The sequence below is a fragment of the Mesorhizobium sp. M8A.F.Ca.ET.218.01.1.1 genome (assembly GCF_004791165.1).
GTDB lineage: Bacteria > Pseudomonadota > Alphaproteobacteria > Rhizobiales > Rhizobiaceae > Mesorhizobium.
In genome coordinates, this window is record NZ_SRUZ01000010.1 from 169,606 (window position 1) to 225,806 (window position 56,201).

The following is a 56,201-nucleotide window of genomic DNA, read 5'->3' on the forward strand; positions in this document are numbered from 1 at the left end:
CGGCGTCTCCGTTCTCCAGCTGCAGGCGACGCGATGACATCTCGCGTACGATCTTGAAGATGACCTGCTTGAAAGCCGGCGCCTTGCCGGCATAGTGGGGATTGGGATCGAGCGTGATCTGCTGGTTGCGCTCCCAGCCCGAAATTTTGAAAGCGCCGCTGCCGGCGCTGTGCTCGGCGAGCCAGGCCTTCGCGTCGTCGCCGTTGACCGCGTGCTCTTGCGCCTTGGGATTGACGATCGATCCGGCCGAAGTGGCGAGCGCCGACAGGAACGGCGCAAACGGCGCCGACAATTCGAACTTCACGGTCTGCGGGTCGACAATGACGACATCCTTGATGGTCGGGAACATGTCGCCCGGGCCAGCCGCCAGCTTTTTTACGCGGTCGAATGAATATTTGACCGCGGCGGCATCGACCGGCGAACCATCGTCGAACATGTGTCCCGACGCCAGCTTGAAAGTCCAGCTGAGGTTGTCGGGCGCAGTGGTCCAGCTCTCGGCAAGCTCCGGAATCACCTCGGTCTTGGCGCCGTCATATTTCACCAGACGCTCGTAGGCCGGAAAGATCAGCGTATAGCCGTTGTTGCTGACCTCGACGCCGGGGTCGGCCGTGGGCGGATCCTCGGCCTTGGCGATGACCAGGACATCCTTGTCGGTGGCCCAGCTCGGCGCCGCAAAGGTCAAGGCTGTCAAAGCGGCAAATGCCGCAAAAGTCGGCAGGCGACGTAACAACATGATGCGCTCCCCTCGAGCTTGTGTTTTGCATCTCTCACGGGATGACCGAGGGATGCCTTTCGCCCACGCTAACACCCGCATTTCGGATGGCAAGCCGATTTTTCTGATAGGAAAGATATTTTTCTAATTAGCCAAGTGTCATTTCCGTGTCGGCAGTCTCGCGCTCGTCATGAGGACGCACGCTTTTGGCGCCGTTGATGATGGTCTGCTCCGACTGGCCGGATGCCGACGTGCACACGCACAGGATCCGGGCCGGCGTGTCGCCGACGCTGACATAGGCGTGTCCCATCGTGCTTTCGAAGTAGACCGACTCTCCTGTTTTCAGCCTCAGCGTCTCGTAGACGTCGGTGTGCAGCTCGACTTCGCCTTCGAGGACATAAGTGAATTCCTGGCCGGGATGACGGATGAGCTCGCCGAACGTTTCGATGCTTTGCTGGGTGATTGACCCCAGCATGGGGATCATTTCCTTGCGCGACAGTTCCGTGCATAGAAAGCGGTAGACATAGTTGGGGGTCTCGACGATCCGCCCGTCCTCAAGCCGGCTGACGGCACGCGCGCCGTGCGCGATGGGGGAGGCGCTGGCCTTTCTCACGCCGAAGAGCTCGGTTATGTCGACCTTGAGCCCTTGGGCAAGCTGCAGCAGCTTGTCATAGGTCAGCGACATCTGGTTGTTCTCGACCTTCGACAGGGTGGAGACGGCGAGCCCCGACATCTGGGCGACCTGCGTCAGCGTCCAGCCCCGCTCCCGGCGCAGCAGTTTGAGGCATTCTCCCAGGCTTGGCTTCGAATCGCTCATGGCGGACCCTTTTCGACATTGGCGGCAGTCTAGGGTTGGGACTGGACAAAGTCGACTCGCAAGCGGCGCCGCCTTTATCATAGGAAAGAGGTTTGACCGATCGGAAATATTCTGCTTGGTTGCCGGCGCTTGCAAGAGGGAAGCCATGCAGGACGTTCTTATCATCGGCGGCGGCATGGCTGGCGCCTCGGCGGCTTTCTTTCTTGCGGCTGGTCGACAGGTGACCGTGCTTGAAGCCGAAGCCCATTGCGGCATGCACACAACGGGACGGTCCGCCGCTCTCTTCATCGAGGGTTACGGCAACGTCGCTATCCGCGCGTTTACGCGCGCCAGTCGGCGGTTCTTCCTCGAGCCGCCGTCCGGCTTCTGCGACGTACCCTTGCTGACACCTCGTGGCACGATGTCGATCGGCACGGCCGCGCAGAGGCCAAGGCTGGAGGCGCTGTTTGCCGAGAGGGTCGCGGAATCGGCAACAGCCATCGAATGGCTCGACCCCGACGCTTCCCGATCGGTCATTCCAATCCTGCGACCTGAATACGAGGCGAGCGCGTTTCTGGACCGTTCGGCGATGGACATCGATGTCGATACTCTTCACCAGGGCTTTCTGCGAGGCTCACGCCGTCAGGGCGCGCGGGTCGTCACCAATGCTCGGGTCGAGGCGATCGAGCGGATTGGTGGCACATGGATCGTGACGACCACGGCCGGCGTCTTCGAGGCGCCCGTCCTGGTCGACGCGGCGGGTGCATGGGCGGACCAGGTGGCCGCCATGGCAGGAGCCACGCCGCTTGGCCTGGTCCCGAAACGACGGACCGCAATGCTTGTCGAAACGCCACCCGGCATCAACGCCAAGGACTGGCCGGGCGTGATCGATGCCGACGAGATGTTCTATTTCAAACCATCCTCGGGAATGCTGTTGCTCTCACCAGCCGACGAGACGCCGAGCGAACCGTGTGATGCACAGCCCGAGGAGATCGATATCGCCATCGCAGTCGATCGCGTTCAACAGGCCGCCGCGCTGCCGGTAACGCATGTGTCGCGCAGTTGGGCGGGGCTGCGGTCGTTCTTTGCGGACAAGACGCCGGCGGTCGGTTGGGACCCCCATGTCGAGGGCTTCTTCTGGCTGGCAGGACAAGGCGGCTACGGCATCCAGACCGGACCCGCGCTCGGTCAACTGACCGCGGCCCTGGTGACCGGAAGCGACCTGCCCAAGCCATTTCTTGGCGAAGGCGCCGATCCCAGCCTGTTGTCGCCGGCCCGCTTTCATGGGCCACGACCGAGGTGAATGACTGTTGAGGCGCCCATGTTGCCGGACATGCGCGTGGCCTCGTCAGGACCGCCGGGCCCGGGCGATGCGCTGCGTGCCCCCGGTCGAGAACGCCCTTTCAGCTTTCCTTGCTTGAGGTCGCTCCCACCGGGAGTAATAGTCGCCATGGAATTCGTGAGGAGGACGAGATGACGGTGAATTTCGACCCGAGGGCGAAGGCCGCGACGCTCTACCACGGCGAATTCCGGCCGATGTTCATCGGCGGCCAGTGGGTTGCGGCGCAGTCCGGCGAGGTGATGCGGGCGCTCAACCCGGCGACCGGCGAAGTGCTGGCGACCGTGCCGCTCGGCGCAGCCGCCGATGTCGACGCGGCGGTGGCGGCAGCGCGCGCGGCCTTCGAAGGGCCATGGTCGACATTCTCGCCCTATGAGCGGCAATGCGTGTTGCTCAGGATCGCCGATCTGTTCGAGACTCATTGGGAAGAGCTCAGCGTCTCCGACACGCTCGACATGGGACTGCCGATCACGCGCACGCTGGCCAACCGGCGCCGCGTCATCGGCATGCTGCGCTTCTATGCCGGCATGGCGACCGCTCTGCACGGCGAATCCATAGACAATTCCATTCCGGGCGAGATCGTCACCTTCACCCGGCGCGAGCCCGTGGGCGTCGTCGGTGCGATCATTCCCTGGAATGCGCCGACCGCCGCCTCGATCTGGAAGATCGCGCCGGCACTCGCAACGGGCTGCACCATCGTGCTGAAACCCTCGGAGGAAGCATCGCTGACGCCGCTGCTGATCGCGCGGCTGATGCAGGAAGCGGGCGTGCCCGACGGCGTCGTCAACATCGTCACCGGAACCGGCGCCGAAGCGGGCGCGCGGCTTGCCGAGCATCCCGACGTCAACAAGATCGTCTTCACCGGCTCGACGCTTACCGGCCAGGCGATCGCGCGGGCGGGCGTCACCAATCTCAAGCGCGTCTCGCTCGAGCTTGGCGGCAAGTCACCGATCATCGTCTGCCGCGACGCCGATATCGACAAGGCTGTTCCCATCGCGGCCATGGCGGTGTTCGTGCATTCGGGCCAGATCTGCATTGCCGGCTCGCGCCTGTTCGTGGCGCGCGAGATCCATGACGAGTTCGTGCGGCGGCTCGCCGAGTTCGCCGGCAGCCTGCGCGTCGGCCACGGCATCGAGGCGGAAACCGAAATCGGGCCGCTGATCAACGCCCGGCAGGCCGGCAAGGTGGAGGGCTACATCAAGGCCGGCAGCGACGAAGGCGCCGAACTGGTCGCCGGCGGCTCGCGGCTGACGGGCGCGCTCTATGACGGCGGCAACTTCATCGCGCCGACCGTCTTCGGCGCGGTGTCGGACACCATGACCATCGCGCGCGAAGAGATCTTCGGGCCGGTCATTTCGGCGATGCCGTTCGACACGCTGGACGAGGCCGTCGTGCGCGCCAATGCGACGCCCTACGGGCTGGCCGCCGGCATCTTCACCAGCCATCTCGGCACCGCCCACAAGCTCGCCCGCCGCATCAAGGTGGGCTCGGTGTGGGTCAACATGTACCATGCCATCGACCCCGCCGTGCCGTTCGGCGGCATGAAGATGTCCGGCTATGGCCGCGAGGGCGGCATCGAGCATCTGCATGAGTATCTGGAGACCAAGTCGGTCTGGATCCAGACCGACTAGCTGTGCTGGTATTCAGGTGCTGGCAAGGCCCGCGTTCAGGAACTTTTCGTCATCTGAGGATTTGGATATAGGATGGACACCGAACAGAAGGGTGTTTTGCGATGACGACCAAACGGCTGGCGATTTGTGTTCTTGCCCTCGCAATGGGCTGCTGCATGTCTTCCACGGCATTCGCCGGGGCCAAGCACCGCCACAATCAACAGGGCGAACAGGAACGCTATGTTCCGGCCGAGGACGATCTCATCGATTTCCTGTTCGGCGGCCCGCGCTATTATGACCAGCAGTTGATCACGACGGCCGCGGGGGCCTGCTCCTACCAGCGGACAGGGCCGGACGGGTTTGCGATAAACAAGATCAACGATCACCATTGCGGGAAGTAGACGGCCTGGCGCCTACGACGCTCGCATCAACTTGCCGTAGCGCTTGATCAGCCGGTCGCGCTTGAGGCGCGTCAGCCTGTGCGTCCAGAACAGCCCGTCGAGCTGGTCGATCTCGTGCTGATGGCAAACCGCCAGCAGACCCTCGGCATCCTCGAACCGCTCATTGCCATCCAGATCCTGATAGCGGACGCGTATGCGGGCGTGCCTCTCGATGTCCTCGGTGACGCCGGGCATGGAAACGCTGCCTTCCGTGTGACGGACAATCTCGATCGAGGCCTGGATGACGGATGGATTTGCATAGATTCCCGGCTTTGCCGCGGAAGGAAGCTGGATCACGACCAGGCGTTTCAAGACGCCGACATGCGGGCCGGTGATGCCTATCCCTGGCGCCGCGTGCATGGTGTCGATGAGGTCGCCGGCCAAAGCGTGCAGGTCGCCGTCGAACAGCTCCACGGGTTCGGCCACTGCACGGAGGAGGGGATTGGGGAATTTTATGATCGACCGAACCGCCATGGACCTCGTCCTATCCGCCAATCATCTTCGTCGGGTGGGGCCGTGGCGACCGGCGAATACTGGCATAGCCTAGCATGGCGCCATCACGGTTCCGCCAGGCCCGCACGGATTTCGGCATCGTGTTCGCCGCGCGCCGGGCATTTGGGCGGCGTCCACCGCGCGCTGGAAAAGCGCGGTGCCGCAGCCGCTTGAAGCGCGCCGTCCACCGCCTGCCATGTACCGCGCGCGGCCATATGCGGATGCAGGGCGGATTCATGCGGGCCCAGCACCGGCCCGACGCAGGCGTCGGACCCTTCGAACAGGCTGATCCATTCGTCACGGGGTTTCGCGGCAAAGATCGCCGCCAGCCGGTCGCCGAGCTCCGGCCAGAGCTCGCGATCGAACTGCCGGGCGAAGTTTGGATCGGCGGCGAGGCCAAGCCTGTCGAGGAAGAGCGCGTAGAATTTCGGCTCGATGCACTGGACGCTGATGAAGCTACCCTCCGACGTGCGGTAGACGCGGCACCAATGCGGCCCATCCAGCAGGCTTTGACCGCGCTCCGTTGCGAGCGCGCCGGACTGGCCGAGCGACATCAACAGGTTCATCATATGGGCCGAGCCGTCGACGATCGCGGCGTCGACCACGGTGCCTTTACCTCTGGTGCGCGCGTTGATGATGCCAGCCAGCATGCCGACCACCAGATAGAGCGCGCCGCCGCCTATGTCGCCGACAAGCGTCGGCGGCGCCATGGGCGGCTCGCCGGGCAAGGAGGCGTACCAGAGCGCGCCCGACAGGCCGATATAGTTCATGTCGTGCCCGGCGGTGGCGGCCAGCGGTCCGTCCTGGCCCCAGCCAGTCATGCGGCCGTAGACCAGGCGCGGGTTGACCGTGAGGCAGGCATCCGGGCCGAGCCCAAGACGCTCCATCACGCCGGGCCGGAACCCCTCGATCAGCCCGTCGGCGGTGGCGATGAGGCGCATCAGCACGGCCACGTCCCCGGCGTCCTTGAGGTCGAGCGCGATAGAGCGCTTGCCGCGATCGAGCAGCGAGCGCTCCGGCGCACCCGGCATGGACGCGTGCTTGCGGTGGACGACGATGACATCGGCGCCGAGATCGGCGAGCAGCATGCCGGCGAAGGGCGCCGGTCCCAGCGCTTCGATCTCGACGATGCGGATTCCCCTGAGCATCCCATCCTCCACAGCGGTCGACCCTTTGGCACCTTGGTTATCGCGAACGTTTGGTATCGAGAGGGCGACGGTGTGTAACCCCGCTCTTTCGCCATTGAAGCATGTGCCGTCGGCATATACTTCAGGGCCATGAAAAAAATCGGTTTCCTGTCATTCGGGCATTGGACGCCCTCGTCGCAATCGCAGGTGCGTTCGGCATCGGACGCGCTGCTGCAATCCATCGATCTCGCCGTCGCCGCCGAGCAGCTTGGCGCGGACGGCGCCTATTTCCGCGTGCATCACTTCGCCCGCCAGCTCGCCTCGCCATTCCCGCTGCTGGCCGCCGTCGGGGCCAAGACCAGCCGTATCGAGATCGGCACAGCGGTGATCGACATGCGCTACGAGAACCCGCTCTACATGGCCGAGGATGCCGGCGCCGCCGACATCATCGCCGGCGGACGTCTGCAGCTCGGCATCAGCCGTGGCTCGCCCGAACAGGTCATCGATGGCTGGCGCTATTTCGGCTACCAGCCGCAGGAAGGCCAGACCGACGCCGACATGGCGCGGCATCACGCCGAGGTCTTCCTCGACACGCTGCGCGGCGAAGGCTTTGGCCAGCCCAATCCACGGCCGATGTTCCCCAACCCGCCCGGCCTGCTCCGGCTCGAGCCGCATTCGGAAGGCCTGCGCGAGCGCATCTGGTGGGGCGCGGCCACCAACGCCACCTCGGAATGGGCGGCCAAGCTCGGCATGAATTTGCAGAGCTCGACGCTGAAATTCGACGAGAGCGGCAAGCCGTTCCATGTCCAGCAGGCCGAGCAGATCCGCGTCTATCGCGAGGCCTGGAAGGCGGCCGGGCACAAGCGTGAGCCGCGCGTCTCGGTCAGCCGCAGCATCTTCGCGCTGGTCGATGATCGCGACCGCGCCTATTTCGGGCGCGGCAATGAGAGCCGCGACCAGATCGGCTTCATCGAGGAAAACACGCGGGCGATCTTCGGCCGCAGCTATGCCGCCGAGCCGGATGTGCTGATCAAGGAGCTGGCGCAGGACGAGGCGATCGCCGAGGCCGACACGCTGCTGCTCACCGTGCCCAACCAGCTCGGCGTCGACTACAACGCCCATGTCCTCGAGGCGATCCTGAAGCACGTCGCGCCTGGACTGGGGTGGCGCTGAGCGCCGCGCCGTGTAACCATCCGCCATGGCGGGCGGTTCACGGAGGTTCACGGTATGGCGAAGAAGGCGTTGATTGCCTGGGGCGGCTGGGAAGGCCACACGCCTGAGCGCAGCGCCAATGTCGTGCGCGACATGCTGGAGCGCAACGGGTTCGCGGTGACGATCGGCCACGGCACGGCGATGTTCGCCGACCCGGACCTTGCCTCATTCGATCTCATCGTGCCTGTCATCACCATGTCGACGATCGAAAAGGCCGAGCTGAAGAACCTGACGCAGGCCGTTCGCCAAGGGAGCGGGCTCGGCGGCTTCCACGGCACGATGGGCGACAGCTTTCGCAATGAGCCCGACTATCAGTTCATGACCGGCGGCCAATGGGTCGCGCATCCCGGCGACATCATCGACTATCGCGTCGTCATCACCCGGCCGGACGATCCGATCACGAAAGGCGTCAGTGATTTCGCCTATAGGTCGGAGCAATATTACATGCATGTCGACCCGGGCAACGAAGTGCTGGCGACAACCACATTCACCGACGCGCATTTCCCGGGCATTGGCGGTGTCGTCATGCCGGTCGTCTGGAAGCGCCGGTATGGCGCGGGCAAGGTCTTTTACAGTTCGCTTGGTCACACCGCGGATGAGTTCGCGGTGCCGGAAATGGCGTTGATGGTGGAGCGCGGCTTGCTGTGGGCCGCGCGGGGGTAGCGGCAACGGTGGCGCTCTACGGCGCGCCCCTCTGTCCTGCCGGACATCTCCCCCACGAGGGGGGAGATTGGCCGTCACCGCGGCCTTTGCCAATCTTTGACGTGGTAGGAAGAGAGCCGGCGCCGAAACCGCCGATCTCCCCCCTCGTGGGGGAGATGTCCGGCAGGACAAAGGGGGGCGTGACAGAACTCGACGGTGGACGTTGCGCTTTTCACTACTTCGCTACCCAATCCCACCCGTAACCGCATAGGCGCCTGCGGTGCGTCCATCCTCCAGCCGCACCACCGCCGTCACGATCGAGCCATACGCGCCGCGCCAGGGGCTATGGAGGCGCTGGTGCTCGGCGGCCGGAACGAGCCCACGCCCGATGAAGCGCGTCCCGCTTTGTTGCATCGCGACGGCGTCTCCGTTGACATGCAGCTTGACGCTGGCGTTCTGCGCCTCTGCGTCGCCGGGCAGATCAAGCGTGATGGCGATCTCGTCCTGATCGCCCGAAGCCCGCGTCTCGGCCGCAAGCTTGATCGTGAGCGCGGGCGCTTCGCCATTCCCGGCTTGGGCGGAACCGCGTGAAAACACATCATCGGCCAGTTCAGGCGTGCGCGGCGGGCTCGTGCGGCGCTGCGTGGAGCGTTCGTAATCGCCGGCCATGCGCAGCAGCCTTTCGTCGTCGTAAGCCTTGCCGGCGAAGGTCAGGCCGACCGGCATGCCGATGTCGGCCATGGTGCCCATCGGTATGGTGACGGTCGGGATGCCGAAATGGCGCCAGACCAGATTGCCGTTGGCGACCCAGGTGCCGTTGCGCCAGGCGAGCGCGGCGGACGCCTCGTTGACGTCGGCGTCGGCCGGCCCGACATCGGCGGCGGCCGGCAACACCACGGCATCGAGGCGGTTGGCGTCCAGCCAGTCCTCGAAATCGATGCGCCGCGTCGCCTCAAGTCCCTTCAACCCGTCTGCCATGGTCGGGATGTCCTTGAAGGGCGTGACGCCGGACTTCGCCCGCTCGACATAGTCCGCCAGGTCGAAGCCGCCTTCATAGCGGTCCGGCAAGGTGCCTGGCGGCTGCGGAAAGATTTTCGGGCCGTCGACAGAGGCGAGATCGGGCAAGGCAGGGTCGGCATTGGCGCGCAGGAAATCGTCCCAGGCCCAGATGCAGAGGTCCCAGATTTCGCGGTCGGCGAAGTCCGCCGGCACCAGTCCGCGCTCGACCATGGTTCGCGCGCCGGGACGGTCGCGCTCGTAGTTGGAGACGACCGGAAAATCGACCTCGACCATCTCGGCGCCGAGCCGACGCAGATCCGTCGCCGCCTGTTCCCATAGACCAAGCACCGAGGCGCGGGTTTCGACCGGCCGGTCGGCCTCGCTGTCGCGGCCGATATACATTCTGGGCACGCCGAGCCGTTTGCCCTTGAGCGACCCCTCCAGCGCCAGATCGGTGTAACGCGGTGGGCGCAGCTCGGAACTTTTCGGCAGTTTGATCCAGGGCTGCGCGCGCCAGAAATCGCCTCTGGTTTCCGGATCATCGGCGACGATGACATCGAGCAGTTCCAGCATGTCGTGCATTGTTCGCGTGTGCGGCACCACGACATCCATGGTCGGCACCAAGGGCCAGTTGCCGCGCACCGAAATCACCCCGCGCGAGGGCGTGTAGGCGACCAGCGCGTTGTTGGTGGCCGGCGCGCGGCCGGACGACCAGGTCTCCTCGCCAAGCCCGAAGGCGCAGAAACTTGCCGCCGTCGCGGTGCCCGAGCCATTGGAGGAGCCCGACGCGAAGGCGGCGGTCAGGTAGTCGGCATTGTAGGGGCTTTCGGCGCGGCCATAGACGCCGCGCTGCATGCCGCCATTGGCCATGGGCGGCATGTTGGTGAGGCCGATCAGCACCGCGCCGCCGGCACGCAGCCGGGCGATGGTGAAGGCGTCTTCATTGGCGACGAGATGCTCGAAGGCGGGCGAGCCGGCCGCCACCGTCAGCCGCTTGACCTTGTAGCTGTCCTTGGCGGTGTAGGGGATGCCGTCGAGCGGGCCGAGCGTCTTGCCTTGCCGGCGCCGCTGGTCGGAAGCGGCGGCTTCCTCGAACATATCAGGGTTGAGCACAGGCACGGCGTTGAGGCTGATGCCGTGCCGGTCGAAATGGGCGATGCGCCTGACATAGGCCGCGACGAGTTCGACGCTGGTGACCGTGCCCTCGTCGAGCGCCTGGCGCAGTTGGTCGATCGTCGCTTCGACGAGGTGAAGGCTGGCGTCGGTCATCGCGGGTCCCAGGCTGTTGTCCGTACGCCATGGATGAGCGAGGCCGCCGGCTTCGGCAAGAGCCAATCAGAGGTCTTTGCCGAGCCTGTTGTTCCTGCCTTTCAGGTCAGCGGCACGCGGTCCTCGAAAAAATCGATTTTTTTATGCAACCTCTGATGGGCGCGCGCGTTACAGGGCTCCCGGGGGGAGGATGAGGTTTGCATTGTGCCGTTTCGAGATACTGAACGAGCCGACAGGCACGTATTCCATTTTCGACAGATCGACCGAATTGCCGGTAACCGTGGGAGGCAGGGCTTTCATCGGTCTTTACCGGCACGAAGTGCCGCTGGCCCTGCTCGCCGCCATGGAGCCCGATGACAGCGGGATGCCGTCGCTCTCGCTGCTGAGCGGCTGCCGATCCTGCCGGGATGATCGACAAGACGACTTGCAAGCGTGAATGAACGCTCGCATAAGTTGCGGCTGGCATATAACATGAAAGAAGATGGTGCCGTCATCGCAGCATGAAAGGGGAATCATGCCTGACCAGAACGCGCTTGTCCGCACGGCCATCGCACGGCTGCTTTCCGAGAGAACCGGGGTCGCCGTCATTTCGATGAAGGAGAGTATCGCGGAACTGCCGGCGGCAGCCGGCGCGGCGCTGACCATCGATAGGCTGCAGGATCTGTTGCTGGAAATGGCGGAGGTGCGCGGAATGATGGTGGCGCTCGATCTTTAGGATGGTTCACCGTCTCAGGGAACGATAAGCAGCCCGCACCTTTCTTGGCGATTGCTCTAGGCCTGCAGATACGGGTGGGTCGCCACCTCCTGAAAGCGTTCCGCCTTGCGCGCCGGCGCCAGCGTGCCGTCGCCATAAATCATGCGGCCGGCACGGAAGGTGGCGCGCACGCGGGCCACGGGGCTGACATCGGCGACGACGAGATCGGCCAGGAGTCCGGACTCGATGGCGCCGCGGTCGGTCAGGCCCAATGCCTTGGCCGGGTTGGCGCTGGTCAGCGCCGCAGCCGCTGCCAGGCCATCCTCGCGCAACTGCGCCAGGCCGAGCACGGCGGGCAGGATCGAGGCCGGGTGATAGTCGCTGGCCAGCATGTCGAGCAGCCCGGCCTGATAGGCCTGGCGGGCGGAAAGATTGCCCGAATAGGATTCTCCGCGCAACGCGTTGGGCGCGCCCATGGCCGTATACATGCCCAGCCGGCGGGCTTCCCGCGCCGCCTCCAGGGTCACCGGAAATTCGCTGAGCACGGTTCCCAGGCCGTGGACGAATTCCACCTTTTCCAATGTGTCGTCATCGTGCGAGGCGAGCACGATGCCGCGGGCGCGGGCAAACGCCGACAGGCTCTGCAGCGTGCCGAGCACGCCGCCATGCCCGTTGCGATCGGCCATGCGCTTGCCGACGACCTCGGAGACGTCGGCAATGGACATGCCGCGCTCCTTGGCCAGGCGGGCGATATACAGTTCGACGTCGCGGTACTGTCCCTGTCCGGGCGTGTGATCCATCAGTGAGACCAGGTGCAGCTTGCCGGCATCCATCAGTTTTTCCAGCACGCCGACGGCCGCGGTGAACGTCACCTCGAAGCGGGCGTGGATGCGGTGGTCGACCAGAAGGTCGTCCTTCAGCCCGGTGATGGTCTCGATGATGGAAGATGTGTGTTCTTCCGAGCGCAGCAAAGCCGCGGTGCCGCTGTTGCCGATGAAGGAAAGCGCGGCATAGGCGGTGGTCACGCCGCAGGAGGCCAGCCGCTTGTCGAGTTCGGCGATGCCGATTTCCATCGGCACGTGGACACCGCTGCGCGGCTCCACTTCGCGCTCAACCATGTCGCCATGCATGTCGATGAAACCAGGCAGCAGCAGGCGGCCGCCGCCGGTGAAGTCGGCGTTCTCGACAGGCTGGTCGCGGATCTCGGCGATCCGGCCGTCTTCGACCCTGACGGCGCCATTGGCAATGACACGGTCGCGCAGGACAATCTGGAATTCACTCAGCCACATGTTCCGCCGCTCCATCGGTTCGTCCCCGCGGTGGGGTGCGGCCTTGTCTGCCCGTTCAAGCATGGTCGTCTCCGAAAACAACATTCCGCATTTCCGGATCGCCCTCCGGCCAGGCGGTTTCAAGGCGTGCATTTGAATGTTTCATTTCTGATGACCGGATAACTTGGCTTGGTGACAGGGTTGTGTAGGACAAACAGGCCGGCCCGTCGTGCTGCCACCGGAGATATCCGCAAGATGTGACGGTACGAGACGGACGTTGCCGCGGCCTTGAGAAGCAAGGGCCACAGCGTCAGCGTCATCCTCGCCGAATATGGCGTCACCGACTACATAAGGCTGCGCACCGACATCATCGTGCGGCTGCCGACCAAGGAGGAGGCGCGACGGCTCGCGCAACCCGAGACCGAGCCGGTGATGCTGACGAAAAAAGTCGACGTGGACATGAAAGGCACGCCGATCTCCTATTCCGAAACGGTCTGGGCAAGCGAACGCGTGCAGTTCTCGATCGACAATACGAGCCAGCTGCTCAGCGTGCTGGCGCAGGCTGTGATCGCGGAGGGGTGAGGGGCTGGGTTACGCGTCAAGGATGAAATCGGCGCCGGTCTGGCTCGGGATAGCGTGCGGCCGCGAACAACGCCGCTGTTCGACCTGAGACGGGCTACCGCCCGCCCGCCAGCGTCCATTGTTGGTTCGGGGTTCGCCAACTACTGGGCGCCGGGCGTCCATTCGGGCAGCGGCGCCAGGCTGCGGTTGAACTGCTTCCACCACATCGCCTCATCCACCTCGCAGCAGGCTCGAAGCATGGCGTGTGCCTTCTCGAAAGCCTGAGTCGCGAGGTCGTCGAACGTCATCCGCGCATCGTACGGCACCGACACCACCAGTTCCTGACCGGTTTGTGTCCCCCCTTCGTCGACCTGAAGATAAAGCCAGACGACGAAATGCGCGCCCTGGCCGCTCGCGTCGGCATTGCCGATCTTGATGCGGTCGATGCCTGCTGCGGTGACTCTCATGCGGGGACCTCTTCAATCGAGCTCAGAATGCCTCCAGAAGTCCGCCGCGATCAGGAAGGTTCCGTCACCGTTGTCGCTATGGTGAAGCATTGATGAAGAGGCGATTAGGCCGGCGTTGCCTGGCTATAGCCGAGCCCTGCCAGCGCCATTGCATTGGCGCCGCCTCGGGCCGAAAATGCCTCCATGAAAGCAGTTCCCAGGCTCACGACACCAAGGCTCGTGCTTCGGGCGCCGGGCGAACGGGATATCCCGGCATGGTTCGCGCGTGCCACCGATGTCGAATCCGCCTCCCTTGCCGGCGATCCCGTTCCCGACGACATGAGCGCGGGCGCGCGGTGGCTGGCGCTTTCGCGTCAGCGGTTCGCCGACGGCAAGGCGATCAAATGGTCCGTGGACCAGCCAGGTGTGTCGGATGCGATCGGGGCGATCACCCTGTCCTTCGCAACCGACGCCAAGGCGGCCGCATTGGGATTTGTGCTGGGGCGGGCGCATTGGAGGCAGGGGCTGGGCAGCGAGGCCGCGCGCGAAGTGCTTCGCTACGCCTTCGAAACCCTCGCGCTCGAACGGGTGACGGCCGAGGCGGCGACGCGCAATGTCGCGTCGCTGCGGATCCTGGCGAAGCTCGGCTTCGACCATGTCGAGAGCTTCATCGATGAGTCCGACGGCGAGCACTGCGAGCGCTTCGTGCTCGACGCAGACGTCGGAACGTCACTGTTGGCGGGCGATGCGATGCCAGGCTGCTAGGCTTTGAGGCATCCGCCGAGGGATGATCCCTGGATCGCGTGGGCTTTCCGCGGTTCAGGGCAGATCAGATCACCGGCGCCTCAAAGGCCACGAAAATGATGCCGGCCAGCATCCGTCGGCGCCTCGCAAGCACTGGCCCATGGACCAGCTGGACGAGGTGCCGGCGTCGAGCGCATATCCGCCGCGACAAGATCACCAGTCAAGGCGATCAGTGCCCGGCGCCGCCGCCGAAAGCCAGTGCGGTGAGGCTGGCGAGGCGGCGTGGGATGACGAGACCCGATACGTATTCAACTCCCTTGCGACGCATCGCCCCGGATGCCCGTCATCCCTATTCAGCTTAGCCCTTGGCGCTCGGCACAGGCGTATTGAGGAGCTGCTGCTCCCAAAGATACGCGATGCCGCTGCCGCCGAAGTGCTGGATGAGTATCTCGGTCAGATCCTCGACATGCTCGGTGCGCGCCCAATCGCGTTGCCATTCGCCAGCGAGCGCCATCACGGTCATCACGTTCGCGCCGGCCGCGATCATCCGCTGGATGGCAACTTCGTGAGACTCCTTCGAAATGCCGCCCGACGCGTCGGTGATCACGGTCACGTCCCAGCCTTCACCGGCGGCCTGGATCACCGGCATTGCGACGCAGACCTCGGTCCACAGGCCGGCGATGATCAGCTGCTTGCGGCCGGTCGCCTTGACGACGTTCACCACATTCTCGTCCTGCCAGGTGTTCACCCAGGTGCGATCGACGACTTCCTGGTCCGGAAATACGTCGGTGATCTGCTTAAAGAGAAGTCCACCGCGCGCCGCGATCACGCTGGTGAGAATGGTCGGAACATTGAAGGCTTTTGCCAGCTTCGCCAGCGCGGTCGTGTTGTTGACCACCATGTGCGGATCGTGGCTGTTCAGGTTTGCGAGCTGATAAGGTTGGTGATCGATCAGAACGAGGACCGAGTCTTCGGGACGAAGAAGCGAATCAAGGCCGTTGCGAGGGGTCATCAAGACTTCCTTTCTCTGCCGCCATGGACGGCACTGGGTTCACGGGAGACATGCGCCAGCGGGCAGCGTTGCCTGGACGCAATTTGCTGTTCCTCTTGGTGATGCGGTAGTGCCATGGTCAGGCATACTGTGTTGCGAAATGAGGAACGCCGGAATGGACATTGAAGATCTGCAGACATTCGTCGTAGTGGCCGATGCAGGGGGCGTATCGGCCGCCGCGCGTCGGCTCGGCGTTTCCAAGTCAATCGTCAGTCGGCGGCTCTTTCGGGTTGAAGCGGAACTTGGCGTTCAGCTTCTTGCACGAACGACCCGGGGTGCGGCGCTTACGGAAGCGGGGATCACGTTCAGGGATCATGCGGCACGCGCCAGCGCCGAGATCGACACGGCCAGGGAAACGATCCTCCCAACCGGAGAACTGCGCGGCCGCCTGAGGGTTGCCATGCCGCTTTCTTTCGGCCCGACCCACTTCGCTCCGGTGCTTGCGGAAATGGCGCAACACCACCCGCAACTCCATATCCATAGCTCCTACAGCGACCGCTTCGTCGATCTGATCGCCGAAGGTTTCGATTGCGCGATCCGGGTTGGCTACCTTCAGGACTCCAACCTGATCGCGAAGCGCGTCGGGCCGATCTATGGAAAGCTTGTCGCAAGCCCGGATTACATCAAGGCGCACGGTTCACCTGAGAAGGTAGAGCAACTCGTCGACCATCAGGCCCTCATGCAAGGAACGGAAGCCTGGCAGTTCGTGGATGGCGACAAGATTGTCACGGCTCAGCCGCAGGGCAGGTTCAAGGCCGACAACGCTACCGCGCTTGCCGCTGCCGCGGCGGCTGGACTCGGCATCGCCTGGCTCCCCGACTGCATCACGCACGAATATGTGGCCTCCGGCGCACTCGTTGCGGTGATGACGCGCTATCCCCCGCCTTCGGCAGGCGTGTATGTCGTCCGGCCGCCGGGTAGGCACCCCACACGGAAAGTCCGGGTCCTCATCGAAATGCTGATCGAGTATTTCGCACGACATCCAGACGTTTGGGGTCTCGACCGCTAAAGCACGAACGAGGCGGAACCCTTCAACAATTGCGTTCGCTTATTAAAATCAATCACACGTGGCGGCGGCCTTGAGCGCTTCGGCGCGGGCAGGTTGGCGCAAATCCGCGATCCGTCGAACGGATGCGTAAAACCTCGGATAATCGCCGGAGCACAGGTCGAACAGGCGAATGAACGCCGGAACCTGTTCGCCGTAGACGGCAGTCGCGGCGAGCTTTGCGTTGTTGATCGGGGCATCGAACCAGGCGTCGTATCCCCGGTATCCGGCCCAGCGTCTGTCGCGCGTTTGCCGGTAGCGCATCCGCAGCCTGTCGAGCGTGGCTGCCTTTTCAGCCTGCATCTCCTCGGGGCTACGGGAGCTTTGATAGACCTGCCTCAACTCGTCCCGGGTTTTCGACACCAGGCCGAGAAAATCGGCGCTGCGCCGGCGGCCGGCTTCGTAGCGGCGCAATCCGGCGCGATCGCCGGCCGCGCGGAGCCATTTTCTTGTGCCGGTGGTTTCGACGGCAACCGCGAAAGCCTCGTTGAACGCGGAATCGCCGTTCACATAGAGGCGCTGATGCGCCAGTTCATGAAAGATGAGGCTGGCGAGATAGGTGTCGTCCTGACGCAGCATGGTGCTGAGCAGCGGGTCACTGGACCAGCCCAGCGTGGAATAGGCGGTGACGCCGGAGACATAGACGTCCAGCCCCCGTTCATGAAGTGCGGCAGCGCTTTCCGTCGCGGATTTCCGGTCGAAGTAACCCCGGTAGGGAACGCATCCGAAAACCGGAAAGCACCATGTTGTTGGCGTGAGCGAAAATTGCGGGGCGGCAAAAACGGCCCAGGTCACGGCTTCCCGGTGGATGTCGACATAGCTGCGATAGCTGCTGTTTTCGGGCAGTGCCAGTTCGTCCGTGGCGAACCGCCTGATCGCGCTCGCCGACGTCAACCTGGTGCGCAAGGCCGCAGGGGTAGAAGGGGCCTGGATCAGTTTTCCGACGTCTTCGCGCGCGGCCATGATCCGCACATGACCCTCCAGCGACTGGGCGTAATAGGAAATGCTGGTGCAGCCGGCCACTGCGGACGCCATGATCGCCGCGGCAAACAATCGAAAAACGCGCTTCACTTCTTCCCCACCGCTTCGTCACTTGCCCATGGAGCATATGTCTCGCGGACCGTCCACTGGGCATGCCCTCGAAGCTGCCGGTTCGCCGTCGGCCTCAGGCCATGTGGCTGCCATGCGGCTCACTCCGGCCGTTCGTAGCGCAATCGCGATCTCCTAAAAACTGACGGTCCGATATAGTAGTGGATCATTTGACGGAAGAGTTCTCTGTTCATGAGATTGTTGGCATACGAGTATTCCTCAAGATTTCATAGGATCCGACATATTGACCGCAAGGGCTCACTACGCATCACTGGTCGAATCTATCTTCGGCCCGGGCACCGCAAATTTCGATACGTCGGACCCCGCCTCGAACCACGTCATAGGCGCGCTGGCCCATCAGCAGTTCCAAAACTTTCGGAACAATTTCGCGGCAAGGCTGCATCGACTCCATGCGGCAGTGCAGACCGATCCCAGGCTGAGTGTCGAAATCCTGTCTGCGGTAAACCGGATCGCGACGAGTGAATGGGACGGCGCCTATGCCGAGTTGAGTGCGCTCGACTACTTTCTGGCAGCACAAGCTACCGGACCAGGAAATGTCGAACTCGACCGCACCATCCCCGCGATCGAGACGCTGGCATCGGAAATGGGGATGCAGAACGCAAACCACGATCTGGCTTTCAACAAGCTCGGTGTCTCGATGGACACCAAGCTCCTGTCCGACAAGACAGAAGACATCCTTAAGGGGATTTTCAAAGAATTCAAATCGAGTAAGGGGATCGCCCGCCTAGCGATCATCGCGTCGTATGAGATGGGCAGCGATTTCACCGAGTACGCCAGCAATCGCAAGAAGCTGCTGGCCGAATTGACCGCTGGCGTGGACATCGCCGTTCGACCAAAAGTCTTCTACAGCAAGGTCATTCCCGGGCTGAGCTATACGTTCGCCTGGGACGCCGGAGTCCATTTTGGGGAGAGCACATATTCGCCCATCGACCACGCCAAGTCGCATCATCCACTGTTGTTTGGGCATGCCAAGAAATTTTCACGGGTGGAGCCGACCATCATCACGTTCGTGGTTTTCCCTTGGTCGGGCGAGAAAGCACTTAGCTTAACCGGCCGCGAGCCAGAGTTTTTCTTCAAGAGATTTGCCAACCATTTTTTCAACGACTATGTCGGCTCACCCGATCTCGCATCGAAGTACAATCCGAAATTCAAGACCTCAATTTCGGCCGGCGACGCAACCCGTCACCTGTCTGGCATCATCTTTCTCCGGGACAATCTGATCTTGTCCACTGTCCCCGCGCAGATCAATATCGAAGCCACTTTCGCGTGGAATCCCAACGCTCTTCACCCCTTGGCGGGACATCCTTTCGATACCGCGTTGAGAGCACAGGGAGCCCGCGAGCTCAATCAAGAACCTTTACAAACGCCGAACTTTGGCGCTGTAGATCGAGGCCGTTCCTGACGAGCCTAAATTCCCCCTGGCGCGGGGTGAGGTAGCAATGGCCGGGATGATCAGTCTGCGAAGCGCGCCGAATAACCGCTCAATCTTCGTCGTCTGGAAAACTGTTCCACGACAGAAAGAATTCTTGCTCGCTAACGGATACCAGGGGGCCGGTGACCTCGAGCTGATGTTCTGCCAATAGCGGGGCCGGGATTTCATTGGCAAGGATTCGGACCTGTATGGAATACACTCCTGGTCCTGACGGCAGGATGGCGATGTCCTCCTCGGCTCTCACCGTCTGGCCCGGGCGTATCGTGCCGAGCGCGACGTGAGCCACCGGCATTTTCCCCCTGTCGTCGATCGTCACCGCTTGACCTGCGTGCTCCAGGTGAGCATTGGCTAACGGGAAATAGGTGCTGCTTGGTACGTCCGGCATCTCGTCAGCACGAAGCATGGACGCCGTCTCTCCCTCCGGGCACCGGACGACGACCTCGAGATGCGCATCACCAAGCGAAAATTCGGACTGGTTCGTCAGCAGCAACCTGGCCTGGAAAACCCTGTTCCAACTCGAGTGGTATACGGCCCCCTCCCTGTAATAGTGCGCGTTGACCAGGAAAGTGGTGGGCAAAAACACGTTTCGGTCGCGTTTCAGGCTTGGGAGACGTGCAGGAAAATTAATGAATCGGCGCTCGAACGCGTTGGGAAGCGGGTCGTTGTCTGGGGTTTGAAAGTCCAGCACGGTCTTTACCACGCCTCTGGTGGTGCCCATCCTCGCAATTTCGTCTGGGGAAGCGATGCCGGTGGAACTGCCCCTGCGCACATACACCGTGTCTCTGGTAAGCTTCCCGTAGTCTCTGGTCAGGTAGAACGGCCTACGCTGCTTTGGGATTGAAATGACAGCTATATGCCGGTCACCCAGCAAGCCTTCTTCGTAGCGGAACTCGAGCTTTGCGTTCAATTTCGAATTGACGAACTGCTGCACGCGGGAGTCATCGATCGCTCCATCGGGAGGCAAACCGGTGACTTCGGCAGGATGTGGCGCGTTTTCCTTGAACCCCAGAAGGACGTAGGCCGGGCCCTCCCTATAGGCATTGGCAAAGGCCAGTATGTCCTTGAGCATCGCCGACTTGTCGTCATCGCTTGCCTGGGCAAACCGGTACCGTTCGGCCTTGTAGTCCAGGTCGGAGCCTTCTCCCTTGAAACGTAGCTCCTCAAGCAATGCTTCCGATAGCATCGGCTTCCCTTTTTAGCCCTACCAATTAGGACCGCCTTAGCATACCGAGTTGTCGTGGCCCATTGATATTAGGCACTGCGAAGCTTTGGAGAAGCGCACGGCAAGCCGAACGGGGTGAATTCGCTGGTGACCAATGTCGGCCAGGCGGTTGCTGTTACCTGCGGATATTCTCTTGCGCTCATTGATGCAGGATCGATTGCGGAGACGTCACCCGGACGTCGGCTGAAGGATTGTTGGCTCTATCCCACGGGTTAAGACTCCCAGTACGCTCTGAGGGACGCAAAAGTTTTTTAAGCATGCAAACGGTTGATTTTTTTGAAGAAATTTAGGGGTATCGGAGTGGTAGAGCTGAGCCGCACCTCCACCTTGATACTCACTACGTCAAGAAATTAGTTCCAACGGGAGCTTTGTGGCAACTGTCCCTACAAACGTCGTCCGGTCGACAGCTTTCTACCGGGAGCTTCCAAGACCTGCCATTCCGCTTCCGGCCCCATATTGGCGGCCCCATATCCAGACGTCATCACCAAATCTCGCCCACCGCTGACTCTTTTCCCGATCCTCAAACGTCTTAGCTACAGTGAAACACTGGAGCAGGGTCCAATGAGTCTCAAGGACAAGAAAATCGTGGTCACCGGCGGCAGCCGGGGGCTTGGCCTCGGCCTGGTCGAAGCGCTGGTCGGGCAGGGCGCCGAGGTGACTGTTGTCGCGCGGGGCGCCGAGGCGCTGGAAGCGGTTGGTGCGCGGCTTGGGGTCGCCACCATTGCGGCCGATGTCACGGACGAGGACGCGGCCTATCGCATTCTGGGCGAGGTGCGCCCGGACATAGTGGTGCTCAACGCCGGTGCGACGCCGCGCATGGGGCGGCTGGACCAGTTGAAGTGGGAGGATTTCTCCGTCGCCTGGGAAACCGACGTCAAGGCCGGGCTCTACTGGCTGCAGGCGGCGCTGAACCTGCCGCTCAAGCCGGGCAGCCGGGTGCTGGTCGGGTCGAGCGGCGCCGCCGTCACCGGATCGCAGATGTCGGGCGGTTATGGTGGGTCCAAGCGGATGTTGTGGTTCATGGCCAAATACGCCAATGGCGTGGCGCAAGAGAAAGACCTCGGCATACGCTTCCAGGCGATCCTGCCCCGCCAGATAATCCTCGGCACCGGGATCGGCGATGCGGCCGCCGGCGCCTATGCCGGCTCGATCGGCATCACGCCGGAACAATTCGTCGCCCGCTTCGGCGCGCCGATGCCGCCCCGGGCGTTCGGCGACAGGGTCGTCTCGCTGCTGGAGGACCCGGCCTATGCCGAGGGCGTCGTCTTCGGCCTCAGCGGCGACGCGGGCGTGACGATCATGGAGGGCACCGGTCCTTGAGCGACGGAAAGTCAGCCGTGGAGCGCGACCGGCGGGAGGGGCTGCTTGCCCTTGCCGCCGCGTTGCGGCCGGAGCTGCACCGCTACTGTTCGCGGCTGATGGGATCGGTCATCGACGGCGAGGATGTCGTGCAGGACACGTTCGCTCGAGCCTTCGTGGCGCTCGACGAGTTGTGCGAGGTGCCGCAGCTGAGGCCCTGGCTGTTCCGGATCGCCCATAACCGGGCGCTCGACCTGTTGCGCAGCCGTGCGATCCGCGTGGCCGAGCCGATCGAGGCGGCGCTCGAAATTGCCGACGCGGCCGATCCGGTGGAGATGCTGATGCGCAGGCAAGCCGTGCAAACCGCCGTGTCGCGCTTCGCGGAGCTTCCCGTGCCGCAACGCAGCGTCGTCATCCTCAGGGATGTGCTCGACGAGCCGCTGGCCGACATCGCCGCCTTGCTCGGCATCACGGTCGATGCGGTGAAGGGGCATCTGGCGCGCGGCCGCGCCCGGCTTCGGCAGATCAACGCGCAGGCCGATCCGCGTCCCGATGCGCGCATCGCCTCCGCCGCTATCGTGCGCTACGTCAACATGTTCAACCAGCGCGACTGGGACGGCTTGCGCGCGCTGCTTGCCGACGATGCGAGGCTCCACCAGTCGATGCACCCGCCGCGCGCGGGCGCCGCCGACGTCGGCATGTTCTTCACGATCTACGCCAAGAGCGACGGCTTGTGGCTCAGGCCGGCATGGGTCGAGGGCCGCGAGGTGATCGCGGTGTTCGAGGACCGGACCGCCGCGAAGCCGAATCATTTCATGTGGCTGGAATGGCGCGAAGGCCGGATCAGCTTCATTCGCGACTACCGCTACGTCCGCTACATCCTCGACGACGCGGACCTGGTGCTGGCAAGGGAAGCTGGAGCTTCCCGTGGTGGCGGCGGACGCTGATAGGAGACAGCCGGTCGCGGGCCGGATCGACGCTTGACGGCGGCGGGCGCGGGCCGCCGCATCGAGGCGAGGCGTCGTGCCTTCACGACGGGATGAGGTTGGAGACCTCGCGGTCGGACGGCCGCTCGCTCGCGGCCAGCCCGGCGGCGACGCCGGCGCGGTCGACGGCGTTGCGGTTCTGGCTCATCTTGCGCTTGCCTTCGAGCCTCACGACCGGCATGCGCAGGCCGACAATGCCGCGAAGCTGCGACTGGATGAAGTCGGGCGGCGCGTCCGACACCGCCCAGCGCGGCGCATCGCGCGCACCCTCATGCAGGTTGGTCAGCCGGGTGACGACCTCCAGCAGCCTGTCCGCATCGTCGAAGAACTCGACCGGCCCGTAGGCATGAACGGCCGCGTAGTTCCAGGTCGGCACGACCTTGCCGGTCTCCTGCTTGGTCGCGTACCAGGACGGCGTCACATAGGCGTCCGGCCCCATGAAGACGGCAAGCCCGTCGCCAATCGCGGGAATACGCCACTGCGGGTTGGCCCTGGCCAGATGGCCATGGATGACGCCGTGCTCACCCTCCGTCTCGTCGAGAAAGAGCGGCAGGGGGGTGGCCAGAGGCCCGTCCGCCGTGGCGGTGACGAAGTTTGCCAGCCGCGCGGCGCGGATCGTCGCCATCAGGCTGTCCCTGTCGTCATCGCGGAAAGCGGGCGGCGTGTACATGGTCGAACTCCTTGCGTTGCAGCCACAGATGCCAGACAATCTGGCCTGTTGGAATATCCAGTTTCGAAGAGTTGAGGTGGTCCAGTTGAATGCGGACGGAGCCGCGCCCCGCATCGTCGCGGCCATCAAGGAGCAGATCCACGGCGGCGCCTATCAGCCAGGCGACCGTCTGCCGTCGACCCGGGTCTTCGCCGCCGAATGGGGGGCGTCGCGCACGACGGTGACGGCGGCCTACAGCCAGCTCATCGCCGAGGGGTATCTGATCTCGCGGGCAGGGGCGCGCGCTGAAGTGGCGCAGGGGCTGGGGGCCACGGCGGCGCCCAAACCCGCCATGGCGGCCGCGCCCCGTCACCTCTCGGCCTTCGCGCAGCGCCTGCTCGGCCTGCCGGTGCCAGCCCTGGCGCAGCCGGCGCGGGTCGCGGATTTCCGCTATGGCGACCTGTCGGGCGCCGACTTTCCGGTGTTGGCCTGGCGGCGCGCTATGAACAGGGCCAGCGTGCGGCGCGGCGCGCGGCTGGCCTATGGCGATCCGCAGGGATCGGCCGAGCTGCGCGCCGCGCTGCAAGGCTATCTCTGGCGGGCGCGCGGCATCTCCTGCACGCCGGACCGGATCGTGATCGTCAACGGCTCGCAGCAAGGGCTCGATCTCTCCGCCCGGCTGCTGCTCGATACGGGCGACCGCTTCGTCATCGAAAACCCCGGCTATTTGCTTGCCCGCCAGGCCTTCGCGGCGGCGGGCGGTGTCGCCACGCCCATTGCCGTCGACGGCGACGGGCTGAGGACGGACGCGCTGCCGCCGGCGCGGCTCGCCTATGTGACGCCCTCGCACCAGTTTCCGCTCGGCGGCGTCCTGTCGGCGACGCGCCGGCGCGCGCTGCTGGCCTGGGCGGCGAGGGAAGGCGCCTATGTCATCGAGGACGATTACGACGGCGAATACCGCTACGACATCGCTCCCATCCCGCCGCTGCGGACGCTGGACGCGGATATGGTCATCTATGCCGGCACGCTGTCCAAGACGCTGTCGCCGACGCTGCGGCTCGGCTATCTCGTCGTTCCCGCCGGTTTGCGCCAGGCGTTCAGCGCGGCCAAGCGCCTGACGGACCGGCACTCGCCGCTGCTGGAGCAGGACGCGCTGGCCGACATGCTGGCCAGCGGCGCCTATGAGCGCCATGTGCGCGCCATCCGCAGGAAGAACGCCGAGCGAAGGGCGCTGCTGCTGCGGGCGCTGGCGGACAAGCTCGGCCAATCGGTCACCGTCGAGGGCGCTGGCACCGGGCTGCATCTGGTCATCTGGGTGAACGGCGTCGGCGCCGATCGCGTTGCTTCGATCGTCACCGCCGCGCAGGCCGCCGGGATCGGCCTCCATCCGGTGACGCCGCTCTACGACCCGGCCGGGCCACAGCCGGCCACGGCGGGGTTCATCCTCGGCTATGCCGGGCTCCACGTGGATGCCTTGCGGCAGGGCGTGGCGGTGCTGGCGGCAGTGCTGGCCGGGTTCCGCTGAAATCAGCCGAGAAGGTTGCGCGCCGTGCGCATGAAGATCCTCGAGCCGATCGGGATCAGGCCGTCGGGAAAGTCATAGTCGGGATTGTGCAGGGCGGGGTGGCGTTCGCCGGCGCCGAGGAAGAACATCGCCGAGGAGGCGCTGTGGCCGAACAGGCCGAAATCTTCCGAGGCGCGCATCGGCAGGGCTTCCTCGCCATGCGCGACGCTCTCTTCGTCGAGGGCGCGCCGCAGATGCTCGACCGCGTCGGGCGCGTTGACGCTGGCGACGAAGATCTCGTGATAGTCCCAACCGGCGGAGAGGCGGTGCCGGCCGGCAATCTCCTTGACCAGCGTTTCGGCGGCGGCGCAGAGGTCCGCCATGCGCTCGTCGCGGCGGGTGCGCAGCGTCGCCCAGACCTCGGCATGGGCAGGCGCGATGCCGAACACGGCTTCGCCCATCCGCGTGTGGGTGACGGTGACCATGGAGAAGTCGTCGTCGGCGAAGGTTGCGCGGCCGAGCGCCGGCAGAGCCGGCATCAGCTCCGATATCGCCGGCATGGGCGAGGTGCCGGTCTCGGGCATGGAGGAGTGCGCGGTCTTGCCTTCCAGCACGATGCGCATGCCGCGCGAGGCGCAGTTGACCACGCCGGGCTTGAGCCTGACCTCGCCGAACGGCACGCCGGGCAGATTGTGCAGCGAGAAGGCGAAATCCGGCGCGATCTCGCCGAAGCGCGGATCGGCGACGACGCCGGCCGCGCCATTGCCGGTTTCCTCCGCCGGCTGGAACATCAGCACGACGCGGCCACTGGCCGGCCGCTCGCGGCCGAACTGGCGGCCAAGCGCTGCCAGGATCGCGGTGTGTCCGTCATGGCCACACATATGAGATTTTCCAGGCACTTGCGAGGCATGCGGCACGCCCGACAGTTCCTCGATCGGCAGCGCGTCGAGTTCGGAACGAAACAGGACGGTCGGTCCGTTTTTGCCGCTGTCGTAGATGGCCGCGACGCCGTGCCCGCCCAGCCCGGTCAGCACCTTGTCCGGCCCTGTGTCGGCGAGGAAGGCGACGACCTCTTTCGCCGTCTTCTCCTCCTCGTTCGAGATTTCGGGCTGCCGGTGCAGCTTGCGCCGCCATTCGGTCAGTTCGACAATATCGCGATTGGTCAGGGTCATGGGTTTCGCGCCTCCGCTGCATTCCCGTGCTAGCGATAAACGGCCGTGCCGGCCACGGTCCAACTTCCGGGCTTTGGCGGGCCAGAAACCTTCGCACCCGTTATTTCACGCGGTTGGGGCAGAGCGCCTTGAACGGGTCCTGCGTGTAGTCTTAACCGGAAGCTCCTCCCTTTGGCCGGGAGGATCGGCGCCCGACAAGGCGCGGTCAAGACCCGTTGCACCGGCGCATCTTGCCATCTGGCCCAATCGCCTTGGCCTACGAACCGGATGGTCATTATGAGACGATTGTTTATAACGGTCGCTGAAATCGCCATACCAAGGGGAGACGATGCGCTACATACGTCCGCTTTCAATCGAAGACGCCGTCGGCCAACTGGCCGGATCGGCCGGCCCGGCCGCCATCCTTGCCGGAGGCAGTGACCTCCTGGTGAGGATGAAGGGCGGCTTTGTCGAACCCGAACTGATCATCGACATCAAGTCCATCGCCGGCTTGCGCGACATCAGGGAAACCGCCGAGGGCTTCAGCATCGGTGCCGCCGTGCCTTGCGCCGTGCTGGGCGAGAACGCTGCCTTGAAGAAGGCCTGGCCAGGCGTCGTCGAGGCGGCGAAGCTGATCGGCTCCAAGCAGGTGCAGGGACGCTGCACCATCGTTGGCAATCTGTGCAACGCCTCGCCGGCGGCCGACAGCGTGCCGGCGCTGGTGGCGGCGGGCGCCAGGGCGGTGGTCGTCGGCCCGTCGGGCAAGCGCACGATTGCCGTCGAGACCGTGCCGACCGCGCCGGGCCGGACATCGCTCGCCAAGGGCGAGATCATCGAGGCGATCCTGCTCGGCAGCCAAGCGCCGCGCTCGGCCGACGCGTATCTCAGGTTCATTCCGCGCACGGAGATGGACATCGCCGTGGTCAGCGCCGGCGTGAACCTGACGCTGGACGAGGCGGGCGTCGTGACGGCGGCCCGCGTGGCGATCGGCGCCGCGGCGCCGACCGTGCTTTTGGTGGAGGAAGGGGCCGAGGCCCTGATCGGCCGCAAGCTCGACGAGGCGGCGCTGGAGCGTCTTGCCAAGGTCTGCGCCGGGGCCTGCCGCCCCATCGACGACAAGCGCGGCACCATAGAATTCAGACGCAAGGTTGCGGGCGTGCTGGCGACGAGAGCCGCACAGACCGCCTATGCACGTGCAGGAGGCAAATGATGGCTGGCGTAGCGGTTTCAACCACGATCAACGGCGACACGATTGAATATCTCTGCCAGCCCGACGAGACGCTGCTCGACGTGCTGCGCGACCGGCTCGGGCTGACCGGCGCCAAGGAAGGCTGCGGCACCGGCGACTGCGGCGCCTGCAGCGTCATCCTCGACGACCGGCTGGTGTGTTCGTGCCTGGTGCTCGGCGCGGAAGCGGAAGGCCGCCGCATCGAGACCGTCGAGGGCATGGCGCAAGGCGACAAGCTGCATCCGCTGCAGCAGAAGTTCCTGGAGCATGCGGCGCTGCAATGCGGCATCTGCACGCCCGGCTTCCTGATCGCGGCCAAGGACCTCTTGGCCAAAAACCCCGACCCGACCGAGGAGGAAATCCGCTTCGGCCTGGCCGGCAATCTCTGCCGCTGCACCGGCTATGACAAGATCGTGCGTGCCGTCCAGGACGCGGCAATCGTGATGAAGGGAGCCTGAGATGAATTTCGATCCGCGTTTTTCGGGGCGTAAATTCGCTTCCGTCGGCACGCGCCCGATCCGTCCCGACGGTGTCGACAAGGTGACCGGCCGCGCCCGCTACGGCGCCGACTTCAACATGGCCGGCCAGCTGGTCGGCCGCGTGCTGCGCAGCCCGCACGCGCATGCCAAGATCAGGAAGATCGACACCTCGAAGGCGGAAGCGCTTGCGGGCGTCAAGGCGGTGATCACGGCGAAAGACCTGCCCGATCTCACCGATGGCGATGCCGCCATGTACGACATCCTCGACAATTGCATGGCGCGCACCAAGGCGCTCTATGACGGCCATGCGGTGGCCGCTGTCGCGGCGATCGACGCCCACACCGCCAGGCAGGCGCTGAAGCTGATCGTGGTCGACTACGAGGTGCTGCCGCATGTCACCGATGTCGACGAGGCGATGCAGCACCACGCCCCGCTGATCAACGACACGGTCTTCACCGAGGGGCTGGAGGAAAAGCCGGTCAAGCCGTCCAACGTCACCAAGCGCAGCCAGTTCGGCCATGGCGACGTGCATCAGGGTTTCGGCCACGCCGATTTCATCGTCGAGCGCTCGTTCAAGACCGAGCAGACGCACCAGGGCTATATCGAGCCGCATGCCTGCGTGGCCAATGTCAGCTCCGACGGCACGGCGGACCTCTGGGTCTGCACGCAGGGCCATTTCGTCTACCGCCAGCACTGCGCGCAACTGCTCGGCATGGAAGCCTCGAAGCTGCGCGTCACCTCGTCGGAGATCGGCGGCGGCTTCGGCGGCAAGACCCATGTCTGGGCCGAGCCGGTGGCGCTTGCCCTGTCGCGCAAGGCCGGCCGCCCGGTGAAGCTGGTGATGACGCGCGACGAGGTGTTCCGCGCCTCCGGCCCGACCAGCGCCACCTCGATCGACGTCAAGATCGGCGCCCGCAAGGACGGCACCATCACTGCCGCCGAAGCCACGCTGCGCTATTCCGCCGGCCCCTATGCCGGTTCATGGGCCGAGATCGGCGCCATGACGGCGTTCGCCTGCTATCGTCTAGATAACGTCAAGACTGTGGGCTTCGAAGTTCTGGTCAACCGGCCGAAGACCGCCGCCTATCGCGCGCCCTCGGCGCCGATGGCGGCCTTCGCGGTGGAAAGTGCTGTCGACGAGCTCGCCAAGGAGCTCGGCATGGACCCGGTCGAGTTCCGCATCAGGAACGCCGCCCAGGAAGGCACGCGCTCGTCCTACGGCCCGGTCTACGGCCCGATCGGCATCGGCCCGACGCTGGAAGCCGTGAAGGCCCATGCGCACATGAAGGCGCCGCTTAAAGTAAACCAGGGGCGCGGCATGGCCTGCGGCTTCTGGTTCAATTTCGGCGGCCAGACCTGCGTCGACCTGAACATCGGCATGGACGGCTCGGTGTCGCTCGCCGTGGGTACCGTCGATGTCGGTGGTTCCCGCGCCTCGCTGTCGCTGGTGGCGGCGGAGGAACTGGGCATCGACTATGCCCAGCTCAAGGCGGTGGTCGCCGACACGTCGAGCCTCGGCTACAACGACATGACCGACGGCAGCCGCGGCACCTTCTCCTCCTCGATGGCGACCATCTCGGCCGCCCGCAACGCGATCAAGATCCTGCGCGAGCGCGCCGCGCAGATGTGGGATATTGCCGTCGACGACGTGGTCTGGGAACAGGGCCACGCGGTCGCCAAGGGCGAGAAGCACGGCAATCTCGGAAAACTGTCGCTGAAGGAGATCGCGGCCAAATCGGGCACCACAGGCGGGCCGATCGCCGGCCACAGTGAGCTCGTCGCCGACGGCGCCGGCGTCTCCTTCGCCACCCATATATGCGACGTCGAGGTCGACCCCGAGACGGGTGCGACCAGGGTGATCCGCTACACGGTGGTGCAGGATGCCGGCAAGGCAGTGCACCCGACCTATGTCGAGGGCCAATACCAGGGCGGCGCGGCGCAAGGCATCGGCTGGGCGCTCAACGAGGAGTATATTTACGGCAAGGACGGCCGGCTGCAGAACGCCGGCTTCCTCGACTACCGCATCCCGGTGTGCTCCGACCTGCCGATGATCGACACGCAGATCCTGGAAATCCCCAACCCCAACCACCCCTACGGCGTGCGCGGCGTCGGCGAAACCTCGATCGTGCCGCCGCTGGCGGCGATCGCCAACGCGGTCTCGAACGCCGCCGGCGTGCGCATGACCCATATTCCGATGTCGCCGCCACGGATTCTCGCGGCGATCGAGGCGGAACGGGAAGGCTAGGGCGAGGCTCCGGCGCGCGATGGTCGAAGTCACGCTCTGGGGCGCGCTGAGCCAGCTTGCCGGGGGGCGGAGCAAGGTCGAGGTCGAGGCCAAGGACATCAGGGAGCTGTTCAGGAAACTGGCTGAACAGTATCCCGGCCTGGAGCCGTGGATCGATCGGGGGATCGCGGTGGCGATCGATGGGGTGATTTATCGGGATACTTGGGGGAAGAAGTTGCCGGAGGGGGCGGAGATTTTTTTGCTGCCGAGGTTGGCTGGGGGGTAGGGGGGTCGTCAGTAAGAAACAAGCCATTGTTCCCAGTTTCAACCGCGCTGATATCCACTAGCGGCCCTCTTATGAGCGCGACAGCTGAAGTCAGGTGCGACGGCTTTCCGCACTGAGACGCACAAGCAGTTCGGATGCAATCCAGCGAACTGCTATCTTGCATACGGCTGGTTGGTGGCTGACTCGCACCAAAGGCTCTTACACGCCATTTGTCGATAACTCGCTTCACTTGATAATGGACTGCCCGTATACCGGCAACGAAGAGACTCAACCCCGAGGCCATTTTGCAGACCCTTGAATCCTATCTTGCCGACGGCATCCAGCGAGACCGCGAAGACATTGCTGCGATTGAACGCGCGCTACTGGAAACTTGCGACACTATCAACGCAACTTTCGACCAGCAGAATAAAAACTGGCCTTACGAAATTCGCGCCGCTGAGCAACCGAAAGGTGCAGATTCACACAGCACAACTACGATGATGATCCGAGCTATCGATCTTCTCGTCGGGCTAGAGCGCAAGGGCAAGACTCGACTCGCTTATCCGTTCAAAATAGGCACAGAGGACCGCGATAAATTACAAATCGCGCGCGCGGCTGCATTCAACGCTTTGGCGGCCAGTCTGGAAAGTGAGCGACAAGAACAAGGGAATGGGAAAATCCCCCTTGTCACGCGATCAGGAACCTACGGTAGAAACGATCCACTCACTTTATCTTTTCTTGCAGAAATCCTGTCCACTACACCGGACGGCACTTTGCTGGATGATGCTAAGGCTATAGCAGAGCAGTTGACAGAAATTGATCCAGTTTCTGGCTATTCTGAGTTCTTCAATTTTGCTGGAGATAGTTCGGCATCGAAGCCCGTCACGAACGCTTTCGTTCCGTTGCTAGTCGTACGAGCTGCCCAAACTTTGCAACAGCAATCCGGGCGTACGCTAAACTACCTCCGATATTTTGAGAGCACTCTACATGACCAACTTTCCTATTCGAGTATTCCCGACAGTCGGTTTGACCCGGCTGAGCTGATCTTTTCTTTGGAAGGGATGCTTCGGTTATCCGAACAGACGATAGATGTGCGGCTATTCGATCGTGTTCTCGACGTTCTTGAACAATCGCAGCAGACGAGCGCGCATTGGCGACCGAGCAAGCCGTTCCTGCGTACCGAAAAAGGGCTGGTGCTCTTTCCAATAAGTGTAGAGGCTGCCAATTCGCTTTTGTGGTGCTGCGAATCGCTTGGCGACGAACGGTTTCATGGTCGATCTGAGCGCTATATTTCGCTATTTCGCCGTTTCTGGAACTGGCTCGCAGCGCGTCGTGTATCGCTGCCGTCTGGAGCGCAACGAATTTCAGGCTGGCATTCAGACCATGTCGCTGACCCAGACTCGATCCAACTCTGGGACACTGCTCAAGTAGTGGGTTTTCTTCTCGGATATCGTCGTAGCCTTCACAATCACATCGCTCGCACCACGCTCCGCCTCTCGCGGTTCAATGTACGAAAGCCTGAGGCTAGCGGTCAGTCGTGGAGTGCCCAGACTCGGGAAAGCCAACACGCGTTAGGTACCGTTGCGATCGCATCAGAAAAAGACGATGCTCAGTTGAGAGAAGACTTTGAGCCAGTCAGTTCGTTGGGTTCATATTTTGAGACATATCAGAATATCGAGGACGAATTCTTGGTTCCTTGGTTAAAGCAAAAGCCAAGAAGTTACTCCATGTTGCTTTATGGTCCGCCCGGTACAGGGAAGACAACTGTTGCAGAGAATCTTGCAGACGCACTTGGTTTCTCACTTATTACGATCACTGTCAGCGATTTCCTCGCCGGCGGAGGGGGCGAGGTGGAAGCACGAGCCAAGATGATGTTCGAGGTGCTCCAAGCGCAAGCGAACGTGGTGATCCTATTCGACGAAATTGACGAGTTGGTTTTGGATCGCAGCTCAAAGCGTCACGGTCAGCAAGATACCGTCTTCAAATTCATGACGCCCGGAATGCTGACTAAGCTGAACAACCTGCGCCGTGCGAAGCGAAGCATCTTCATCATGGCTACCAACTATGCGTATCGTATCGATCCGGCAATTCGCAGGACTGGACGGATCGACGAAAACTATTTGTTGCTCCCACCTGACTCTGATTCAAGGCAGAGAATGATCAAGCAATTCCTTGGCAGTGCGGTGAAGGACAAAGCGATACCGGACGGCCACGAGCTGGACCCCTTTCAACTCGATAAAGAGGAAAAATGGGACTCGTTAACGAAAGCCTCGTTTTTTTTGGGTTACAAGGACATCGAGGCTGCAGTTGCGCGCGTTATTCGCCGAAAGGATGATACGCGAACTAGGGCCGAGCTCGAACGCGAATTGCTGGGGTGGGGCAGAACCACCACGCTCCGCCTTTATAACAGCGCCTTCCACGAGACAGACGATAGAGACGCAATCGTGCGAGAGTTCTTTCCTCTAGTAGAAATGGCGAAGCGAGAGGGTCAATCGCTTCATGAAAATCCAGCGTTGGACATCAGCGACATGCTTAAGGTGGACGAGAGAACCGGCAAGGTTCCGTTCACCAGTGAAAACGAGATGAACAGCCTTGCAGCAAAGTTCGTAAAAGAGCGCAGTCCGGACTACGATGGAAGATGACATCCTCACACGATCAGCCCCTCAGTGCTATTCGACAGGTGTGGCTTTCGGTTTTTGGGTCACAGAAGGCAGCATACCTAAGTGGTCCGATTACTACTGGCCTGCGGTTTATCGACTGGTGGAACAACTCAGGCCATAAGCTTGATCCGGCTTCAGAGGCATATCGAAGCGCACTTTTTCAAGAGGTGATCGGCCCGAACGAGGACGACCTTAAGCTCACTGCCGAGCTACTTCGCGCAAGGGGGCAGGGTTCAATCGTCGAGCCTGCCAGTCTCTTCATCCGCGAGTGGTCGCAGCGGGATTATCTGGAACTTTGGCAGCAATTCATCGCAGATCACGCTAGTCGCATTCTACTTATGGATGGATGGGAATTCAGCGGCGGCTCCGTGTCCGAATTCTGCCATGCCCATCTCAAGGGTATTCCAACGACGCGTATCGACGGATCTCCAGTCGTGGCTCGTGACGGGTTCACCGTAATCGGTCGCGCTCTTGCTCACGTTCAGGCGCTTAAGCAACCGCTGCCCGATCTGCAGAACGCATTACGCACCGCTTATAGCAAGCTTGAAGCAATTCTGCCGACTGTTGTATATGTGTCCCCTGGCGGTGTGATCCGCAAGGATGCATCTCTCGACCGACTGGCTGAAGTTATTAACGTAGCTCAGTTTGTAAGCTACGAACCACGCAGTGATAACCCGGCGCAATCATATTCACGTGTACTCGGAGAGCAGCCAAACCACGTTTTTTCTGGAGTCGCGGAAGCGGCCAATATTCTCTTGGAGCGCAGTGTAGATAGTTCTGTCAACGTGCGGAGTTTTACCCCAGAGAGCCCACTTAGCCGCGAATTCATTTATGGCCTCGCCCGAGTTGACGATGTTGTAGATGCCGTAACTCGGCTTACGCGTGAGGGTCTACATACAATTATCAACGAGACCATTGATATTCACGATGGGGGGGTTTCTGGAGTTGTACTCGGCGGCTTAATCGAATTTTCGCCCGATGATACGCCTCGAGCCGTCGAGAAATCAGGCACCGCCTCGCTTCCCATCGGTTGGGGGCTGCGGCTGCTGGCAACGGTCTACGGTTTCGAGCCCGATCTGGCGGTCCCCGAAGATGTGCGCTTGGAGTTTAGCCTTCATCCACGGCCACGCGGCTGGCGCCACACTCACACACTTGGCTGGGAGATTGCTGAACATAGAGGCCTTGACCTTTCTCCTGTTGTACAATGGCCTAATCGTTTCAGCCGAATGATAGGCGATAAGGTGTTCGGCCTTCTGGTCGCGCATCATCTCGGCCTGGCGGTGCCACGGACGACAGTAATCAACCGACGTGTTGCGCCGTTCGTATTCGGCCAACCGACAGGTAGTTCAGAAGTTTGGCTTCGAACCGCACCAGTCGAGCAGATGCCTGGCAAATTCACAACAACGCGTGGATGGAGCGATCCCTTTAAGGTTATGCAGGAAGAGGATTCTTCGCACGAATCGATCGCATCTATAGTCGGTCAGGTGGCCGTTAAACCGCAGTACTCTGGTGCGTCGATAGTTCTGCGGAATGGGGAGATTGTAACGGAAGGCGTGAGAGGGGCAGGTGACCGTTTTATGCTGGGCTTAGTCAAGCCGGAGAGACTTCCCGAGTTTATCTTGGCAGATGTCAATCATCTTCATTCAGATGCTGCTGACTTAGGTGCAGTTCGGTTCGAGTGGGTGCACGACGGCGAACGAGCTTGGATAGTGCAGATGCACCGAGGAGCTACGAGAAGTTCTGCCGACGTGCTTGTTCCTGGAGAAGCAAAGCGTTGGGCGATCTTCAATGCCTCGCAAAGCCTTGAGGAGTTACGCATGCTGCTAACGAGTCTCAAACCGGGCCATGGCGTCGAATTACAGGGTGAAGTCGGCCTGACGAGTCATATCGCTGACGTGCTTCGTAAAGCCAACGTGCCTGCGCGTATGAAGCCTCGTGGGAATAGAGCCGCGTAATATCGTGCCCCTCGAGCCCCACCGTCGGCTCCGTGTTCACCCTTCCCCAGCGCCTGCCCGGTCTAGATCGGGTCGATCAGATGATCGCGCTTGGGGTTGGTCGTGTTGGGGTGGATGAGGTTGCTCAGGCCACGGTGGTTCAGCGCCAGCCAGGGAACCAGAGTGGCGAAATATTGGTCGCGAAGGAGATTTGGCTTTGGGCCGCCGGTTATAAAGCGAGCGAAGGTGATCCCAAATTCGACAGGTTAGTGGGAAGGCAGCAATTTATATTGACAAAAAAATGATTTGAAGATCATTTTCGGCTTTTTGCCGAGGGACACATGGCAGTCCTAGACATTCCGCTCCGCAAAGCTCTGCAATTGTTCTATGGACCACAGTCGCTGCAGCGTTCAATTTTGAAGGAAGACATAAGGCTTGATCGCAAAAAAGAAAAGGGTGGCAGCAGAAGCCGAGGTGGCGATTTCTACCTGCCTTTTTGGTCCGACGTAAAAAAGCACATTGCTGGTGACGCGGATCTTTCTGAGATGACCGAAGTCCGCATACGATCAAATAAGAGGTTTACGCGACTATACCCGCTCCTGAAAGACGGGGTAATCGACTTGCTTAGCGCGAAGCTACGTTGGTCAAATGAGCCTGTCCAAATAGTGCCGAAGAGCGTGCACGGAAATCTGCAATTTGAAGATATAGGGGGTATTGTTCGTATACGTGATGCCCTGCATGCTCGCGTAAGAGGTGAGTATACGCGCATAGTCTATCCGTTCTTTAGCGAAGATCCCGCTCTCCCTGAAGAAGGCGGCAGGTTAGGCTTGTGGGCAATGCAGCAAGCTTTGACCGAATATGATCCAAATGATATGCGCATTATCGACATTCTTCGTCGGACGTTCTTCTCGCCGCAAACAACTCCATTGAGGGGAGATGAGGGGGTAGTGTTCCGGGAAAAATATATTTCAATAATAACCGAATGGGAGCGTCTGAAGCTAGATTGACAGGCTATCGCGGCTTCCCTCTTTGAACGCAAGCGATGGCGCACCGACGAAGCTCGGAGAGTGGGCACTACATCGCCAATTCCGGCGGGAGCTTCAACGATGCTCAGGCCGCTGCGGTTCGGCGTAAGCCACGGAAATTACCTAATTTCCAGCCCAGCCACCTTTGCCAGCGCATACGCCAGCGCCGCCACTGCCAGATCCCCCACCGCCAACCCCCGGAAAACAAACGCCGTCGTCTCGCCCGCGTCCTCCCGCCCCACAAAATCCCCGCACACCAACCCTGTCAGGTCGCCCACAACCATACCGGGATCAACCATCGGCTTGGCCATGTTCTTCTCCTGCTCCAGATCATCCACGACAATGCGGTCGAAGCGGCGCATCGTTTCGGGCAGCCAGGGGAGGGCCTGGTCGGTCATCACGGTGAAGCTTCCCGGCTTCAGCCAGTTCGCGTCGAGGAATGGCGCTGGCCTGGGCACTAGGGTCACCGTCGTCACCACCATGTCGGCGCCTTCGATCGCAGCCTTTGCCGTGTCGCAGGGGATTGCTTCCAGACCCCGCGACCGCGCCATCTCGCAAAGTGCGTCGCGGTTGGCGGTGCCGCGGCCGAAGGCGCGGATTTCGCGCAAGGGGAAGAGGTCGGCGAAGGCTTCGAGGTGGCCACGCGCCTGCACCCCGCAACCGATGAAGGCCAGGGATGACGCGTCGCTTCTGGCCATTTGCCTGGCGGCGACGGCGCTCAAGGCGGCCGTGCGTTTCTCGGTCACCCAGTTGCCGTCGACCAGGGCAAGCGGCAGGCCGGTTTCGGCGTCGAGCAGCGTGATCAGCGAATTCAGCGTGGGCAGTCCGCGCGCGGCGTTGCGCGGATTGACGACCAGCGATTTCGTGGCGAGCACCGGCGGCGTGGACGCAACGCCGAGCGTCGCCATGATGTAGCGGTCGTCGCCCGGCAGCACGACCGCCTTCGGCGCGCACCAGACTTCGCCCCGCCTCTGGCCTGATATCTGGCGTTCGATCTCGTCCACCATGTCGACTGTCGAGATCGACAGGCGGTCGAGCAGCGCGGACGACAGATAGGGCAAGGTTTCGGCGGCCAAGGGTCGGTTGTTCATCTTGTCATTTCCCATGGGATCCTCAAACCGCCGCTTCGCGAGAGCGCCCTCATCGCGGGTCTGGACGCCCTCTCACGCTTCCAGCGTCGGCTCCGTGTTCACCTCCAGCGCCTCTTCCGCCTCATCCTCTTCCCCCAGCACCTCGCCATGCACGCCCAATGCCTTTCCGATCCAGATCGGGTCGATCAGATGGTCGCGCTTGGGGTTGGTGGTGTTGGGGTGGATGAGGATGCTGAGGCCGCCATGGTTCAGCATCAGCCAGGGCACCAGCGTGGCGAAGATTTCGGTGGCGAAGGAGACCTGGTACATGGCCTGCTCATGCGGGCCGACCGGCTCGTCGCGCCAGCTGCCCAGGCGCACGCGGAAGCGTTCGGCGATGCGCTGGCGCAGCCATTCGGCGTATTGGCGCTGGGCGGCGTCGCCGTAATAGATATGGGCGTGGTAGCTGGCGATCTCGGCGAGTTGTCTCGGGCTGGGCGGTCGGGGTTGCCCGGCTGGCGTTGAACTGGCTTTGCTCATCTCGATGCTCCCCTGGTGACGCCCGAGGGAACTGTAGCCGAAGCGCGGGCGGCTTGTCTGTAGCCCTGCTCAGCCGGCGCGTTTCCAGCAGGCGATGACATGGCCGGGCTCGACCTCGCTCCCGGATGAGGCGGAAGAGGCGCTGGAACCCAACACCGAGCCGTCCCTGCCGGCGTAGACCGGCGTCCATTCCACGCTGCTTCGCCAAGGCATTGCGTGATGCCGTCGGGTGCGCTTCTATCCCTGCCGCGCCATTGGGGGGTCATCATTTGTCTGCTGGGAATCAAACGTCCACCGGCCACGAAGCGAGCGAGGCCGGCTGGCTCGATCTTCATTTCGAATCGTCGCGGCCCGAATACGAGGCGGCCTTGCTCGACGCCGGTATCCGCCCGGGCTGGAGCGTGCTCGACGCCGGATGCGGCAGTGGCGGCTTCCTGCCGCTCATCGCCAGGGCCGTCGGCCCATCCGGCTTCATCGCCGCCCTCGACCTCGCGCCTGAAAACATCGGCCGGGTCGAGGCGCTCGTGGGCACGCTGCCCGAGCCGCCGGAAATTGCCACTGAAGTCGGCAGCATCCTGTCGCTGCCGTTCGCCGACGCATCGTTCGATTGTGTCTGGTCCGGCAATGTCATGCAGTATTTGACGCCGGCCGAGTTTGAGCTTGCCGTCGGCGAGGCCAGGCGCGTCCTGAAGCCGGGCGGCATCCTCGCGGTCAAGGATTTCGATTCGACCATCCTGCAGATCCTGCCCATGGACCGGACCCTGCTGGCGCGGTTCATGGCCGCAAGGCTGCAGGGGTTTCGCGACCGGGGCGTGCTCGGCACCGATTGCGGTTCGACGCTTCCGGCGCGTCTGCGGCAGGCGGGCCTGGAGGTCGTCAGCCGCAAGGGCTGGCTGGTCGAGCGCTGGGCGCCAGCGCCTCGCTTCACGCGCGACTATGTGCGCGACCTGCTGGCCTATTTTGCCAGCGTCGCGCCGGGCTACGCCCTGCCTGACGCCGACCAGGCCTATTGGCGGGAACTGAAGCAGCGGCCGGATCGCCTGCTCGACGATCCCGATTTCTGCTACCGCGAATTCTTCGTCATGGCGGTCTGCCGGGTTTAGCGCTCGGCTGCTCAAGCCGCCGATGCACCGGCTTTATCTCGGCGAACCTCAGCCGGCGCGTTTCCAGCAGGCGATGACATGGCCCGCTTCAACTTCCCGGGCGACAGGTTCGGCCTTGCGGCAGGCGTCGTCGGCCAGCGGGCAGCGGCCAGCGAAGGCGCAGCCGGCAAGGGCATTATCGAGACCGGCATCGGGGCCGGCCTCGATGGCGGCTTCCGCCGTGGTCCGCCCCTCATTGGAAGACGCCGCCAGCAGCATCTGCGTGTAGGGGTGGTTGGGGCCGGCGAAAATCTGGTCGGAGGAACCGGTCTCGACCAGGCGGCCGCGATAGAGCACGCCGATGCGGTCGGCCATATAGCGCACGACCCTGAGATCATGGCTGATGAAGAGATAGGCGGTATCTTTCGTCTTCTGCAGATCGTTGAGCAAGTTGAGCACGGTCGCCTGCACCGAGACGTCGAGCGCCGAGGTCGGCTCGTCGAGCACCACCAGCCTCGGCAGGCCGGCGAAGGCGCGGGCGATGGCCGTGCGCTGGCGCTGGCCGCCCGACAGCGTGCCGGGTTTCTGCTCCGCCGTCGCGCGGGCAAGGCGCACCGAGGCCAAGAGGTCGCCGACGCGCTGCGGTACGGCGCGGCGCGGCAGGCCGGCCAGGCGGCGCAGCGGCCGGCCGAGGATGCGGCCGATGCGCTGGCGCGGATTGAGCGTGCGGTCGGGCGACTGGAACACCATCTGCACGTCGCGGCGCTCGGCCGGCTGGCGCCGCTCGACTAGCGGGGCGACCGGTTTGCCGAACAGGTCCACCGTGCCCGCCGTCGGCGGCTGGAGGCCGGTGACGATGCGGGCCAGCGTCGACTTGCCGGAACCGGATTCGCCGATCAGCCCGAACGTCTCGCCGGCGGCGATGTCGAGGTCGATGCCATGCAGCACCGGCTGGCCGCCGAAGGATTGTTTTATCCCGCGGCAGGAGAGGGCGATTTCGCGCCGCTGGGCAGGGAGGCTGCCGGTGGCCGGCGCGGGCGAGGTGAGGTCGACGGGGCTGGCATCCTCGGCCAGCCTGCCGTCGCGCTTGGTGCGGGTCAGCGTCGGGATCGCCGCGACCAGCGCCCTGGTATAGGCGTGGCGCGGATTGTCGAACACTTCTTCGGCGGCCCCGGTTTCGACGATCGCGCCGGATTGCATCACCGAGACGCGGTCGCAGGAGCGCCTGATGAGGTTGATGTCGTGGCTGATCAGCAGGATCGAGGTGCGGTGCTCGCGGCGCAGATCGTCGAGGATGGCGATGATCTCGGACTGGACGCTGGCGTCGAGCGCGGTCGTCGGCTCGTCCATCACCAGCAGCGCCGGGTCGAGCGCGATGGCGATGGCGATGTTGGCGCGTTGCTGCATGCCGCCCGACAGTTCGTGCGGATAAAGTTTTAGCACGCGCTCCGGATTGGCGACGCGGACGCGACCGAGCAGTTGCGCCGCGCGGCCAAGGGCGTCGTCGCGATGCATCGGGCGGTGGCGCAGGATCGTCTCGGTGATCTGGCCGCCAATGGTCATGCTCGGGTTCAGCGCCGAACCCGGGTGCTGGTAGACGGCGGCGATGCGGTCGCCGCGCAGCCGGCGCAGTTCGACGACGGAGAGGTCGCGGATTTCGCGGTTCTCGAAGGCGAGTTGCGCGGCCTCGACCCGGGCGTGCCTGGGCAGATAGCGCAGCACGGCCAGCGCCACCGAGCTCTTGCCCGAACCGGATTCGCCGACCAGGCCGAGCGCTTCGCCCTGGCCGATCTCGAGCGAAATGTCATCTACCGCGCGATGGATGTGCCTGGCGCCCCGGTAGGAAACCGAAAGGTGCTCGACGCTTAGAACCGAAGACGACGATGAAGAGGACATGCCCGAAACCACTTTCTGTCCGCGCGGCGATCGGGGGCAATCGCTTCCGCTTTCACATAGAACAATCTCTATAAAATTACTCGAATTAAGCCCGGGCGCAATCTAACTTTTACCGACTGGAAGGTTTTCGGGGCACGGCCACACGCCGCCGCGCCTGACGATTTCCGCATGGACAGGGAAGGCTACCGGCATGTCGCACATGATCCTCAGCGCGTTCTTCTTCAACCCGCAGGGCGACCACCGCATGGCCTGGCGCCACCCCCGCGCGCCGGGGCGCGAGGTGCTCGATTTCGACTATTACCGCGAGCTGGTGCAGGCGGCCGAGCGGGCCACGATCGACACCATCTTCGTCGCCGACCACGTGTCGATCTGGGATTCGGTCAAGAGCGGCGTCGCGCACTACGCCAATGCGCGGCTGGAACCGCTGACGCTGCTGTCGGCGCTGGCCGGCGTCACCAGGCATATCGGCCTGATCACCACGGCGTCGAGTTCCTACAGCGAGCCCTACAATGTCGCGCGGCTGTTCGCCTCGCTCGACCATATCTCGAAGGGCAGGGCGTCGTGGAACGTCGTCACCTCGGCGATGGACGAGGAGGCGCGCAATTTCGGCCGCGACGGCAATATCGAGCACGCCTTCCGCTATGAACGCGCCGGCGAATTCCTCGATATCGTCAAGGCGCTGTGGGACAGCTGGGAGGACGAGGCGCTCCTCATCGACAAGGAGACCGGCTATTTCGCCGACCCCGACAAGGTCCATCCGATCGACCACCAGGGCAAACATTTCAAGGTACGCGGGCCGCTCAACGTGTCGCGGCCGCCGCAGGGCCATCCGCTGATCGTGCAGGCCGGCTCGTCCGAGGACGGCAAGAATTTCGCCACCGCCCAGGCCGACGTGCATTTCGCCATCTTCTCCACGCGCGAAGACGGCATCAAATACCGGCAGGACATCAACGAGCGGCTGGCGCGCCACGGCAGGCGGCCGGAAAGCTTCAAGATACTGCCCGGCATCCTGCCGATCGTTGCCGCCTCCGAGGCAGAGGGCCGCGACAAGCAGGAATACCTGCAGACGCTGCTGCCCGACCAGGTCGGCATCGACCTGTTGTCGAGCTGGAGCGGCATCGACCTCTCCGTCTACCCGCCTGATGGCCCGCTGCCGCCGCTGCCGGACGAGAGCACCTTCAATGGCGGGCGCACCTCGCTCAACCGCGTCAAGCAATGGTCGAAGCAGAACCTCAGCCTGCGCGACATCGCCCGCAAGCTCGCCAACAGCGGCTCGGTGCCGACGGTGGCCGGCACGCCGAAGCAGATCGCCGACCAGTTGGAAGACTGGTACGTCGCCGGCGCCTGCGACGGCTTCAATCTGATGTTCCCGCTGCTGCCCGAGGACTGGGTGAATTTCGCCGAGCAGGTGGTGCCGGAACTGCAGCGGCGCGGCCTGGTGCCGACCGAATACGCGCCCGGCACGCTGCGCGACCGCTTCGGCCTTGCCCGCCCCGCCAACCGCTTCGCCGAGCAGCGCGCCAATCAGCGCGCCGTGTCCTGAGAGGCAAAGCCATGACCGCCGCGCCGAACCTCCAGCCCCGCGAAGCCACCGCTCCGCGCCTCGTCAACGTGCTGCACAGCCCCAAGCGCATCCGCGTCAAGTTCGGCGGCCGCACCATCGCCGACAGCCGCAACGTGCTGGTGCTGCGCTCCAACCATTTCCTGCCGATCTATTTCTTCCCGCCGTCGGCGATCGATCCTTCGGTGCTGAAACCGTCGCTGCATCGCGAGCCGCATGCGGTCGGCGGCGAGACCGCCTATTGGGACATCGACAGCGGCGACAAGCGCGCCGCCAACGCGGCCTGGTCGTTCACAGCACCGCCGGATGAAAACCTGGCGCCGCTCGCCGGCCGCATTGCCTTCACCTGGAAATCGGTCGACCAGTGGTTCGAGGAAGAGGAAGAAGTCTTCGTCCACGCCCGCGATCCCTATGCGCGCATCGACGTGCTGCAGAGTTCGAGCCATGTCGAGGTCTGGTTCGACGGCGAGATCATCGCCGACAGCCATCGTCCGGTGCTGCTGTTCGAGACCCATCTGCCGACGCGTTTCTACCTGCGGCCGGAGGACATCAGGCTGGAGCGGCTGACGGCGTCCGGTTCGACGACGCGATGTCCCTACAAGGGCATCGCCTCCTACTGGTCGGGCCTTCTCGGGGATGGTTCGGTTCGCCCCGACATCGCCTGGAGTTATCGCGAGCCGATCGACGAGGTCGCGAAAATCAAGGGCCTGATCGCCTTCTATCCGCAGGCGGTCGACCGCATCCATCTCGACGGCCAGCCGGCCTGACGGCGGCTTTTTCCCAACTTCCCATTCAAGAGAGAAAAACAATGACGAAACGTTCCGACATCGATCTTCTGCGCAGCCAGTCCCCACGCAATGCGTCCCGTGATATCTGGAATGTCGCGGTGGACGAATACGCGCAAGGCTTTCTCAAGCGCCGCGACCTCCTGAAATACGCGGCACTTCTCGGCCTCACCGGCTTTGCCGCCTCGCAGGGGCTGTTCACGCCAGGCGCGGCGCGCGCGGCGACTGCCGGCGGCACGGTGCGCGTCGGGCTCGGCCAGCCGACCAAGGCGATCGATCCCGTCACGATCACCGATCCGGCCAGCATCGGCGTGATCAGCCAGGTCGGCGAGTATCTCATCCTCGACGATCCCAAGGACGGCCTCCAGCCGAAGCTTGCCTTGTCGTGGGAAGCCGACGAGACCGCCAGGCGCTGGACCTTCAAGCTGAGGCCAGGCGTCAAATTCCACGACGGCCGCACCGTGACCGCCAAGGATGTGGTTGCAAGCTTCGAACGGCTTGTCGACCCGGCCAGCGGCTCCTCGGCCTTGTCGGCCTATAAGGGCATCCTCTCCAAGGGCGGCGCCAAGGTCGTCGACGACGAGACGGTCGCCTTCGATCTCGACCAGTCCAACAGCAACTTCCCGTTCTATGTCTCCTCCGACGTCTACAACGCCGTCATCGTGCCGGCCGACTATGCCGGCGATTTCGAGAAGACCTTCAACGGCACCGGCCCGTTCAAGCTGGAGTCCTTCCGCCCCAAGCAGGGCGCCAGCTTCGTGCGCAACCCCGACTATTGGGGCGACAAGGCGCTGCCCGACCGCGTCGAGATCAAGTTCTTCGACGACGAACAGGCGCAGGTTCTGGCGCTGCAGGCCGGCCAGCTCGACGTCATCCCGAGCACCACGCGGCTGGAGCTGGCGATCGAGGGCAACCCCAACTTCAAGCTGCTCAGCGTGCAGGCAAGCTCGCATGATCCGGCGCATCTCAGAACCGACCAGGCGCCGTTCACCGACAAGCGCATCCGCCGCGCGCTGGCGCTGACCATCGACCGCGAGGCCGTGGTCAAGGGCCTGCTCAAGGGCCGCGCCATCGTCGGCAACGACACGCCCTTCGCGCCGATCTTCCCCTCGGCCGATCCGTCTGTGCCGCAGCGCAAGCAGGACATCGCCGAGGCCAAGCGCCTGCTTGGCGAGGCCGGCGTGCCCAATGGGTTCGAGGTGACGCTGACTACCGAGCGCGCCTATGACATTCCCGATTATGCGGTGATCATCCAGAATTTCGCGAAAAAGGCCGGCATCGACATCAAGCTCAACGTGCTGCCGCAGGATGCCTATTACGGCTCGGCGACATTCGGCTCCTCGCCGTGGCTGGACTCCAATCTCGGCATCACCGATTTCGGCCATCGCGGCACGCCCGACATCTTCCTCAACGCGACGCTGAAGAGTTCGGGCGCCTGGAACGCGGCGCATTTCAACAATGCGGACTATGATGCGCTGCTCATCGACTACGGCAAGGCGCGCGACCTGCAGGCGCAGCGGCTCGCCGCCGGCAAGATCCAGACCCTGCTGCTCGACGAGACGCCGCTGATCATCAGCTATTTCTCGCAATACAGCCGCATCGTCAGCGCCAAGGTCGAAGGCGTGCGCTTCACTGCCATCTCGCATCTGCTGCTCGACAAGGTGTCGTTCGTGTGATCGCCTCGATGGCGGTCGTCAGGCCCCTGGCGGCGCGCGCGGGTTCGCTGCTTCTGACGCTGTGGCTGGTCAGCGCGCTGGTCTTCCTCGCCGGGCAGGTGCTGCCCGGCGATGTCGGCCGCGTCATGCTCGGCCCGTTCGCCGATGCGCAGGCGGTCGCCGAACTCAACCGCAAGCTCGGCACCGACCAGCCGATCCTCGCGCAATACTGGCACTGGTTCAGCCGGGCGATGACGGGGGATTTCGGCGACTCGCTGTCGATGCGCGCCCCGGTGGCGCCGTTCGTGCTGGAGAGCATCAGGAACTCCGCCGCACTGGCCGGCGTCGTGCTGCTGTTTCTCGTGCCGATCGGCATCGGCGCCGGCGTCGCCGCCGGCCTGCGCCCGGGGAGCCTTGCCGACAGGCTGATCGTGCTCACCGGCGTCTCGCTCTCGATCGTGCCGGACTTCGTCTCCGGCCTTTTGCTGCTGATGGTCTTCGGCCTGTGGCTGGCCTGGTTTCCGATCACGGGCGCGGCGCCGCAAGCCTCCGGCTTCTGGACGACCAGCTACTACCTCATCCTGCCGGCGCTGCCGCTGGTGCTGAATCTGATCGGCTATGTCGCGCGCATGACCAGGGCAGGGGTGATCGAGGCGCGTGGCGCCGACTACACCCGCACCGCCATCCTCAAAGGCTTGAGCCCCTCGCAAGTGCTGTTCAAGCACGTGCTGCGCAATGCGGTGGTGCCGACAGTCGCCGTCATCGCCACGCAGAGCGGCTTCCTGCTCGGCGGCCTGGTGGTGATCGAGGCGCTGTTCGGCATACAGGGGCTCGGCAATCTTGTGTTGAGCGCCGCCAAGGCGCGTGACTTCCCGATGCTCGAGGCCGGCGTGCTGGTGATGGCGGCGATCTTCGTGTCGACGGCCGCGATCGGCGATCTCCTGCAGGCGCTGCTCGATCCGCGCCAGCGCCGCCGGAGCGCGCCATGACCGATCTGGCGCAATCCCCGGCGCGCGGCGACATCAGGCTCTCCTGGATCGGCCGGTTGCGCGGCGTGATGCCCGATGTGGCGCCGTCGACCGTGATCGGGTCGGTGGTGCTGCTGTTCTGGGTCGCCTGCGCGCTGTTTGGCGCGCTGTTCGTGCCGTTCGATCCCTATGCCGAGGATTTCCTGTCCATGATGACGCCGCCCGACGCGGTGCACTGGTTCGGCACCGACCAGCTCGGCCGCGACGTGCTCTCGCGCATCATCGTCGGCTCGCGCGACATCCTTTTGGTGGCGCCGCTGGCGACGCTGGCGGGTGTTGCTTCAGGCAGCGTCATCGGCCTGGTGCTCGGCACCTTTGGCGGCCTGGTCGATGCCGTCGGCGCGCGGCTGCTCGACGCGGTCATGTCGCTGCCCTTCATCGTGCTGGTGACGATGGCGCTGGTGGCGATCGGCCCGTCCAACCTCACCGTCATCGCGGTGATCGGCCTTGCCTATGCGCCGCTGGTGGCGCGCACCGTGCGCACCGCCGCGCGCGAACAGCGCGAGCGCGACTATGTCAGCGCCGCCCGGCTGGCCGGCGAAGGGCGGCTGGCGATCATGTTCCTGGAAATCCTGCCCAATGTCCGGGAAACCATCCTGATCGAGCTGATCACCCGGCTCGGCTACGCCTTCTTCTCGATCGCGACGCTGAGCTTCCTCGGCCTCGGCATCCAGCCGCCATCGGCCGACTGGGGGCTGGCGATCGCCGACGGTTACGGCTTCCTCACCGGCGGCAAATGGTGGGTGGTGGTGTTCAATTCGGCGGCGATCATTTCGCTGGTCATGGCCACCAACCTCATCGCGCAAGGCATCGGCGCTTTCGAACAAGGCGACAAATAGGCTGTGGGCGCCATGCAATGGTCGGCTATTCGATCGAATTTCTTTACAACCCGTTAATTCGGCCATGCATCAATAAGCATCTGCTAATTATCGGTGCGCGTGGGGTACGCAATGACCAAAAATCTCGGCAATGCACGCTATGTGCCGCCCAAGGACACGAGCATTTCCTTGTTCAGCAGGGTCGCGCCGGCGCTGTTCCCGCTCGTCGCGGCGGCGTTGGGCTACTTGATCGGGCGGCAGTTCCTCGGCCTATAGGACCATAGACATCAGGCGCCGGTCTCGGCTGTCGCCTCCTCAGCGCCGGCGTCGGCTCGCCTGACGCGATCGCTCGCCAGAAGCACGACAGGGCAGGCGACGGCGGCCAGCACGGCGGTCGCCGTGTCGCCGAAGAACAGCTCTTCGCCCGGCCGCTGGGTGACGCCCATCACCACCATCGCCGCGCCCTTGGCCGCTTCCCTGGCGATCGCCTGGTCGGGCGTGGCGCGCGTTCTGATGGCGGTCTCGACGGCGACGCCATAGCGGTCGGCGAGATCGGCGACATCCTTGAGCACGGCCTCCTCGCGGCGGTGCGAAACCGAGCCTGGCCGGCTGCCCTTGCGGGCCTGCGAGACATAAAGGACTTTGACGCGCGCCCGGTGCGGCCGCGCCAGGGCCAGCGCGAAATCAGCCGCGCGCCGCGCGACCTCGGTGCCGTTGACGGGAACCAGAATGGTCGCGCCGGCACGCAGCATCGGCATCCTGCCGCTGGATTTGGCGCCATTCAGCACCAGGCAGAGCGGGCCGTCGAAGCCGCTGGTGATATCGTTCAGCGTGCCGCTGAATGTGCCTTTGCCGGTCAGCGCGTTGTCGAGCCCGACCAGCAGAAGGCCGTAGCCCTTGCGGGCCTCGGCGGCAATGGTCTCGGTGGTGGCTTCAAGCTCGGCGCGGGCCGTGAGATGGATCTTGTCGACGGGCGTGTCCTCGGCCTTGCTGACAGCCCTGGCGCTTCTGGCCGCTCCCCTCTTGACCTGTTTCGAGGCCCGCTCGGGGCCTTTGTCACGGGCAGGGCCGGGCAATTTGCCGTCCTCGAGGTGGAGCAGCGTGGTCGGCATGCCGGTGCCGCCGCCGACGAGCCCGGCGAGATAGGCGGTGAACTTGCCGACCGGGCTGTCGTCGACGAGCAGCAGCAATCGCTCCAGTTTGGAGACGAAGCCGCGTTCGTCGAGCAGTTCTCGGTCGACGCGCTGCTTTTCGGCATCGCCGACCGGCAGCCGGCCGAGCGCCCAGCGCAGCATTGGCGGCATGGCGAGCGTCGTGATGACGGCCATGGTGACGATCATCGTGAACAGATTGTGCGACAGGATGTTCATCGACAGGCCGATCGAGGCGACGATGACCTCGGTCGAGCCGCGCGCGTTCATGGCGCTGCCGACGGCGGTCGCCTCCTTCAGCGACATGCCGGCCAGGCGGCCGCCGAGAAAGGCTCCCGAGAATTTGCCGATGCTGGCGATCAGCACCAGCGCCAGCGTCAGCAGCGCCAGCGTCGGGTCAGAAAGCACGGTGAGGTTTGCGGACAAGCCGGCCATGCCGAAGAACACTGGCATGAACAGCGCCGTGATGACGCCGCGCAGCTGGCCCTCTATGTGGTCGGACAGGATCGGCGATTCCCCGACCAGTATGCCGGCGACGAAGGCGCCGAGCACGGTGTGGACGCCGATCAGATTGGTGATCAACGCCATCACGCCCATAATGATGATGATGACGGTGACGACGGCATACTCGCTGCGGAAGGAGTCGTTGCTCCAGCGGATCAGGGTGAACACCAGGCGGCGGCCGATGGTGAAGGAAAACACCATGAACAGCGCCACTTCGACCACCGTGATGATGAGCGGCAGCACCTGCAGGCTGCCATTGGTGGCGATGCCGAAGGTGACGGCGATGATCAGCCAGCCGATCGTGTCCTCGATGATGGCGGAGGAGACGATGACCTGGCCGAGATTGCGGCGCATGAAGTTCATCTCGCGCACCACCATGGCGACGATCTTGACCGAGGAGATCGACAGCGCGGTGCCGAGGAACAGTCCGGCGACGATGCGCTCACCCGGCTCGGGCAGGAGGGAATCCGGCAGCACCTGCGCCAGCGCGAAGCCGCAGACAAAGGGCACGACGACGCCGGTGATCGAGATCGAAAAACAGGCCGCGCCCACCCGCCGCACGAGGCGCAGATCCGTCTCCATCCCGGTAAGCAGGAGAAGCAGCAGGATGCCGAGCTGCGAGACGGCATCGATCATGCTTTTCTGCGCGGGATCGGTGGAGAAGATCAGATGCTGGGCGTCCGGCCATATCCAGCCGAACAGCGACGGCCCGAGCAGGATGCCGCCGATCAGCTGGCCCATGATCGCCGGCTGGCCATAGCGCTGGAAGATTTCGCCGAGGCCACGGCCGACCAGAAGCAGGAGTACGATCTCGGCGACGAATAATCCCTCCGCCGAGCCGCCGATGCCCGAGGCGTGGCCGGCCGGCTGCGCGGCCAGCGCGTGGTTTGCCGGCGCCAGAACGAAAATGGCCAGCGAAAGGGCGGCCGCTGTACCGTGCGGCCTCGTTGCCGATGGATGGATCATGGGTCCCTTCAAGACGCCGCCGCGGACTGACCATCACAACGCGCGGCCGACGTTTGCGTTGCAGCCATCCGTCGCGAGTTGTTGGCGTCCGGCATCGAGGTCAGACGTGGACGTTACCGAAGGAGAGTTCGCCGTCGTCGCCTGGCGTCAGGAAGGCGGCCGCCAGCAGGCCGGCATAGAGGAGGGCAACCACGGCGACGATGGCCGCGCCCGGTATGGGACCGAGCGCCGCCGCGCCGACGGCCTCGCGCATTGTGCCGACAAAGCCGACCGGCACGCCTTGATCGATGAGGCTCGGGGTCGACAGTTTGAGGATCCAGGCGAGCAGCAGGATCAGCATCATGTGCACGTAGTTGCGGCGCAGACGGCGCGCCAGCGCCACGCGCTGCGAAACCAGGAATTTTGGGGTGCGCAGGCTCTCGCCGACGACCAGCAGCCAGTCGGAGGCGAAATCGGGCTGCGGCGAGAAGATCTGCGCGAAATAATGGCGCTCGAACTGGCGCACGCGGGCGCGGTAGACGTCGAAGAAGCGGTAGCGGCGCGCCTCGATCCACAACAAAAGCAGCACCAGCAGCATGGCGAACAGCAGCACGCCGTGATGGGCGCTGGCCGTCGACAGCGACACGGACAGCATCGCCGCGACAACGGTGATCGCCCAATTGCTGGTGCGGTCGAGGCGGTCGCGCCAGCCGGCCATGCGGGCGATCTCGGCGCGATGGAAATGGGACATAACGGTGACCAGTTCGCCTGGCGAAAGCGGTCTGCCGACGGGCGTTGCCGGCGCATCGTTCATGACTTCCTCCCAGCCGACAACGCTTATGAGGCAATGTCGTTCCGGCAGGCGGTCATTCCGGGCCGCCGATCCAGTCGACTAGTAGTGCGACGAGCCCAAAGGCGCCGCCGATGGCGCAGACCGCCGGCCACCCGGCCCAGGCCCAGGCAACACCGGCCAGCAATGAGCCGATGGCGCCGCCGATGAAGAAAATGCCGACGAACAGGCCATTTAGGCGGCCGCGCGCCTCGGGCCGCAGCAGGTTGATGGCGCGGCGGCCGAGCGTCTGATCGCCGGTGACGCCGATGTCGAGCAGCACGGCGCTGATGCCCATCAGCACGAGCGGCGTCCAGGACGTTCCGGACAAGAAGGAGCCGGCCCAGGCCGCCAGCGCCATCGCACCGATCAGCACGAGATGGCAGAAGATGGTGGCGGATCGTGTCCAGCCATGGTCGCCGGCGCGGCCGAACAAAGGCGTGACCACCGCACCGCCGGCACCGACGAGCGCGAACAGCGCGATACCGCGCTGGCCAAGGCCGAAGGGTGGCTGCGCGAGCCGCAGGGCGACCGCCGTCCAGAACAGGCTGAACGCCGCCATCACCAGGGCCGCCGTCAGCGCGCGGCGCCGCAGCACCGGCTCCTCGTGCAGCAGATGGAACAGTGAAGCGATCAGCTTGCCATAAGACGATTTCGCCACCGGCCGCCGGCGCGGCAGCGTGAAGGCAAGCACGATGGCGAGCAGCGTCAAGGCGGCGGCGCTGAGGCCGTAGAAGGCGCGCCAGCCCCAGGCGTCGGCGACGAGGCTGGCCAACGGCCGCGCCAGCAGGATGCCGATCATCAGCCCGCTCATCACGTCGCCGATGACGCGGCCTGCCTCGCCGGGCGGGGCCATCGAGGCGGCGATCGGCACCAGAATCTGGATCGCCGAACAGGCGGCGCCGAGCACGAACAGGACGATCAGCAGCGAGGCGATGGTGGGCGCCAGCGCCGCCACGCCGGCCGCCAATGCCGCCGCGACCAGCATGCGCAGGATCAGGGTGCGGTTCTCGGCGAGGTCGGCCATCGGCACCAGGAAGAACAGGCCGGCGGCATAGCCGAGCAGCGTCACCATGGCGACAAGGCCAACGCTCGCGGCGCCAGCGCCGAGCGACGGGCCGATCAGCCCAACCAGCGTCTGCGGCGCGAACAGGTTGGTGACGATGATGCCGGTGGAGGCGGCAAACAGCAGCGTCTGCGGGCCGGTGATGGTTTGAACCGGAAGCCGGCCGGCTGTTTGGCCGTCATTGGAATCGAGCATGAAGTCCTCAATGAAGCTGCATATCGTGCAAGGACTTTATGCCAAAGCTTCATCATGCTACAATTCAATCAATTCGATAATGATTATGCGAGGTGCGCATGAACATCCATGATCTCGAAGCCTTCGTCGCCGTTGTGGAAACCGGCTCGATCGTCGGCGCCTCGGCCAGGCTCAACCTCACCCAGCCGGGTGTCACGCGCCGCATCCAGAACCTCGAGGACGGGCTGGCGACAGCACTTCTCGACCGCCAGTCGAAGCCGCTGAAGCCGACCGCCTCCGGACGCGAGGCCTATGAGCATGGCCGCCGCGTGCTGCGCTCGCTTGAGGATCTGAAGGCCGGCGTCTCGCCGCAAGGCGAGGTCAAGGGCGAGTTCCGGTTGGGCATCATGCCTTATCTCTCGGATGCAGCACTTGCGCTGCCGCTCGACAGCCTGCGCGCCGCCTTTCCGTACCTGACGCTGCGCATCAGTTCGGGCTGGTCGCCAAGGCTGGTGGAGCAGGTGGCGCGCAGCGAGCTCGACGCGGTGGCGGTGTGCCTTGCCGAAGGCCTGGCGCCGCCCGACGAACTGGTCTGCGACGATCTCGGCGCGCAATCGGTGCTGCTAGTCGCGTCCCCCAGCCTTGGCGTGCCGAAGCCGGCGAAACTCGCCGACCTGTCGCGCTTCGCCTGGGTGATGAACGAAAACGGCTGCGGTTTTCGCGCCTTCATCAAGCAGAGTTTCGAGGCCGCGAGGCTGCCGTTCCAGGTCGGTGTGGAGGCGCTCAGCGTCGACCTCCGAATGTCGCTGGTGGCGCGTGGCCACGGCATCGGCATCGTCACCCCGGGCGCCTTCGCCGACAGCCGCTGGCGCGACGCGGTGGAGGTGATCGACTGTCCCGACTTCAAGCCGCAAGTGCGCGCCTGGCTGCTGCACCGTCCGCCGGCCGGGCGGCTGGCGCGTCCGATCGCGCTGTTCCGCGACGCACTGATCGACGGGCTGAAGGTGCCGATGCCGCTGGTGTCGTAGGTGCGCGGGACGTTGAATTTCGCCAGAATTTCTCGAATCCGATCAAGCTGCTGCGCGGAATTGCTCAAGTGCCGATTCCAGGTTCAAACGGTTATGGCTCTTGAGAATCCCTTTGCCTTCGGCAACATGGCTGCCATGGCCGAGGCACGAAAATGAACAAGCCGATTTCCGCCGCACCGCGCAAACCCGCGCGCATGTCACCGATGGCGCTGACCGAGGCGCTGGTGGCGCGCACCATGCGCGTTGTCGAGGATGCCGGACCGACGCCGGGCATGATCTATATGACTGACCAGGATTATGCGCGGTTTCGTGACGAGATCCTGGCCTCGGCACCGGCCGGGCCGCTGAAACTGTTCGCCTATGGCTCGCTGCTGTGGAAGCCCGCCGGCGAGGTGAGGGGCGGCGAACGGGCGGTGGCGCGGGGCTGGCACCGGTCGTTCTGCTTCACCGTGCAACGCTTTCGCGGCACGCTCGATCAGCCCGGCCTGATGATGGCGCTCGACCGTGGCGGTCAGTGCCAGGGCATGGTGTTCGAGATCGCCGAGCCGGTAGCCGAAAATCTGGAGGCGCTGCTGCGCCGCGAAATGACCATCCTGCCCGCCGTCAACGTGCCGCGCTGGCTGCGGGTGAGGACCGAAGGCGGGATGAGCCGGGCGCTCGGCTTCGTCGTCGATCCCGCCAATTCGCGCTATGCCGGCAAGCTCGACAAGCCAGCGGTCGCCGCAACGCTGGCGAGCGCCGTCGGCCATTGGGGCTCGGGCGCGCAATATCTGTTCGAGACGATCCGCCACCTCGACGCCTGCGGCATACGCGACCGCAATCTGTGGCAGTTGCAGGAGCTGGTGGCGCAGGAGATCTGGCGGGTGCATGCGGCCGGCTAGTGGTTTTGCACGAAACCGGACGCCGCGTTGACCGATCGCCTGCCTTGGCGATTGGCGGATCCGCCCACCGCTTCGTCATCCACGGGCGGAGCAAGGAGCGAAGCGACGCGGCGCAGGCCCCTGGAGCTGCTTCGCAGCCCAAGGGATCCATGCCGTGGCACATAAGCGCCGCCACGATGCTGAATTCTGCTCCGCTGCACCCTCGATCAAGGTCGCGGCATGGATCCCAGGGTCTCCGCGACGGAGCTTCGCTCCTGCTTCGCCCAGGGATGACGAAGTTTGGGCTTCGACTAACCGCCCAACCAATCTTCCGCTTGACGAACATATATCTCTGTGGTTATACGTCAACCAATAGCCAACGGGTTATCGATCTCGGATGCCGGACGCTCATGACATGATCTTCAGGACGCTCGCCGACCCGACAAGGCGGGCGATCTTCGAACGGCTGTGCCAACAGGGAGAGCAGACGGTCGGGGCGCTGACGATACAGGCCGGCGTCTCGCAGCCGGCGGTGTCGAAGCATCTGGGCGTGCTCAAACAGGCGGGGCTGGTGCGCGACCGCCATGAAGGCCGCCAGACGCATTACAGCGCGCAGCTTGCCGCGCTGGCGCCGCTGATGGACTGGACGCGTGAGATGGCCGGGTTCTGGGAAAGCCGGTTCGACGACCTCGAGGATTTACTCAAAAGGATGGACCAGTGAACGATAGGGCCCAGGAGACCCGCACTGTCGTCGTCGAGCGGCAGATTTCCCATCCGCCTGAAAAACTCTGGCGCGCGCTGACGCAGCCGCATCTGATGGAGGAATGGCTGATGAAGAACGATTTCAGTCCGGTCGTCGGTCATCGCTTCAACATCAGCGCCGATTGGGGCGGCGTGCTGGACTGCGAGGTGCTTGCCGTCGAGCCGCACAGGACGCTGTCCTACACCTGGAACCTGGCGCACCAGGATCCGGCCTTCGATCTCAGGAGCGTGGTGACTTTCACGCTCACCCCGACGCCAACGGGAACCCATCTGCGCATGGAGCAGGCCGGTTTCCGGCCCGACCAGAGACGGGCCTATGGCGGCGCCAAAACCGGTTGGCCGCAATTCCTGGAGAAGCTGGAAGAGCTTCTGGCGCGAACGGACTGAGAGTTCCCGGCCAGGCTGAAAACCACACAGCAGTATCAAAGGGCGGTTCTGCGCCAGCAAAACCCATGGAGAAATGCGATGAAGATCAAACTGACCAGCATCTATGTCGACGATCAGGAAAAGGCGCTCGCCTTCTACACCGGTGTGCTCGGCTTCACCAAGAAGGCCGATTTCAGCAATGGGCCGTTCCGCTGGCTGACGGTCGTCTCGGCCGAAGAGCTGGACGGGACCGAATTGCAGCTGGCGCTGAACGACAACCCGGCGGCCAAAACCTACCAGCAGGCGATCTTCAAGCAGGGCCAGCCGGCGCTGATGCTGTTCACCGACGACATCAAGGGCGATCATGAGCGCATCAAGGCGAATGGCGGTGCCTTCGCCATGGCGCCGACCGCGGTGACCGGCTCAACCATCGCGCAGGTGAACGATGGCTGCGGCAATCTCATCCAGATCACGGAACTGGCGCGCTGGTAAGGCGCCGGGTTTCAACGAATAGTGCAAGAGGAGGCAGAATTGGACTGGAGCAAATGGATACGGCAGGCGCATCGCTGGCTGTCGATGATTTTCACGATCACCGTCGCCGCGAACTTCGCCACCATGGCGTTCGGGCAGCCGCCCGCCTGGGTGGTCTATTCGCCGCTTCCGCCGCTCTTCCTTTTGCTGTTCAGCGGCCTCTATATGTTCGTGCTGCCCTATGTCGCGAAAGGGCGCGTCGCGCAACGTGCCAACGGATAGGAACGGATGGGGAAATCGACAAAACCAGCCGCCAAGGCTGAGCCGAAGCTGCTTTCCGGCGGCAACCCGCGGATCGCCAAGGGCCATGGCGATGCGCCGGTGCAGGCCTATATCGCGGCCATGCCGGGCTGGAAGCGCGAGGTCGGCCAACGCCTCGATGCGCTCATCGAACGCGCCGTGCCCGGCGTGCGGAAGGCGGTCAAATGGAACTCGCCGCTCTATGGCGTCGAAGGCGAGGGCTGGTTCCTCGGCATCCATTGCTTCACGCAATACATCAAGGTGGCTTTCTTTCGCGGCCTAGCGCTGGACCCGGTGCCGCCTGGCGCGTCCAAGAGCGGGGATACGCGCTATCTCGACATCCGCGAGGACGACGCGTTCGACGAGGCGCGGTTCAGCGCCTGGGCGAAGCAGGCCAGCCAATTGCCTGGCGAGCGCATGTAAGCGCTCTATTTGTCAGTTCGAAGGAGAAACATCATGACGACCACGGAAGCGCAGGCGAGCAAATCTCCCTCCGAACTGATCGACGGCAGGATCAAGGAATTGGGCGACTGGCGCGGCGAGATGCTCGCCAGGTTGCGCACGCTGATTCATCAAGCCGATCCCGACGTGGCCGAGACGTGGAAATGGCGCGGCGTGCCGGTGTGGGAGGATGCCGGCATGATCTGCACGGGCGAGACCTACAAGGCCGTCGTCAAGCTGACCTTCGCCAAGGGTGCGGCGCTGCCCGATCCGGCGCGGCTGTTCAACTCCAGTCTCGAAGGCAATACGCGCCGCGCCATCGACTTCCAGCAAGGCGAAGAGGTGGACGAGGAGGCCTTCAAGGCGCTGGTGCGCGCCGCCGTTGCTTTGAACAAGTCGAAGGCGCGAAGGTAGTCTGCCGCGTGATAGTCATAGCGCGTGACGGTCAAAGCTGTAGTGGTTTGGTCGCCGCGAGCGATCGGCCCCGTTTACGATCTGGGAAGCTTGATGGTGCTAGATAGCGCCGGATGATGGCTGGCCAGCCGGGCCGGCCGGGTTTGGATTCGCCGCCATGAACAGCAGCCCTATGCGCATGCCGTGGGTGGACACGGCCAAAGGCCTCTCGATCATCCTCGTGGTCATGATGTACTCGGCCTACAACACCGGCGAGTACACGGGCGGGGTGGGCTTTCTCCACTATGTCATCGGCTTCGCGACGCCGTTTCGCATGCCCGAATTCTTCCTGATCTCCGGACTTTTCCTGTCGCAGGTGATCGACCGGCCATGGCGGCGCTATGTCGACCGGCGCGTCGTCCATTACCTCTATTTCTACGTGCTGTGGGCGATTATCTCGATCGGCCTGAAGATCGGCATCTTCAGCAGGGACCCCGCCGGCATGCTGCACGACCTCGCAATGGCCGTCGTGCAGCCCTATGGCGTGCTGTGGTTCATCTACATGCTGGCGGTGTTCGGCCTTGCGGCGAAACTGCTGCGCCAGTTTACGGTCCCCGCCTGGATCGTCATCCCGATCGCCGCCTGCCTGCAGATGTGGGCGCCGCATCCCGATAGCTACGCGGTCGAACAATTCGCGGCCTATTTCGTCTTTTTCTACGTCGGCTTCGTCATGGCGCCGCTGGTGTTCAGGCTCGTCGAATGGACGCAGGCCCGCCCGGCGCTGGCCGTCGCCGGGCTGCTCCTGTGGGCTGTTGTCAACGGCCTGCTGGTCTATTCGCCGGGCTATGCCATGCAGCCGGT

Annotated in this window: 56 protein-coding genes (2 of these 56 only partly in view); 37 read left to right on the forward strand and 19 right to left on the reverse strand. The window is 63.9% G+C overall.

Translation table 11 applies throughout. From position 1 onward, the window contains the following. Positions 1-733, reverse strand: partial view of an ABC transporter substrate-binding protein gene (locus tag EN861_RS30055; protein ID WP_127277255.1) — the 5' end (the start) only. The gene continues 815 nt to the left of window position 1, outside the view; only the first 733 of its 1,548 coding nucleotides appear in the window; the start codon lies at positions 731-733; its stop codon lies beyond the left edge, outside the window. A gap of 127 nt (positions 734-860) precedes the next feature. Then, positions 861-1,529 carry an XRE family transcriptional regulator gene (locus EN861_RS30060; protein WP_127277253.1) on the reverse strand — a complete coding sequence of 223 codons (669 nt, stop codon included), beginning with the start codon at positions 1,527-1,529 and terminating at the stop codon, positions 861-863. Positions 1,530-1,674: 145 nt separating this feature from the next. Here EN861_RS30060 and EN861_RS30065 point away from each other — a divergent pair, with 145 nt between their 5' ends. The 3 genes from EN861_RS30065 to EN861_RS30075 all read left to right on the forward strand — a co-directional run bounded on the left by EN861_RS30065 (position 1,675) and on the right by EN861_RS30075 (position 4,858). Beyond that, entirely contained in the window at positions 1,675-2,811 is a 1,137-nt protein-coding gene (locus tag EN861_RS30065) for an FAD-binding oxidoreductase (RefSeq protein WP_127277251.1), read from the forward strand. A gap of 170 nt (positions 2,812-2,981) precedes the next feature. Continuing rightward, positions 2,982-4,478, forward strand: coding sequence for an aldehyde dehydrogenase family protein (locus EN861_RS30070; RefSeq protein ID WP_135867334.1), 1,497 nt, complete (start codon positions 2,982-2,984; stop codon positions 4,476-4,478). A 101-nt stretch (positions 4,479-4,579) separates the two neighbouring features. Continuing rightward, on the forward strand, positions 4,580-4,858 hold the full coding sequence (locus tag EN861_RS30075; protein WP_135867335.1) for a hypothetical protein: 279 nt from the start codon (positions 4,580-4,582) through the stop codon (positions 4,856-4,858). A 12-nt stretch (positions 4,859-4,870) separates the two neighbouring features. On the opposite strand, the gene EN861_RS30080 is transcribed toward EN861_RS30075, so the two are convergent. Then, a complete protein-coding gene (locus tag EN861_RS30080; protein ID WP_135867336.1) occupies positions 4,871-5,371 on the reverse strand; it encodes a peptide deformylase in 501 nt (166 codons plus the stop codon). A gap of 83 nt (positions 5,372-5,454) precedes the next feature. Further along, positions 5,455-6,537 (reverse strand): CaiB/BaiF CoA-transferase family protein, encoded by a 1,083-nt coding sequence (locus tag EN861_RS30085; protein WP_135867337.1) that lies wholly within the window; start codon positions 6,535-6,537, stop codon positions 5,455-5,457. A 129-nt stretch (positions 6,538-6,666) separates the two neighbouring features. Here EN861_RS30085 and EN861_RS30090 point away from each other — a divergent pair, with 129 nt between their 5' ends. Both EN861_RS30090 and EN861_RS30095 read left to right on the forward strand, forming a co-directional pair. Beyond that, complete coding sequence (locus tag EN861_RS30090) at positions 6,667-7,689, forward strand: LLM class flavin-dependent oxidoreductase (protein ID WP_135867338.1); 1,023 nt, start codon at positions 6,667-6,669, stop codon at positions 7,687-7,689. A gap of 54 nt (positions 7,690-7,743) precedes the next feature. Beyond that, positions 7,744-8,391: a ThuA domain-containing protein gene (locus tag EN861_RS30095; protein WP_135867339.1), complete on the forward strand. Its 648-nt coding sequence runs from the start codon at positions 7,744-7,746 to the stop codon at positions 8,389-8,391. A 222-nt stretch (positions 8,392-8,613) separates the two neighbouring features. On the opposite strand, the gene EN861_RS30105 is transcribed toward EN861_RS30095, so the two are convergent. Beyond that, entirely contained in the window at positions 8,614-10,638 is a 2,025-nt protein-coding gene (locus tag EN861_RS30105) for an amidase (protein ID WP_135867340.1), read from the reverse strand. A gap of 202 nt (positions 10,639-10,840) precedes the next feature. Between EN861_RS30105 and EN861_RS30110 the strand changes: the two genes are divergently transcribed. Together EN861_RS30110 and EN861_RS30115 are read left to right on the forward strand one after the other, a co-directional pair. Then, a complete protein-coding gene (locus EN861_RS30110) occupies positions 10,841-11,074 on the forward strand; it encodes a hypothetical protein (protein ID WP_135867341.1) in 234 nt (77 codons plus the stop codon). Positions 11,075-11,152: 78 nt separating this feature from the next. Then, positions 11,153-11,353: a hypothetical protein gene (locus tag EN861_RS30115; RefSeq protein ID WP_127280059.1), complete on the forward strand. Its 201-nt coding sequence runs from the start codon at positions 11,153-11,155 to the stop codon at positions 11,351-11,353. Positions 11,354-11,409: 56 nt separating this feature from the next. Here the strand turns inward: EN861_RS30115 and EN861_RS30120 are convergent, their stop codons facing one another. Then, positions 11,410-12,621, reverse strand: a complete 1,212-nt coding sequence (locus tag EN861_RS30120) for an alpha-D-ribose 1-methylphosphonate 5-triphosphate diphosphatase (protein ID WP_135867416.1) — start codon at positions 12,619-12,621, stop codon at positions 11,410-11,412. Between the two features lie 267 nt (positions 12,622-12,888). Between EN861_RS30120 and EN861_RS30125 the strand changes: the two genes are divergently transcribed. Further along, positions 12,889-13,182 carry a UTRA domain-containing protein gene (locus tag EN861_RS30125; protein ID WP_135867342.1) on the forward strand — a complete coding sequence of 98 codons (294 nt, stop codon included), beginning with the start codon at positions 12,889-12,891 and terminating at the stop codon, positions 13,180-13,182. Between the two features lie 140 nt (positions 13,183-13,322). Here the strand turns inward: EN861_RS30125 and EN861_RS30130 are convergent, their stop codons facing one another. Then, positions 13,323-13,628 (reverse strand): hypothetical protein, encoded by a 306-nt coding sequence (locus tag EN861_RS30130; protein WP_127280057.1) that lies wholly within the window; start codon positions 13,626-13,628, stop codon positions 13,323-13,325. Between the two features lie 183 nt (positions 13,629-13,811). On the opposite strand from EN861_RS30130, the gene EN861_RS30135 reads away from it, so the two are divergent. Next, positions 13,812-14,372 (forward strand): GNAT family N-acetyltransferase, encoded by a 561-nt coding sequence (locus EN861_RS30135; RefSeq protein ID WP_135867343.1) that lies wholly within the window; start codon positions 13,812-13,814, stop codon positions 14,370-14,372. Positions 14,373-14,709: 337 nt separating this feature from the next. On the opposite strand, the gene EN861_RS30140 is transcribed toward EN861_RS30135, so the two are convergent. Continuing rightward, positions 14,710-15,363, reverse strand: coding sequence for a hydrolase (locus tag EN861_RS30140; RefSeq protein WP_135867344.1), 654 nt, complete (start codon positions 15,361-15,363; stop codon positions 14,710-14,712). Between the two features lie 154 nt (positions 15,364-15,517). On the opposite strand from EN861_RS30140, the gene EN861_RS30145 reads away from it, so the two are divergent. Further along, positions 15,518-16,411, forward strand: a complete 894-nt coding sequence (locus EN861_RS30145; RefSeq protein ID WP_127277014.1) for a LysR family transcriptional regulator — start codon at positions 15,518-15,520, stop codon at positions 16,409-16,411. 48 nt (positions 16,412-16,459) lie between these two features. On the opposite strand, the gene EN861_RS30150 is transcribed toward EN861_RS30145, so the two are convergent. Further along, the gene (locus tag EN861_RS30150; RefSeq protein WP_245512149.1) at positions 16,460-17,518 is read right to left on the reverse strand and encodes an aminopeptidase; all 1,059 of its coding nucleotides are present in this window, start codon (positions 17,516-17,518) and stop codon (positions 16,460-16,462) included. 262 nt (positions 17,519-17,780) lie between these two features. Here EN861_RS30150 and EN861_RS35615 point away from each other — a divergent pair, with 262 nt between their 5' ends. Then, positions 17,781-18,959, forward strand: coding sequence for a hypothetical protein (locus EN861_RS35615; protein WP_189343775.1), 1,179 nt, complete (start codon positions 17,781-17,783; stop codon positions 18,957-18,959). A gap of 79 nt (positions 18,960-19,038) precedes the next feature. Here the strand turns inward: EN861_RS35615 and EN861_RS30160 are convergent, their stop codons facing one another. Further along, positions 19,039-20,172, reverse strand: a complete 1,134-nt coding sequence (locus EN861_RS30160; RefSeq protein WP_135867345.1) for an ATP-binding protein — start codon at positions 20,170-20,172, stop codon at positions 19,039-19,041. A gap of 600 nt (positions 20,173-20,772) precedes the next feature. On the opposite strand from EN861_RS30160, the gene EN861_RS30165 reads away from it, so the two are divergent. Then, positions 20,773-21,531, forward strand: a complete 759-nt coding sequence (locus tag EN861_RS30165; protein ID WP_135867346.1) for an SDR family oxidoreductase — start codon at positions 20,773-20,775, stop codon at positions 21,529-21,531. Beyond that, a complete protein-coding gene (locus EN861_RS30170) occupies positions 21,528-22,457 on the forward strand; it encodes a sigma-70 family RNA polymerase sigma factor (RefSeq protein WP_135867347.1) in 930 nt (309 codons plus the stop codon). The genes EN861_RS30165 and EN861_RS30170 overlap by 4 nt, the downstream gene beginning before the upstream one ends. A gap of 82 nt (positions 22,458-22,539) precedes the next feature. On the opposite strand, the gene EN861_RS30175 is transcribed toward EN861_RS30170, so the two are convergent. After that, positions 22,540-23,166, reverse strand: coding sequence for an FMN-binding negative transcriptional regulator (locus EN861_RS30175; RefSeq protein WP_135867348.1), 627 nt, complete (start codon positions 23,164-23,166; stop codon positions 22,540-22,542). A 76-nt stretch (positions 23,167-23,242) separates the two neighbouring features. Between EN861_RS30175 and EN861_RS30180 the strand changes: the two genes are divergently transcribed. Further along, the gene (locus tag EN861_RS30180; RefSeq protein ID WP_245512150.1) at positions 23,243-24,670 is read left to right on the forward strand and encodes a PLP-dependent aminotransferase family protein; all 1,428 of its coding nucleotides are present in this window, start codon (positions 23,243-23,245) and stop codon (positions 24,668-24,670) included. A gap of 2 nt (positions 24,671-24,672) precedes the next feature. Here EN861_RS30180 and EN861_RS30185 read toward each other — a convergent pair whose 3' ends face one another. Beyond that, positions 24,673-25,821 carry an amidohydrolase gene (locus tag EN861_RS30185; protein ID WP_135867349.1) on the reverse strand — a complete coding sequence of 383 codons (1,149 nt, stop codon included), beginning with the start codon at positions 25,819-25,821 and terminating at the stop codon, positions 24,673-24,675. Between the two features lie 328 nt (positions 25,822-26,149). Here EN861_RS30185 and EN861_RS30190 point away from each other — a divergent pair, with 328 nt between their 5' ends. From EN861_RS30190 to EN861_RS30215, 6 genes are all read left to right on the forward strand, one after another. After that, complete coding sequence (locus EN861_RS30190; RefSeq protein ID WP_135867350.1) at positions 26,150-27,010, forward strand: xanthine dehydrogenase family protein subunit M; 861 nt, start codon at positions 26,150-26,152, stop codon at positions 27,008-27,010. Then, entirely contained in the window at positions 27,010-27,486 is a 477-nt protein-coding gene (locus EN861_RS30195; protein WP_135867351.1) for a (2Fe-2S)-binding protein, read from the forward strand. The genes EN861_RS30190 and EN861_RS30195 overlap by 1 nt, the downstream gene beginning before the upstream one ends. Position 27,487: 1 nt before the next feature. Further along, on the forward strand, positions 27,488-29,752 hold the full coding sequence (locus EN861_RS30200; RefSeq protein WP_135867352.1) for a xanthine dehydrogenase family protein molybdopterin-binding subunit: 2,265 nt from the start codon (positions 27,488-27,490) through the stop codon (positions 29,750-29,752). A 19-nt stretch (positions 29,753-29,771) separates the two neighbouring features. Next, the gene (locus EN861_RS30205; protein WP_135867353.1) at positions 29,772-30,017 is read left to right on the forward strand and encodes a MoaD/ThiS family protein; all 246 of its coding nucleotides are present in this window, start codon (positions 29,772-29,774) and stop codon (positions 30,015-30,017) included. Between the two features lie 284 nt (positions 30,018-30,301). Next, positions 30,302-32,638 carry an ATP-binding protein gene (locus tag EN861_RS30210; RefSeq protein WP_135867354.1) on the forward strand — a complete coding sequence of 779 codons (2,337 nt, stop codon included), beginning with the start codon at positions 30,302-30,304 and terminating at the stop codon, positions 32,636-32,638. Beyond that, entirely contained in the window at positions 32,635-34,611 is a 1,977-nt protein-coding gene (locus EN861_RS30215) for a DUF4406 domain-containing protein (protein ID WP_189343776.1), read from the forward strand. The genes EN861_RS30210 and EN861_RS30215 overlap by 4 nt, the downstream gene beginning before the upstream one ends. A gap of 62 nt (positions 34,612-34,673) precedes the next feature. Here EN861_RS30215 and EN861_RS30220 read toward each other — a convergent pair whose 3' ends face one another. Further along, on the reverse strand, positions 34,674-34,841 hold the full coding sequence (locus EN861_RS30220) for a DOPA 4,5-dioxygenase family protein (protein WP_135867420.1): 168 nt from the start codon (positions 34,839-34,841) through the stop codon (positions 34,674-34,676). Positions 34,842-34,931: 90 nt separating this feature from the next. Here EN861_RS30220 and EN861_RS30225 point away from each other — a divergent pair, with 90 nt between their 5' ends. Then, positions 34,932-35,597: a hypothetical protein gene (locus EN861_RS30225; protein ID WP_135867355.1), complete on the forward strand. Its 666-nt coding sequence runs from the start codon at positions 34,932-34,934 to the stop codon at positions 35,595-35,597. Between the two features lie 137 nt (positions 35,598-35,734). Here EN861_RS30225 and EN861_RS30230 read toward each other — a convergent pair whose 3' ends face one another. Continuing rightward, positions 35,735-36,706, reverse strand: coding sequence for an ornithine cyclodeaminase family protein (locus EN861_RS30230; RefSeq protein WP_135867356.1), 972 nt, complete (start codon positions 36,704-36,706; stop codon positions 35,735-35,737). A 72-nt stretch (positions 36,707-36,778) separates the two neighbouring features. Further along, entirely contained in the window at positions 36,779-37,225 is a 447-nt protein-coding gene (locus EN861_RS30235) for a DOPA 4,5-dioxygenase family protein (protein WP_135867357.1), read from the reverse strand. 269 nt (positions 37,226-37,494) lie between these two features. On the opposite strand from EN861_RS30235, the gene EN861_RS30240 reads away from it, so the two are divergent. Next, positions 37,495-38,328: a methyltransferase domain-containing protein gene (locus EN861_RS30240; protein ID WP_245512151.1), complete on the forward strand. Its 834-nt coding sequence runs from the start codon at positions 37,495-37,497 to the stop codon at positions 38,326-38,328. 48 nt (positions 38,329-38,376) lie between these two features. Here the strand turns inward: EN861_RS30240 and EN861_RS30245 are convergent, their stop codons facing one another. Beyond that, positions 38,377-40,203 (reverse strand): ABC transporter ATP-binding protein, encoded by a 1,827-nt coding sequence (locus tag EN861_RS30245; protein ID WP_135867358.1) that lies wholly within the window; start codon positions 40,201-40,203, stop codon positions 38,377-38,379. Positions 40,204-40,393: 190 nt separating this feature from the next. Here EN861_RS30245 and EN861_RS30250 point away from each other — a divergent pair, with 190 nt between their 5' ends. The 6 genes from EN861_RS30250 to EN861_RS35625 all read left to right on the forward strand — a co-directional run bounded on the left by EN861_RS30250 (position 40,394) and on the right by EN861_RS35625 (position 46,326). Then, the gene (locus tag EN861_RS30250) at positions 40,394-41,746 is read left to right on the forward strand and encodes an LLM class flavin-dependent oxidoreductase (RefSeq protein ID WP_135867359.1); all 1,353 of its coding nucleotides are present in this window, start codon (positions 40,394-40,396) and stop codon (positions 41,744-41,746) included. Between the two features lie 11 nt (positions 41,747-41,757). Then, positions 41,758-42,531: a DUF427 domain-containing protein gene (locus EN861_RS30255; protein WP_135867360.1), complete on the forward strand. Its 774-nt coding sequence runs from the start codon at positions 41,758-41,760 to the stop codon at positions 42,529-42,531. A gap of 41 nt (positions 42,532-42,572) precedes the next feature. Then, entirely contained in the window at positions 42,573-44,225 is a 1,653-nt protein-coding gene (locus tag EN861_RS30260; RefSeq protein ID WP_135867361.1) for an ABC transporter substrate-binding protein, read from the forward strand. Positions 44,226-44,233: 8 nt separating this feature from the next. After that, positions 44,234-45,193 (forward strand): ABC transporter permease, encoded by a 960-nt coding sequence (locus EN861_RS30265; RefSeq protein WP_135867362.1) that lies wholly within the window; start codon positions 44,234-44,236, stop codon positions 45,191-45,193. Continuing rightward, a complete protein-coding gene (locus tag EN861_RS30270; RefSeq protein WP_135867363.1) occupies positions 45,190-46,071 on the forward strand; it encodes an ABC transporter permease in 882 nt (293 codons plus the stop codon). Before EN861_RS30265 ends, EN861_RS30270 begins: the two co-directional genes overlap by 4 nt. Positions 46,072-46,182: 111 nt before the next feature. Then, complete coding sequence (locus EN861_RS35625) at positions 46,183-46,326, forward strand: hypothetical protein (RefSeq protein ID WP_167531334.1); 144 nt, start codon at positions 46,183-46,185, stop codon at positions 46,324-46,326. Between the two features lie 11 nt (positions 46,327-46,337). Here the strand turns inward: EN861_RS35625 and EN861_RS30275 are convergent, their stop codons facing one another. The 3 genes from EN861_RS30275 to EN861_RS30285 all read right to left on the reverse strand — a co-directional run bounded on the left by EN861_RS30275 (position 46,338) and on the right by EN861_RS30285 (position 50,740). Beyond that, positions 46,338-48,671, reverse strand: a complete 2,334-nt coding sequence (locus EN861_RS30275) for a cation:proton antiporter (protein WP_245512152.1) — start codon at positions 48,669-48,671, stop codon at positions 46,338-46,340. A 100-nt stretch (positions 48,672-48,771) separates the two neighbouring features. After that, positions 48,772-49,464 carry a DUF2270 domain-containing protein gene (locus EN861_RS30280; RefSeq protein WP_135867364.1) on the reverse strand — a complete coding sequence of 231 codons (693 nt, stop codon included), beginning with the start codon at positions 49,462-49,464 and terminating at the stop codon, positions 48,772-48,774. 52 nt (positions 49,465-49,516) lie between these two features. Then, positions 49,517-50,740 (reverse strand): MFS transporter, encoded by a 1,224-nt coding sequence (locus EN861_RS30285; RefSeq protein WP_135867365.1) that lies wholly within the window; start codon positions 50,738-50,740, stop codon positions 49,517-49,519. Between the two features lie 98 nt (positions 50,741-50,838). On the opposite strand from EN861_RS30285, the gene EN861_RS30290 reads away from it, so the two are divergent. The 9 genes from EN861_RS30290 to EN861_RS30330 all read left to right on the forward strand — a co-directional run. Then, the gene (locus EN861_RS30290; protein WP_135867366.1) at positions 50,839-51,747 is read left to right on the forward strand and encodes a LysR family transcriptional regulator; all 909 of its coding nucleotides are present in this window, start codon (positions 50,839-50,841) and stop codon (positions 51,745-51,747) included. A 152-nt stretch (positions 51,748-51,899) separates the two neighbouring features. After that, positions 51,900-52,628, forward strand: a complete 729-nt coding sequence (locus EN861_RS30295) for a gamma-glutamylcyclotransferase (protein ID WP_135867367.1) — start codon at positions 51,900-51,902, stop codon at positions 52,626-52,628. Positions 52,629-53,004: 376 nt separating this feature from the next. After that, positions 53,005-53,328, forward strand: a complete 324-nt coding sequence (locus EN861_RS30300) for a metalloregulator ArsR/SmtB family transcription factor (RefSeq protein ID WP_127870177.1) — start codon at positions 53,005-53,007, stop codon at positions 53,326-53,328. Next, positions 53,325-53,756, forward strand: a complete 432-nt coding sequence (locus EN861_RS30305; protein WP_135867368.1) for an SRPBCC domain-containing protein — start codon at positions 53,325-53,327, stop codon at positions 53,754-53,756. The genes EN861_RS30300 and EN861_RS30305 overlap by 4 nt, the downstream gene beginning before the upstream one ends. A gap of 78 nt (positions 53,757-53,834) precedes the next feature. Beyond that, positions 53,835-54,227, forward strand: coding sequence for a VOC family protein (locus EN861_RS30310; protein WP_127279383.1), 393 nt, complete (start codon positions 53,835-53,837; stop codon positions 54,225-54,227). A 39-nt stretch (positions 54,228-54,266) separates the two neighbouring features. Beyond that, on the forward strand, positions 54,267-54,488 hold the full coding sequence (locus EN861_RS30315) for a hypothetical protein (protein WP_135867369.1): 222 nt from the start codon (positions 54,267-54,269) through the stop codon (positions 54,486-54,488). Between the two features lie 6 nt (positions 54,489-54,494). Beyond that, positions 54,495-54,929: a DUF1801 domain-containing protein gene (locus EN861_RS30320; RefSeq protein WP_127279385.1), complete on the forward strand. Its 435-nt coding sequence runs from the start codon at positions 54,495-54,497 to the stop codon at positions 54,927-54,929. A gap of 33 nt (positions 54,930-54,962) precedes the next feature. Further along, positions 54,963-55,361 carry a DUF1801 domain-containing protein gene (locus EN861_RS30325; protein ID WP_127279386.1) on the forward strand — a complete coding sequence of 133 codons (399 nt, stop codon included), beginning with the start codon at positions 54,963-54,965 and terminating at the stop codon, positions 55,359-55,361. Between the two features lie 157 nt (positions 55,362-55,518). After that, positions 55,519-56,201 carry the 5' portion of an acyltransferase family protein gene (locus tag EN861_RS30330; RefSeq protein ID WP_135867370.1) on the forward strand. Its footprint extends 418 nt past the window's final position, so the window shows 683 of its 1,101 coding nt (coding positions 1-683); it begins with the start codon at positions 55,519-55,521; the stop codon falls past the right edge of the window.

Coding starts and splice junctions, on each gene's coding strand:
- EN861_RS30230 (WP_135867356.1), bottom strand. CDS start 36,706: ATGAACAACCGACCCTTGGCCGCCGAAACCTTGCCCTATCTGTCGTCC.
- EN861_RS30250 (WP_135867359.1), top strand. CDS start 40,394: ATGTCGCACATGATCCTCAGCGCGTTCTTCTTCAACCCGCAGGGCGAC.
- EN861_RS30245 (WP_135867358.1), bottom strand. CDS start 40,203: ATGTCCTCTTCATCGTCGTCTTCGGTTCTAAGCGTCGAGCACCTTTCG.
- EN861_RS30175 (WP_135867348.1), bottom strand. CDS start 23,166: ATGTACACGCCGCCCGCTTTCCGCGATGACGACAGGGACAGCCTGATG.
- EN861_RS30325 (WP_127279386.1), top strand. CDS start 54,963: ATGACGACCACGGAAGCGCAGGCGAGCAAATCTCCCTCCGAACTGATC.
- EN861_RS30195 (WP_135867351.1), top strand. CDS start 27,010: ATGGCTGGCGTAGCGGTTTCAACCACGATCAACGGCGACACGATTGAA.
- EN861_RS30115 (WP_127280059.1), top strand. CDS start 11,153: ATGCCTGACCAGAACGCGCTTGTCCGCACGGCCATCGCACGGCTGCTT.
- EN861_RS30275 (WP_245512152.1), bottom strand. CDS start 48,671: ATGATCCATCCATCGGCAACGAGGCCGCACGGTACAGCGGCCGCCCTT.
- EN861_RS30235 (WP_135867357.1), bottom strand. CDS start 37,225: ATGAGCAAAGCCAGTTCAACGCCAGCCGGGCAACCCCGACCGCCCAGC.
- EN861_RS30290 (WP_135867366.1), top strand. CDS start 50,839: ATGAACATCCATGATCTCGAAGCCTTCGTCGCCGTTGTGGAAACCGGC.
- EN861_RS30190 (WP_135867350.1), top strand. CDS start 26,150: ATGCGCTACATACGTCCGCTTTCAATCGAAGACGCCGTCGGCCAACTG.
- EN861_RS30185 (WP_135867349.1), bottom strand. CDS start 25,821: ATGACCCTGACCAATCGCGATATTGTCGAACTGACCGAATGGCGGCGC.
- EN861_RS30095 (WP_135867339.1), top strand. CDS start 7,744: ATGGCGAAGAAGGCGTTGATTGCCTGGGGCGGCTGGGAAGGCCACACG.
- EN861_RS30130 (WP_127280057.1), bottom strand. CDS start 13,628: ATGAGAGTCACCGCAGCAGGCATCGACCGCATCAAGATCGGCAATGCC.
- EN861_RS30085 (WP_135867337.1), bottom strand. CDS start 6,537: ATGCTCAGGGGAATCCGCATCGTCGAGATCGAAGCGCTGGGACCGGCG.
- EN861_RS30160 (WP_135867345.1), bottom strand. CDS start 20,172: ATGCTATCGGAAGCATTGCTTGAGGAGCTACGTTTCAAGGGAGAAGGC.
- EN861_RS30120 (WP_135867416.1), bottom strand. CDS start 12,621: ATGTGGCTGAGTGAATTCCAGATTGTCCTGCGCGACCGTGTCATTGCC.
- EN861_RS30075 (WP_135867335.1), top strand. CDS start 4,580: ATGACGACCAAACGGCTGGCGATTTGTGTTCTTGCCCTCGCAATGGGC.
- EN861_RS30280 (WP_135867364.1), bottom strand. CDS start 49,464: ATGAACGATGCGCCGGCAACGCCCGTCGGCAGACCGCTTTCGCCAGGC.
- EN861_RS30215 (WP_189343776.1), top strand. CDS start 32,635: ATGACATCCTCACACGATCAGCCCCTCAGTGCTATTCGACAGGTGTGG.
- EN861_RS30260 (WP_135867361.1), top strand. CDS start 42,573: ATGACGAAACGTTCCGACATCGATCTTCTGCGCAGCCAGTCCCCACGC.
- EN861_RS30165 (WP_135867346.1), top strand. CDS start 20,773: ATGAGTCTCAAGGACAAGAAAATCGTGGTCACCGGCGGCAGCCGGGGG.
- EN861_RS30310 (WP_127279383.1), top strand. CDS start 53,835: ATGAAGATCAAACTGACCAGCATCTATGTCGACGATCAGGAAAAGGCG.
- EN861_RS30200 (WP_135867352.1), top strand. CDS start 27,488: ATGAATTTCGATCCGCGTTTTTCGGGGCGTAAATTCGCTTCCGTCGGC.
- EN861_RS30080 (WP_135867336.1), bottom strand. CDS start 5,371: ATGGCGGTTCGGTCGATCATAAAATTCCCCAATCCCCTCCTCCGTGCA.
- EN861_RS30140 (WP_135867344.1), bottom strand. CDS start 15,363: ATGACCCCTCGCAACGGCCTTGATTCGCTTCTTCGTCCCGAAGACTCG.
- EN861_RS30265 (WP_135867362.1), top strand. CDS start 44,234: ATGGCGGTCGTCAGGCCCCTGGCGGCGCGCGCGGGTTCGCTGCTTCTG.
- EN861_RS30205 (WP_135867353.1), top strand. CDS start 29,772: ATGGTCGAAGTCACGCTCTGGGGCGCGCTGAGCCAGCTTGCCGGGGGG.
- EN861_RS30320 (WP_127279385.1), top strand. CDS start 54,495: ATGGGGAAATCGACAAAACCAGCCGCCAAGGCTGAGCCGAAGCTGCTT.
- EN861_RS35625 (WP_167531334.1), top strand. CDS start 46,183: ATGACCAAAAATCTCGGCAATGCACGCTATGTGCCGCCCAAGGACACG.
- EN861_RS30135 (WP_135867343.1), top strand. CDS start 13,812: ATGAAAGCAGTTCCCAGGCTCACGACACCAAGGCTCGTGCTTCGGGCG.
- EN861_RS30145 (WP_127277014.1), top strand. CDS start 15,518: ATGGACATTGAAGATCTGCAGACATTCGTCGTAGTGGCCGATGCAGGG.
- EN861_RS30285 (WP_135867365.1), bottom strand. CDS start 50,740: ATGCTCGATTCCAATGACGGCCAAACAGCCGGCCGGCTTCCGGTTCAA.
- EN861_RS30065 (WP_127277251.1), top strand. CDS start 1,675: ATGCAGGACGTTCTTATCATCGGCGGCGGCATGGCTGGCGCCTCGGCG.
- EN861_RS30105 (WP_135867340.1), bottom strand. CDS start 10,638: ATGACCGACGCCAGCCTTCACCTCGTCGAAGCGACGATCGACCAACTG.
- EN861_RS30300 (WP_127870177.1), top strand. CDS start 53,005: ATGCCGGACGCTCATGACATGATCTTCAGGACGCTCGCCGACCCGACA.
- EN861_RS30255 (WP_135867360.1), top strand. CDS start 41,758: ATGACCGCCGCGCCGAACCTCCAGCCCCGCGAAGCCACCGCTCCGCGC.
- EN861_RS30225 (WP_135867355.1), top strand. CDS start 34,932: ATGGCAGTCCTAGACATTCCGCTCCGCAAAGCTCTGCAATTGTTCTAT.
- EN861_RS30060 (WP_127277253.1), bottom strand. CDS start 1,529: ATGAGCGATTCGAAGCCAAGCCTGGGAGAATGCCTCAAACTGCTGCGC.
- EN861_RS30270 (WP_135867363.1), top strand. CDS start 45,190: ATGACCGATCTGGCGCAATCCCCGGCGCGCGGCGACATCAGGCTCTCC.
- EN861_RS30070 (WP_135867334.1), top strand. CDS start 2,982: ATGACGGTGAATTTCGACCCGAGGGCGAAGGCCGCGACGCTCTACCAC.
- EN861_RS30295 (WP_135867367.1), top strand. CDS start 51,900: ATGAACAAGCCGATTTCCGCCGCACCGCGCAAACCCGCGCGCATGTCA.
- EN861_RS30090 (WP_135867338.1), top strand. CDS start 6,667: ATGAAAAAAATCGGTTTCCTGTCATTCGGGCATTGGACGCCCTCGTCG.